63 protein-coding genes, 1 rRNA gene and 1 other annotated feature (1 of these 65 only partly in view) are annotated in these 56,817 nt (G+C 48.5%); of the genes, 59 read left to right on the forward strand and 5 right to left on the reverse strand.

The annotated features are described in order from the left end of the window. Positions 1-131 precede the first annotated feature (131 nt). From rrf to pssA, 12 genes are all read left to right on the forward strand, one after another. Positions 132-248: ribosomal RNA gene (rrf, locus tag BN3279_RS01125) — 5S ribosomal RNA — on the forward strand. Positions 249-524: 276 nt separating this feature from the next. Then, positions 525-983 carry a CtsR family transcriptional regulator gene (locus BN3279_RS01130; RefSeq protein WP_059048848.1) on the forward strand — a complete coding sequence of 153 codons (459 nt, stop codon included), beginning with the start codon at positions 525-527 and terminating at the stop codon, positions 981-983. Positions 984-1,082: 99 nt separating this feature from the next. Beyond that, complete coding sequence (locus BN3279_RS01135; RefSeq protein ID WP_059048849.1) at positions 1,083-1,607, forward strand: protein-arginine kinase activator protein McsA; 525 nt, start codon at positions 1,083-1,085, stop codon at positions 1,605-1,607. A 12-nt stretch (positions 1,608-1,619) separates the two neighbouring features. Continuing rightward, entirely contained in the window at positions 1,620-2,678 is a 1,059-nt protein-coding gene (locus BN3279_RS01140; protein WP_059048850.1) for a protein-arginine kinase McsB, read from the forward strand. Between the two features lie 31 nt (positions 2,679-2,709). Further along, positions 2,710-5,154, forward strand: a complete 2,445-nt coding sequence (gene clpC / locus BN3279_RS01145) for an ATP-dependent protease ATP-binding subunit ClpC (protein ID WP_059048851.1) — start codon at positions 2,710-2,712, stop codon at positions 5,152-5,154. 99 nt (positions 5,155-5,253) lie between these two features. Next, positions 5,254-5,949: a response regulator transcription factor gene (locus tag BN3279_RS01150; protein ID WP_059048852.1), complete on the forward strand. Its 696-nt coding sequence runs from the start codon at positions 5,254-5,256 to the stop codon at positions 5,947-5,949. Between the two features lie 17 nt (positions 5,950-5,966). Continuing rightward, positions 5,967-7,214 carry a sensor histidine kinase gene (locus tag BN3279_RS01155; RefSeq protein WP_059048853.1) on the forward strand — a complete coding sequence of 416 codons (1,248 nt, stop codon included), beginning with the start codon at positions 5,967-5,969 and terminating at the stop codon, positions 7,212-7,214. A gap of 350 nt (positions 7,215-7,564) precedes the next feature. Next, complete coding sequence (locus BN3279_RS01160; protein WP_232436725.1) at positions 7,565-8,839, forward strand: MBOAT family O-acyltransferase; 1,275 nt, start codon at positions 7,565-7,567, stop codon at positions 8,837-8,839. Positions 8,840-8,869: 30 nt separating this feature from the next. Further along, on the forward strand, positions 8,870-10,120 hold the full coding sequence (locus BN3279_RS01165) for a DHHW family protein (protein ID WP_059048855.1): 1,251 nt from the start codon (positions 8,870-8,872) through the stop codon (positions 10,118-10,120). 233 nt (positions 10,121-10,353) lie between these two features. Further along, the gene (gene radA / locus BN3279_RS01170) at positions 10,354-11,721 is read left to right on the forward strand and encodes a DNA repair protein RadA (RefSeq protein WP_059048856.1); all 1,368 of its coding nucleotides are present in this window, start codon (positions 10,354-10,356) and stop codon (positions 11,719-11,721) included. 13 nt (positions 11,722-11,734) lie between these two features. Next, complete coding sequence (gene disA, locus BN3279_RS01175; protein WP_059048857.1) at positions 11,735-12,811, forward strand: DNA integrity scanning diadenylate cyclase DisA; 1,077 nt, start codon at positions 11,735-11,737, stop codon at positions 12,809-12,811. A 50-nt stretch (positions 12,812-12,861) separates the two neighbouring features. Next, positions 12,862-13,596: a CDP-diacylglycerol--serine O-phosphatidyltransferase gene (gene pssA, locus BN3279_RS01180; protein WP_059048858.1), complete on the forward strand. Its 735-nt coding sequence runs from the start codon at positions 12,862-12,864 to the stop codon at positions 13,594-13,596. A gap of 184 nt (positions 13,597-13,780) precedes the next feature. Here the strand turns inward: pssA and BN3279_RS01185 are convergent, their stop codons facing one another. Next, entirely contained in the window at positions 13,781-14,176 is a 396-nt protein-coding gene (locus tag BN3279_RS01185; RefSeq protein WP_059048859.1) for a nucleoside triphosphate pyrophosphohydrolase family protein, read from the reverse strand. Positions 14,177-14,379: 203 nt separating this feature from the next. On the opposite strand from BN3279_RS01185, the gene BN3279_RS01190 reads away from it, so the two are divergent. The 4 genes from BN3279_RS01190 (at position 14,380) to gltX (ending at position 18,494) form a co-directional block, all read left to right on the forward strand. Continuing rightward, positions 14,380-15,468, forward strand: a complete 1,089-nt coding sequence (locus BN3279_RS01190; RefSeq protein ID WP_059048860.1) for a PIN/TRAM domain-containing protein — start codon at positions 14,380-14,382, stop codon at positions 15,466-15,468. 63 nt (positions 15,469-15,531) lie between these two features. Further along, a complete protein-coding gene (ispD, locus tag BN3279_RS01195; protein WP_082672875.1) occupies positions 15,532-16,233 on the forward strand; it encodes a 2-C-methyl-D-erythritol 4-phosphate cytidylyltransferase in 702 nt (233 codons plus the stop codon). A gap of 83 nt (positions 16,234-16,316) precedes the next feature. Next, a complete protein-coding gene (gene ispF, locus BN3279_RS01200; RefSeq protein WP_059048861.1) occupies positions 16,317-16,805 on the forward strand; it encodes a 2-C-methyl-D-erythritol 2,4-cyclodiphosphate synthase in 489 nt (162 codons plus the stop codon). A gap of 228 nt (positions 16,806-17,033) precedes the next feature. After that, positions 17,034-18,494 (forward strand): glutamate--tRNA ligase, encoded by a 1,461-nt coding sequence (gene gltX, locus BN3279_RS01205; protein ID WP_059048862.1) that lies wholly within the window; start codon positions 17,034-17,036, stop codon positions 18,492-18,494. A 76-nt stretch (positions 18,495-18,570) separates the two neighbouring features. Here the strand turns inward: gltX and BN3279_RS23640 are convergent, their stop codons facing one another. Then, positions 18,571-18,855: a hypothetical protein gene (locus tag BN3279_RS23640; protein ID WP_148466788.1), complete on the reverse strand. Its 285-nt coding sequence runs from the start codon at positions 18,853-18,855 to the stop codon at positions 18,571-18,573. Between the two features lie 96 nt (positions 18,856-18,951). Between BN3279_RS23640 and cysE the strand changes: the two genes are divergently transcribed. From cysE to tuf, 23 genes are all read left to right on the forward strand, one after another. Beyond that, entirely contained in the window at positions 18,952-19,611 is a 660-nt protein-coding gene (cysE, locus tag BN3279_RS01215) for a serine O-acetyltransferase (protein ID WP_059048916.1), read from the forward strand. A 54-nt stretch (positions 19,612-19,665) separates the two neighbouring features. After that, positions 19,666-21,072 carry a cysteine--tRNA ligase gene (cysS, locus tag BN3279_RS01220; protein WP_059048864.1) on the forward strand — a complete coding sequence of 469 codons (1,407 nt, stop codon included), beginning with the start codon at positions 19,666-19,668 and terminating at the stop codon, positions 21,070-21,072. Next, positions 21,069-21,272, forward strand: a complete 204-nt coding sequence (locus BN3279_RS23645; RefSeq protein ID WP_148466789.1) for a hypothetical protein — start codon at positions 21,069-21,071, stop codon at positions 21,270-21,272. The genes cysS and BN3279_RS23645 overlap by 4 nt, the downstream gene beginning before the upstream one ends. Continuing rightward, on the forward strand, positions 21,206-21,580 hold the full coding sequence (locus BN3279_RS01225) for a Mini-ribonuclease 3 (RefSeq protein ID WP_059048865.1): 375 nt from the start codon (positions 21,206-21,208) through the stop codon (positions 21,578-21,580). The genes BN3279_RS23645 and BN3279_RS01225 overlap by 67 nt, the downstream gene beginning before the upstream one ends. A 52-nt stretch (positions 21,581-21,632) precedes the next feature. Then, positions 21,633-22,385, forward strand: coding sequence for a 23S rRNA (guanosine(2251)-2'-O)-methyltransferase RlmB (gene rlmB, locus BN3279_RS01230; RefSeq protein WP_059048866.1), 753 nt, complete (start codon positions 21,633-21,635; stop codon positions 22,383-22,385). A gap of 5 nt (positions 22,386-22,390) precedes the next feature. Then, a complete protein-coding gene (locus BN3279_RS01235) occupies positions 22,391-22,912 on the forward strand; it encodes an NYN domain-containing protein (protein ID WP_059048867.1) in 522 nt (173 codons plus the stop codon). Positions 22,913-23,117: 205 nt separating this feature from the next. Further along, positions 23,118-23,777, forward strand: coding sequence for an RNA polymerase sporulation sigma factor SigH (gene sigH, locus BN3279_RS01240; RefSeq protein ID WP_018754010.1), 660 nt, complete (start codon positions 23,118-23,120; stop codon positions 23,775-23,777). Between the two features lie 558 nt (positions 23,778-24,335). Then, entirely contained in the window at positions 24,336-24,485 is a 150-nt protein-coding gene (gene rpmG, locus BN3279_RS23275) for a 50S ribosomal protein L33 (RefSeq protein WP_071784256.1), read from the forward strand. Positions 24,486-24,506: 21 nt separating this feature from the next. After that, positions 24,507-24,698, forward strand: coding sequence for a preprotein translocase subunit SecE (secE, locus tag BN3279_RS01245; RefSeq protein ID WP_009226623.1), 192 nt, complete (start codon positions 24,507-24,509; stop codon positions 24,696-24,698). A gap of 23 nt (positions 24,699-24,721) precedes the next feature. Then, complete coding sequence (gene nusG / locus BN3279_RS01250) at positions 24,722-25,255, forward strand: transcription termination/antitermination protein NusG (RefSeq protein WP_059048868.1); 534 nt, start codon at positions 24,722-24,724, stop codon at positions 25,253-25,255. Between the two features lie 113 nt (positions 25,256-25,368). Beyond that, on the forward strand, positions 25,369-25,794 hold the full coding sequence (gene rplK / locus BN3279_RS01255; RefSeq protein WP_026263624.1) for a 50S ribosomal protein L11: 426 nt from the start codon (positions 25,369-25,371) through the stop codon (positions 25,792-25,794). A 125-nt stretch (positions 25,795-25,919) separates the two neighbouring features. Beyond that, positions 25,920-26,612: a 50S ribosomal protein L1 gene (rplA, locus tag BN3279_RS01260; protein WP_059048869.1), complete on the forward strand. Its 693-nt coding sequence runs from the start codon at positions 25,920-25,922 to the stop codon at positions 26,610-26,612. Between the two features lie 86 nt (positions 26,613-26,698). After that, positions 26,699-26,845 (forward strand) — a sequence feature (ribosomal protein L10 leader region). Between the two features lie 35 nt (positions 26,846-26,880). Continuing rightward, the gene (rplJ, locus tag BN3279_RS01265; protein ID WP_059048870.1) at positions 26,881-27,390 is read left to right on the forward strand and encodes a 50S ribosomal protein L10; all 510 of its coding nucleotides are present in this window, start codon (positions 26,881-26,883) and stop codon (positions 27,388-27,390) included. A gap of 71 nt (positions 27,391-27,461) precedes the next feature. Then, complete coding sequence (gene rplL / locus BN3279_RS01270) at positions 27,462-27,827, forward strand: 50S ribosomal protein L7/L12 (RefSeq protein WP_059048871.1); 366 nt, start codon at positions 27,462-27,464, stop codon at positions 27,825-27,827. Between the two features lie 102 nt (positions 27,828-27,929). Beyond that, positions 27,930-28,529, forward strand: a complete 600-nt coding sequence (locus BN3279_RS01275) for a class I SAM-dependent methyltransferase (RefSeq protein ID WP_059048872.1) — start codon at positions 27,930-27,932, stop codon at positions 28,527-28,529. A 337-nt stretch (positions 28,530-28,866) separates the two neighbouring features. Then, positions 28,867-32,412: a DNA-directed RNA polymerase subunit beta gene (gene rpoB, locus BN3279_RS01280; protein ID WP_059048873.1), complete on the forward strand. Its 3,546-nt coding sequence runs from the start codon at positions 28,867-28,869 to the stop codon at positions 32,410-32,412. Between the two features lie 43 nt (positions 32,413-32,455). Next, entirely contained in the window at positions 32,456-36,070 is a 3,615-nt protein-coding gene (rpoC, locus tag BN3279_RS01285) for a DNA-directed RNA polymerase subunit beta' (RefSeq protein WP_059048874.1), read from the forward strand. Between the two features lie 259 nt (positions 36,071-36,329). After that, on the forward strand, positions 36,330-36,764 hold the full coding sequence (locus BN3279_RS01290) for a VOC family protein (protein WP_059048917.1): 435 nt from the start codon (positions 36,330-36,332) through the stop codon (positions 36,762-36,764). Positions 36,765-36,884: 120 nt separating this feature from the next. Continuing rightward, a complete protein-coding gene (locus BN3279_RS01295; protein WP_059048875.1) occupies positions 36,885-37,136 on the forward strand; it encodes a ribosomal L7Ae/L30e/S12e/Gadd45 family protein in 252 nt (83 codons plus the stop codon). A 143-nt stretch (positions 37,137-37,279) separates the two neighbouring features. Further along, positions 37,280-37,702, forward strand: coding sequence for a 30S ribosomal protein S12 (gene rpsL / locus BN3279_RS01300; RefSeq protein WP_018753998.1), 423 nt, complete (start codon positions 37,280-37,282; stop codon positions 37,700-37,702). A gap of 55 nt (positions 37,703-37,757) precedes the next feature. After that, a complete protein-coding gene (gene rpsG, locus BN3279_RS01305; protein ID WP_018753997.1) occupies positions 37,758-38,228 on the forward strand; it encodes a 30S ribosomal protein S7 in 471 nt (156 codons plus the stop codon). Positions 38,229-38,275: 47 nt separating this feature from the next. Further along, complete coding sequence (fusA, locus tag BN3279_RS01310) at positions 38,276-40,354, forward strand: elongation factor G (RefSeq protein WP_059048876.1); 2,079 nt, start codon at positions 38,276-38,278, stop codon at positions 40,352-40,354. A gap of 86 nt (positions 40,355-40,440) precedes the next feature. Continuing rightward, positions 40,441-41,631 carry an elongation factor Tu gene (gene tuf, locus BN3279_RS01315; RefSeq protein ID WP_059048877.1) on the forward strand — a complete coding sequence of 397 codons (1,191 nt, stop codon included), beginning with the start codon at positions 40,441-40,443 and terminating at the stop codon, positions 41,629-41,631. Positions 41,632-41,714: 83 nt separating this feature from the next. Here tuf and BN3279_RS01320 read toward each other — a convergent pair whose 3' ends face one another. The 3 genes from BN3279_RS01320 to BN3279_RS01330 are packed head-to-tail and all read right to left on the reverse strand — an operon-like array spanning position 41,715 to position 45,215. After that, positions 41,715-43,391 (reverse strand): extracellular solute-binding protein, encoded by a 1,677-nt coding sequence (locus tag BN3279_RS01320; protein ID WP_059048878.1) that lies wholly within the window; start codon positions 43,389-43,391, stop codon positions 41,715-41,717. Between the two features lie 29 nt (positions 43,392-43,420). Then, positions 43,421-44,293, reverse strand: a complete 873-nt coding sequence (locus BN3279_RS01325; RefSeq protein WP_059048879.1) for a carbohydrate ABC transporter permease — start codon at positions 44,291-44,293, stop codon at positions 43,421-43,423. 13 nt (positions 44,294-44,306) lie between these two features. Then, positions 44,307-45,215, reverse strand: coding sequence for an ABC transporter permease (locus tag BN3279_RS01330; RefSeq protein WP_059048880.1), 909 nt, complete (start codon positions 45,213-45,215; stop codon positions 44,307-44,309). A gap of 137 nt (positions 45,216-45,352) precedes the next feature. On the opposite strand from BN3279_RS01330, the gene BN3279_RS01335 reads away from it, so the two are divergent. From BN3279_RS01335 to rplR, 20 genes are all read left to right on the forward strand, one after another. Then, positions 45,353-47,110 carry a cache domain-containing sensor histidine kinase gene (locus BN3279_RS01335; RefSeq protein ID WP_148466790.1) on the forward strand — a complete coding sequence of 586 codons (1,758 nt, stop codon included), beginning with the start codon at positions 45,353-45,355 and terminating at the stop codon, positions 47,108-47,110. Then, positions 47,107-48,627 (forward strand): response regulator transcription factor, encoded by a 1,521-nt coding sequence (locus tag BN3279_RS01340; RefSeq protein ID WP_059048882.1) that lies wholly within the window; start codon positions 47,107-47,109, stop codon positions 48,625-48,627. Before BN3279_RS01335 ends, BN3279_RS01340 begins: the two co-directional genes overlap by 4 nt. A gap of 264 nt (positions 48,628-48,891) precedes the next feature. Then, a complete protein-coding gene (rpsJ, locus tag BN3279_RS01345) occupies positions 48,892-49,200 on the forward strand; it encodes a 30S ribosomal protein S10 (protein WP_006037947.1) in 309 nt (102 codons plus the stop codon). A gap of 45 nt (positions 49,201-49,245) precedes the next feature. Then, positions 49,246-49,869, forward strand: coding sequence for a 50S ribosomal protein L3 (rplC, locus tag BN3279_RS01350; RefSeq protein ID WP_059048883.1), 624 nt, complete (start codon positions 49,246-49,248; stop codon positions 49,867-49,869). Positions 49,870-49,897: 28 nt separating this feature from the next. After that, the gene (rplD, locus tag BN3279_RS01355; RefSeq protein ID WP_059048884.1) at positions 49,898-50,521 is read left to right on the forward strand and encodes a 50S ribosomal protein L4; all 624 of its coding nucleotides are present in this window, start codon (positions 49,898-49,900) and stop codon (positions 50,519-50,521) included. After that, positions 50,521-50,811 (forward strand): 50S ribosomal protein L23, encoded by a 291-nt coding sequence (rplW, locus tag BN3279_RS01360; RefSeq protein ID WP_018753992.1) that lies wholly within the window; start codon positions 50,521-50,523, stop codon positions 50,809-50,811. Before rplD ends, rplW begins: the two co-directional genes overlap by 1 nt. A gap of 28 nt (positions 50,812-50,839) precedes the next feature. Beyond that, positions 50,840-51,670: a 50S ribosomal protein L2 gene (gene rplB, locus BN3279_RS01365; RefSeq protein WP_059048885.1), complete on the forward strand. Its 831-nt coding sequence runs from the start codon at positions 50,840-50,842 to the stop codon at positions 51,668-51,670. 77 nt (positions 51,671-51,747) lie between these two features. Further along, positions 51,748-52,026, forward strand: a complete 279-nt coding sequence (gene rpsS, locus BN3279_RS01370; RefSeq protein WP_059048886.1) for a 30S ribosomal protein S19 — start codon at positions 51,748-51,750, stop codon at positions 52,024-52,026. 38 nt (positions 52,027-52,064) lie between these two features. Then, on the forward strand, positions 52,065-52,397 hold the full coding sequence (gene rplV / locus BN3279_RS01375; RefSeq protein WP_018753989.1) for a 50S ribosomal protein L22: 333 nt from the start codon (positions 52,065-52,067) through the stop codon (positions 52,395-52,397). A gap of 13 nt (positions 52,398-52,410) precedes the next feature. Next, positions 52,411-53,079 carry a 30S ribosomal protein S3 gene (rpsC, locus tag BN3279_RS01380; protein WP_059048887.1) on the forward strand — a complete coding sequence of 223 codons (669 nt, stop codon included), beginning with the start codon at positions 52,411-52,413 and terminating at the stop codon, positions 53,077-53,079. A 2-nt stretch (positions 53,080-53,081) separates the two neighbouring features. Then, positions 53,082-53,516, forward strand: coding sequence for a 50S ribosomal protein L16 (gene rplP / locus BN3279_RS01385; RefSeq protein ID WP_059048888.1), 435 nt, complete (start codon positions 53,082-53,084; stop codon positions 53,514-53,516). Then, on the forward strand, positions 53,506-53,706 hold the full coding sequence (gene rpmC / locus BN3279_RS01390; protein WP_059048889.1) for a 50S ribosomal protein L29: 201 nt from the start codon (positions 53,506-53,508) through the stop codon (positions 53,704-53,706). Before rplP ends, rpmC begins: the two co-directional genes overlap by 11 nt. A 51-nt stretch (positions 53,707-53,757) precedes the next feature. Further along, on the forward strand, positions 53,758-54,021 hold the full coding sequence (gene rpsQ, locus BN3279_RS01395) for a 30S ribosomal protein S17 (protein ID WP_018753985.1): 264 nt from the start codon (positions 53,758-53,760) through the stop codon (positions 54,019-54,021). A 36-nt stretch (positions 54,022-54,057) separates the two neighbouring features. Continuing rightward, complete coding sequence (rplN, locus tag BN3279_RS01400) at positions 54,058-54,426, forward strand: 50S ribosomal protein L14 (protein ID WP_059048890.1); 369 nt, start codon at positions 54,058-54,060, stop codon at positions 54,424-54,426. A gap of 39 nt (positions 54,427-54,465) precedes the next feature. Further along, positions 54,466-54,819, forward strand: coding sequence for a 50S ribosomal protein L24 (gene rplX / locus BN3279_RS01405; RefSeq protein ID WP_018753983.1), 354 nt, complete (start codon positions 54,466-54,468; stop codon positions 54,817-54,819). Between the two features lie 33 nt (positions 54,820-54,852). Continuing rightward, positions 54,853-55,395: a 50S ribosomal protein L5 gene (gene rplE / locus BN3279_RS01410; protein WP_059048891.1), complete on the forward strand. Its 543-nt coding sequence runs from the start codon at positions 54,853-54,855 to the stop codon at positions 55,393-55,395. Between the two features lie 41 nt (positions 55,396-55,436). Then, positions 55,437-55,622: a type Z 30S ribosomal protein S14 gene (locus BN3279_RS23280; protein WP_013312154.1), complete on the forward strand. Its 186-nt coding sequence runs from the start codon at positions 55,437-55,439 to the stop codon at positions 55,620-55,622. 31 nt (positions 55,623-55,653) lie between these two features. Then, positions 55,654-56,052 (forward strand): 30S ribosomal protein S8, encoded by a 399-nt coding sequence (gene rpsH, locus BN3279_RS01415; protein ID WP_018753981.1) that lies wholly within the window; start codon positions 55,654-55,656, stop codon positions 56,050-56,052. 30 nt (positions 56,053-56,082) lie between these two features. Next, complete coding sequence (gene rplF / locus BN3279_RS01420; protein WP_059048892.1) at positions 56,083-56,625, forward strand: 50S ribosomal protein L6; 543 nt, start codon at positions 56,083-56,085, stop codon at positions 56,623-56,625. 83 nt (positions 56,626-56,708) lie between these two features. Further along, a protein-coding gene (rplR, locus tag BN3279_RS01425; RefSeq protein ID WP_059048893.1) for a 50S ribosomal protein L18 crosses the window boundary here: on the forward strand, positions 56,709-56,817 show its 5' end (the start). It continues 260 nt past the right edge of the window; the window shows 109 of its 369 coding nt (coding positions 1-109); it begins with the start codon at positions 56,709-56,711; its stop codon lies off the right edge, out of view.

A 56,817-nucleotide genomic window follows, 5' to 3' on the forward strand; every position in this document is an offset into this window, starting at 1 on the left:
CGGTCGAGGGCTTATCCAAAACAACTCCGAAGCGTGGCGTCAGGCTGAATAAGCCGTGAAGAGCACTTCAGGAGAACTAATTCGCAAATTCGTTTCGTATCCAGTTTTCAAGCGATCAAACGCTTGAACCGTTTGGTGGCGATGGCGGAGGGGTTCCACACGTACCCATCCCGAACACGACCGTTAAGCCCTCCAGCGCCGATGGTACTTGGACCGAAGGGTCCTGGGAGAGTAGGACGCCGCCAAGCAACGATAACAAGCACTACCGATTACAAGTCGGTAGTGCTTTTTTCTGTATTTATTCGCTTAGCCAATTCTCCACGAACGAGAGTTATTTCGTTCTCCGGGGATCATTTTTTTAAATGGAGAATATTTTAATCCCAGCACGCTCACACTGAATTAACGAAAGAGCTTCACCCTCTTGGCAAATCAACAATCTGTGGTATAATGTTTATAAAGTCAAAGAAAGTCAAAGTCAACACAACAAGAATATCACGTTAGGATTGATGGAGGATGGATGAGTGATGCGTAATATCTCCGATATCATCGAAAAATATCTAAAGAGTGTTCTGCATGAAAGTCCTGAAGGCATGATTGAAATTCAGCGTAATGATCTTGCCGACCAATTCTCCTGCGTGCCATCGCAAATTAATTATGTGATCAGCACTCGCTTTACGGTAGAGAAGGGATACCTGGTTGAGAGCAAGCGCGGCGGCGGTGGTTATGTGCGTATTCGGCGGATAGAACTGCCGGGCCCCATATCGCTGCATACGCATTTGCACGAGACCATCGGGATGGAGATTGGACAGTCTGCAGCCGAAGGGTTGATTTATCAGTTGGAGGAAGCCCGTTTCTTAAGCCGGAGAGAGGCTGCGCTGATGCGTTCCGTCGTTTCTCGCGATGTGCTAATGGTCAAATTGCCGTATCGCGATCAAATCCGGGCGCGGATGATGAAGGCGATGCTGATTTCTTTGTTGAGCTAGGTTCCGAAGGTGTGGTGAGCAGGGCTACAAGCCTTTAGAGTTCACCAGACACATAAGGTTACCCAGTCTAGTCTATCCAGTATTAGAGGAGGGTCATCCATGCAATGCCAAGAATGCGGTAAACGCCCCGCGACCTTGCATTTCACGAAGATCGTCAATGGGGAGAAGACAGAATTCCATATTTGCGAGAACTGCGCCAGGGAGAAGGGAGAATTGATTCCGGGAACGTCCGGTGGCTTCTCCATTCACAACCTGTTATCCGGATTTCTTGACTTAAGTCCGGGCAATAAGGGGCAGATTTCAGGGAATAAACCTCCTGAGCATTTGCGTTGCGAAGAATGTGGCATGACCTATTCGCAATTCAGCAAGATTGGCCGTTTTGGCTGTAGTTCATGCTATAAATATTTCAACGACCGATTGGACCCGTTGTTCAAGAAGGTGCATGGCAATACCGTTCACGTCGGTAAGATTCCGAAGCGCACAGGGGGGCACATTCAAGTCAAGCGTAAGCTTGATGATCTCCGTCAGGAGCTTCAGCAACGGATTTTACAAGAAGAGTTCGAAGATGCAGCGGCGTTGCGGGACCAAATTCGCGAACTCGAAAAAAATATGTCTGCCGAGTAGGAGGGATGCATGATGACAAATCTCCGATTTACAGAACAGCCACTTAGCGAATGGATGAGCCGGGAGGGCAGGGAATCCGACATCGTCATCAGCAGCCGGGTGAGAATTGCCCGCAATATGCTGCAACATCCTTTTCCCATGCTGTCGACCAACCGGCAGTCCGAGGAAGTGCTGGAGCAATTGCGGCAAGCACTGACGGATGAACAGTTTGAGGCCTATGGCCCCTTGCATCCGTTGTTACTTACTGACTTAGATGAATTAGACAAGAGAGTTCTGGTTGAGAAGCACTTAATCAGCCCGAACTTGGCTACAGATTCCCGCAACGGCGCAGCCTTTATTAGTGAAGATGAAAGTCTCAGTATTATGATTAACGAAGAGGATCATCTGCGCATTCAATGTTTATACCCGGGGCTGCAAATTCAGGAAGCATGGGAGAAAGCCACGGAAATTGACGATATCTTCGAAGCGCATGTCGATTATGCCTTCGACGATCATCGCGGTTATTTGACCAGTTGTCCGACGAATGTCGGAACGGGGCTACGTGCTTCGGTTATGATGCATTTGCCCGCATTGGTGCTTACTCAGCAAATCGGTCGCATTTTATCGGCGGTGTCCCAGGTTGGCTTGACGGTGCGGGGCATCTATGGAGAGGGCAGCGAGACACAGGGCAACTTGTTTCAAATCTCAAATCAGATTACACTAGGACAAAGCGAAGCCGAGATTATTGAGAATTTGTATGGCGTCGTTTTGCAGATTATACAGCACGAGAAGACGGCCAGAGAGAAGCTGATTACCGAGTCACGGCCGCGAATGCTGGACCGGGTGATGCGGTCTTACGGGACACTGTCACATGCCTTCATCATTGATTCGAAGGAAGCGGCCCAGCGGTTATCCGATGTTCGCCTCGGGGTGGACCTTGGTCTCATCGACAATGTATCGGCGCAAACACTCAATGAGCTTAATGTGCTGACGCAACCTGGTTTTCTGCAGAAGAAATTTAATAACGGCATGTCACCGGCAGAACGGGACATGTACCGTGCCAAGCTCATTCGGGAGAGAATGGGGAATTAACGGTTAGGACCAACTATGGAGGTGTTGAGAGATGATGTTTGGAAGATTTACGGAACGCGCCCAGAAGGTGCTGGCATTGGCCCAGGAAGAAGCGGTAAGACTGGGGCATAACAATATCGGAACAGAACATGTATTACTCGGACTGATTCGCGAGGGCGAAGGCATCGCGGCGAAGGCACTGATTGGACTTGGTCTGGGCCTTGAGAAAATACAAGATGAAGTAGAAACGCTGATTGGTCGTGGTCAAGAGCAACCAACGAATATTGCTTACACACCTCGCGCCAAGAAGGTCATTGAGTTGTCTATGGATGAAGCACGCAAGCTTGGTCATACTTATGTCGGCACGGAGCACATTCTGCTCGGTTTGATTCGTGAAGGGGAAGGCGTAGCTGCCCGTGTATTAAATAATTTGGGCATCAGCCTGAACAAGGCGCGGCAGCAAGTGCTGCAATTACTGGGCAGCAGCGAAGCCGTATCCAGTCATCACGGGGCACCTGCTAACGTCAATACGCCTACGCTGGATAGTCTGGCTCGCGATTTGACGGCTTCTGCCAAAGAGGGTAACCTCGATCCGGTCATTGGCCGCAGCAAGGAGATTGAACGCGTTATTCAAGTGCTTAGCCGTCGGACGAAGAACAATCCGGTGCTGATTGGTGAACCTGGTGTTGGTAAAACGGCGATTGCCGAGGGCCTGGCCCAGAAGATTATTAATAATGAAATTCCGGAAACACTGCGCGACAAACGGGTCATGACCCTGGATATGGGCTCTGTTGTAGCTGGTACCAAGTACCGTGGTGAATTTGAAGATAGATTGAAGAAGATCATGGATGAAATTCGTCAGGCTGGCAATATCATTCTGTTTATTGACGAATTGCATACCTTGATTGGAGCAGGCGGAGCGGAAGGTGCGATCGACGCTTCGAATATTTTGAAGCCGGCATTGGCCCGTGGTGAACTGCAATGCATCGGCGCTACAACGCTGGATGAATATCGCAAATACATCGAGAAGGATGCCGCACTGGAACGCCGCTTCCAGCCGATTACGGTGGATCAGCCTTCCGTAGAGGAAGCCATCCAAATCCTGCACGGACTGCGCGACCGCTACGAAGCGCATCACCGGGTGAAGATTACGGATGAAGCGATTGACCAAGCAGTGAAGCTCTCAGACCGTTACATCCCGGATCGGTTCTTGCCAGATAAGGCGATTGACCTGATCGATGAAGCGGGCTCCAAGGTAAGGTTGAATTCATATACGGTACCGCCAAACCTCAAGCAATTAGAGAGTCGTCTGGAGGATATTCGCAAGGAGAAGGATGCTGCGGTACAAAGCCAGGAGTTCGAGAAGGCAGCAGCGCTGCGCGATACCGAACAGAAGATTCGGGAGGAACTGGATGTAACCAAGAATCAGTGGAAGGAAAAACAAGGTCGTACGGATTCCGAAGTTACACCCGAGGATATCGCTCAAGTGGTCGCTAGCTGGACGGGAATTCCGGTCAGCAAGCTGAAGGAAGAAGAAACCGAGCGTTTGCTGAACATGGAACAAATTTTGCATGAGCGCGTTATCGGTCAAGATGAAGCCGTCAAGGCGGTTAGCCGGGCCATTCGTCGTGCTCGCGCCGGACTTAAAGATCCGAAGCGCCCGATGGGCTCCTTCATTTTCCTTGGTCCAACCGGGGTTGGTAAGACCGAACTGGCAAGAGCACTGGCAGAAGCGATGTTCGGTGATGAGAATGCCGTAATTCGGATCGATATGTCCGAATATATGGAGAAACATTCCACCGCTCGTTTGGTAGGTGCGCCTCCGGGATATGTTGGTTATGAAGAAGGCGGCCAATTGACAGAGAAGGTACGCCGTAAGCCATACTCAGTTGTATTGCTGGACGAAATCGAGAAGGCACATCCGGAAGTATTCAACATTTTGTTGCAAGTGCTCGAAGATGGTCGTCTGACCGATTCCAAGGGCCGCGTGGTCGACTTCCGCAACACGCTCATTATCTTGACCTCGAACGTTGGGGCTGAAGCCATCAAGCGCAACACCCGTCTTGGCTTCACGGCGGTGCAGGATGCTGGCGCGGACTACGAGAACATGAAGGGCAAAGTCATGGAAGAACTGAAGAAGAACTTCCGTCCGGAGTTCTTGAACCGGATCGACGAGAGCATCGTGTTCCATTCCCTGGAGGAATCTCACATCGGGCAGATCGTTTCGCTTATGTCCGAGGAGCTGCGCAAGCGGCTGCATGAATTTGATGTGGACTTCACATTGACCGACAAAGCCAAGGCTTTCCTGGCCAAAGAAGGATTTGATCCTGCTTATGGTGCACGTCCACTACGTCGGGCCATTCAGAAGTACATTGAGGACCGCTTGTCCGAAGAACTGCTGACCGGCAACGTGAAGAAGGGCGACTCGTTGACGATCGATGAGGACAACGGTACGCTGGCTGTAGAGCGCACCGGAGTTTTTTCCAAAAACGCATAAGCTAAGATGTCCATAATTTACAAGGGACCTGCAGATATTTGCAGGTCCCTTGTGTAATTTGGGATAATTGGAGGAGAGCATAAGGGAGTTGAAAGCCAAATGAAAGAAACGATCCTCATTGTCGACGATGAGCGCGAAATCGTGAAGCTGATCGAAATATATTTGCAAAATGAGGGGTATACGCTGTTCTCTGCCTCGGATGGAGAGGAAGCACTGAGTATTTTGGAAGCACACCAAATTGATCTGATTATTCTGGATATTATGATGCCCCGATTGAACGGAATCGAGGCCTGCATGCGTATCCGAGAGACGCGGGATATCCCCATCATTATGCTATCCGCCAAGAGTGAGGATATGGATAAGATTGAAGGACTGAGTATCGGCGCTGACGATTATGTCGCCAAGCCCTTTAATCCCTTGGAACTCGTCGCTCGGGCTAAGTCACAACTGCGGCGATACCAGCGCTTTGGCAAATACATACCGGCTAACCAGGATGAGATCACCATTGATGGACTCACGATTAACACGGCGAAGCATCGGGTGACGATGAATGACCGGGAAGTGAAGCTGACTCCTCGCGAATTTGAATTACTCAAGTTACTGGCGTTACACCGGGGAGTTGTGTTAGGGATGGAGACGATCTATGAGGAAGTGTGGAAAGAGCCTTACATGCAATCGAAAAATACAGTCATGGTACATATTCGCAGGCTTCGGGAGAAGCTTGAACAAGATCCGCAGCATCCCCGTTATATCAAGACGGTCTGGGGAATCGGCTACAAGCTGGAGGCCAATTAAGATGGATAGAGGTCGTGATGCAATTGGAAATTAAACGCAGGTTATCACTTCGGCTGACGTTCTTGCTTTTTGCTGTTGGAAGCTTGCTGTCTACCGTGACCATCTTGTATGTATGCCGGAAAATAGCCCAGTTTTTACTGAAGCCAAGCTCGTCGGTCATAACGCTTCCCTTCCGCGCAATCGTGGAATGGATGGTGAACCAGATCGGTTCGGTCCCCATCCAACTGCTCGTCGGAGTTTTGTTATATACGGGCATTTACCTGTGGTTGACGCAGGGGACGCAGCGCTATTGGGAACAGATCAGAACAGCCGTTACGGCCGTGGGCTCTGGAGAACTTGATGTTGCCCTTCCTGTTCGTGGCAGGGGGGAGCTGGCAGGCATGGCTGAACAACTCAATAAGATGACAGCAGAGCTAAATACGTCAATGGGACAGATCAACTCCTGGCTTGAGGGAATTGCTGAAGGTAGGCTAGATAGCCAAATCGTAGCGCAGAATGGTGAGTTGGCCAAAGTGGCGGAGAGTATAAACCAAATGTCGCTCCGGCTGAAGCAATCGATTGAAGAAGAGAGACTGGCGGAGAGATCAAAGAACGATCTGATTACCGGGGTATCTCACGATTTAAGAACACCATTAACCTCTATACTGGGGTTTCTCAAAGCTATTGAAGAGGATCAATATAAGGACGAAGTGGAACTACGATATTATGTCAACATCGCCTATGAGAAGGCCAGGGATTTACAGAAAATGATCGACGATCTGTTCGAATACACACGGGTTAATCACGGGCTTCCGCTTCACGCATCCAACCTGGATTTGAACGCCTTCCTGCATCAACTGGTAGAGGAATTCGTGCCGCAATTGCAACAGCGGGGACTGCAATGTCAGGTTACGGCTGCTGAACCTCCGGTGCTTATTGAAGCGGATGGGGATTTACTGGCTCGTGCCTTTGAAAATTTGCTGGTGAATGCCATACAATACGGAGCCTCGGGCAAAAGGATAGATATATCCGTAGGGCAGAAAGGAGACATAGCTGTTGTTCAATTCATCAACTATGGTGAAGAAATTCCGCCAGGTAGCCTGCCTCATTTGTTCGAGCGTTTCTACCGGGTTGATGCTTCTCGCTCCAAACAAACGGGAGGAACCGGGCTTGGGCTCGCTATTGCCAAAAGCATCATCGAGGCGCATGGCGGGCATATCACGGTCAGTAGCACTCGTCAGCGCACGGTATTTGAAACCTGCTTCAAGCTAGGGACTTCCAGCTAGTAAGAACAAGTAACAGACAATAGCAGAGCGTGAGGAACAGGACCTTTCGGAATGGAATCGAAGGGTCCTGTTTTTATTTCACTCATGGCGATTTCGATCGTTTGAAAACGATAAGTAAATGCTAAGAACTTGTTAAGATTTGCGGCAGCAAATCGTTATTTTTGTCCTCTATACTTCTCTTCAAGTCCTGATGACAGAGAGGAGTTAAAACGTTGGTTTTCTCAAGCCTGATTTTCTTATACTTGTTTTTGCCTGCTTTATTGCTCGCTTATTTCACATTTTCCAATGCTAGCTATCGAATTTGGATATTGATTGTCTTCTCTTATATATTTTATGCCTGGGGGGAGCCGGTGTGGGTAGTTCTGCTGCTGCTTGCTTCCTTGTTAGGGTATGTATTTGCACTCGCTATCGATCGGTATAAGGGAAGAACAACGGCGAAGCTCCTATACACGCTGGCTATCGTTATCAATTTAGGTCTGCTGGGGTTCTTTAAATACGCAGGGTTTCTGGTGGAGAACATGAATAGAGTGCTGTCCTTTTCTATTCCGGTGCCGGATATCGACCTTCCCATAGGTATTTCTTTCTTCACCTTTGAGTTGATTTGTTATTTGACCGACGTTTACCGGGGGAAAATATCTGCCCCTAAGTCGCCGAAGAAGGTATTGTTTTACGTATCGTTTTTCCCGCATTTAGTAGCAGGTCCTATCATACGCTATTCGGATATCGAGCAGCAAATTGATCGTCCTCATGTGACATGGTCTGGCTTCAGTGAAGGGCTGACTCGCTTTATGGTGGGACTGGCAAAGAAGGTAGTCTTGGCCAACTTGCTGGGGGAAGCGGTCACGCAACTGCTGAATCCCGACCTGGAATCTGCCTCGGTGCTTGGTATGTGGCTAGGACTCAGTCTGTTTGCCCTGCAAATTTATTTTGATTTTTCCGGATATTCGGATATGGCTATTGGACTTGGAAAAATGCTTGGCTTCAAGTTAAGGGAGAATTTTGATTATCCCTACTTGTCCAAGACCATGGGGGAGTTCTGGCGGCGCTGGAATATGTCACTGGGCGGTTTCTTCCGGGACTACGTATATATTCCGCTGGGAGGCAGTCGTCGTTATTATGTTCGCAATTTACTGGTCGTGTGGTTCTTAACGGGAATTTGGCATGGAGCAAGCTGGAACTTCGTGATCTGGGGACTGTATTGTGGGGCTCTGATCTATGTGGAACGAACCCCTATTGGAAGATGGTTGACCCGGCTTCCTGCGGCTTTACAGCACGTGTATGCGCTGATCGTTATTTTGCTGGGCTGGAATTGGTTTTACTTTACTGATTTGTCTCAGGCTCTGAGAGCACTATCCATTTTGGTTGGAATACGGCATCAGACTTGGGTTAACCCCGAATTCATTTTAATCTTGCAGGATCATCTGCTGCTGTATGTCTCCGCAATCATTCTGTCGACCCCATTGCTGAAATATCTGGTTCAGTATGTGGTCCGCAGGCTGTCCGATGCTGGGAAAAGCGCCCTTGTGATGCTGGGGGCCCAGCTTACAAATGGTCTTCTGCTTGCTCTTTCAACCATATTGCTGGTGGGGAGCTCGTATAATCCGTTTCTATATTACCGTTTTTAAGAGGGGTTATTATAAGGAGGTTTAAAATCAATGCAATTGAAGAAATGGCAGCATAAGCTCATAGTGATATCCTTACTGGTTTTAATCTTTGGTTTTACCTTGGTGAACCTGTTCAGCTATTCATCCCAGGCATCCTCTTCTCTAGAGCAACGGCAGCTTACGCAGAAGCCAGAACTTACCGTACCCAGTGTTCTATCCGGGCAGTTCATGCTGGAACTGGAGGATTACTTTGCGGACCACTTTGCCTTTAGAAGTCTGCTGGTGCAGGCGGGAGCTTATTTAAAGGAGTGGAAGGGGATACCTGGCAGCGAGCAAGCGGTTCTACTTCAGCAGGGGAGTGATAACACGGTGCAGAAGGTGGGGGAGGCGAGTGTCTCCAATCAAAATAACACCCAGTACCTTATATATAAGGACCGGGCCTATACCTTGTATCAATATTCCCCTGCCGCTGCCGAAGCCTATGCGGAAGCTATAAATAACTTTCAACAATCGGCCGACCCGGAATTGCGTGTTTATTCGCTGCTTGCTCCAACCTCGGCTGAGTTCATTGAATCTGAGGAGTATCAAGAGCTAACGGATTCGCAGGCTGCGGCATTTAATCATGTTAATGAACAACTAGCCTCTGAGGTTGGAAGGGTTGATGTAATTGATGCACTCCAGCAGCATACTCAGGAGAATATCTATTTTCGCACGGACCATCATTGGACCGCTTTGGGGGCATACTATGCTTATACTGAATTGATGAAATCAATGGGAGAAGAAGCGATTCCATTAACCAGTTATACGGCGGGGGAAATGACTAACTTTCTGGGGTCTGCTTATAAGGCCACGTTGAATGTGCAGCTCAAAAAAGCTCCCGATACGATTACGTACTACGAGCCGCTAGACGATTATACGTATACCCGGCATTTGACGACGGGCAAGACGGTAACCGGACAACTGGTAGATCCCGCGTATGCCACACCTGCTAATGGCTTGTATGCCGTGTTTCTAGGGGGAGATTTCCCGTGGGGTGAAATTAATACAGGTCATACAAATGGCAAAAAAATCGTCGTCGTCAAGGATTCTTATGGAAATGCGTTGATTCCTTTTCTGCTCCCGCATTTTGAGACGGTGTATTATGTAGACCCCCGTTACTTTACGGGTAGTCTCACCGAATTTGTGGAGGAGCACGGGGCAACAGATGTCCTGTTCCTGAGCAGTGCCACAGCCACGCGAACAACAGGAATGGCACAACTTATCAATCAAATTGCAATTGGTACAGAAAATGGAAACAAATAAGCTAAAAGAACTACAATAAAGTAACCTTTTAACCGATGAAATAGATAAAAGGCAGCTTGCAAAGCGATGCTTTGGGGCTGCTTTTTTATAACCTGCTCCTAAATACCCGGCTCTGGGCCAAAGACTTGCTGAATGACTTTCGAGAAAGCCGAAAGGGTGGTAAAATTTGAGTCATGGAGTCAGATTGAAATCCACAGCCCGGAAAATTTTGCATACGTGAGAAGGAGCGGGAAATGGTTAAAGTAAAAACAAAGTTTCTCTGTAATGAATGCGGCTATGAGTCGCCGAAATGGTACGGCAAGTGTCCGGGCTGCGGAGCGTGGAATTCCATGACGGAAGAAATTGAAAAGACCGTCAAGACACAAGGGATGAATTCTGGAATATTTCATGCGAAAGAAACACCGCAATCAATCATAAATATAGAAAGCGGCAAAGAGCCGCGTATTCAAACGGGCATCGGCGAATTAAACCGGGTGCTTGGGGGTGGCGTGGTTCCTGGATCGTTAGTGCTTGTTGGTGGCGATCCGGGTATTGGTAAGTCAACTTTGCTGCTGCAAACCTCCCACGAAATGGCCCGCACCGGTCTTAAAGTGCTATATATATCGGGGGAAGAATCGGTTCGTCAAACCAAGCTGCGAGCGGAGCGGCTAGGAGCTTTGTCTGCGGAACTATTCGTGTTGTGTGAGAGCAGCATGGATGCGATTGAAGCGGCGATTGAGATGGTGAAACCGGACTTCCTGGTCATTGACTCGATTCAAACCGTCTATTTGCCGGAAGTTACTAGCGCACCCGGCAGTGTATCCCAGGTTCGCGAATGTACAGCCCGATTTATGCGAATTGCCAAGGGGCAAGGAATTGCGACCGTGCTTGTAGGCCATGTTACCAAGGAAGGAGCTATTGCCGGTCCAAGGCTCCTGGAGCATATGGTGGATTGTGTGCTTTACTTCGAGGGAGAACGTCATCATTCCTACCGGCTATTGCGGGCCGTCAAGAACCGCTTTGGCTCGACCAATGAGATCGGCATCTTTGAAATGAACGAGGCTGGCCTGACGGAGGTGGCCAATCCTTCGGAATTGTTCCTGTCGGAACGTCCGCTGGGCGTGGCTGGCTCTACTGTAGTCGCCAGCATGGAAGGCACCAGACCGATTCTGGTGGAACTGCAGGCCTTGATTGCGGCCACGCACTTTCCTTCTCCGCGCAGAATGGCGACAGGGGTCGATCACCAGCGGATGAATCTGATCATCGCTGTTCTGGAGAAGCGCATGGGCATGTTCCTGCAAAATCAGGACGCCTATGTCAATCTGGCCGGCGGGGTCAAGCTGGATGAACCGGCTGTCGATCTGGCTATTGCGGTCAGTGTAGCATCCAGCTTCCGTGATATCCCGACTAAGCCCCACGACGTCATCTTCGGCGAGGTAGGCTTGACCGGTGAGGTGAGAGGGGTCTCCCGAGCGGAACAACGGGTGAAGGAAGCAGCCAAGCTTGGCTTCAAACGGATCATCCTGCCGGAGAAGAGCATGAAGGGGTGGAAGGCACCACAAGGGATTAAATTAGTAGGAGTAAATACCGTTGCAGATGCGCTAGCTGTCGCGTTAGATTAGGGGGCATTAATTGATGAAAGAAACTACTCATGCAGAGAAAATGAACGACTTGCTGAGGCTTGTGGCCCCGGGAACGCACTTTCGTGACGGGCTTGAGAACGTTCTGCGCGCGAAGACCGGCGGACTGATCGTTGTTGGCTACAGCCCGGAGGTGATGGAGGTGGTTGAAGGAGGCTTCTCCATTAACTGTGATTTCTCGCCTAACTATCTTTACGAATTGGCGAAGATGGATGGAGCCATCATTCTCAGCGAAGATTTAAAGCGAATTTTATATGCTAACACCCAACTGATTCCCGATTCCTCCATTGCTTCTGCGGAGACCGGGATTCGGCACCGCACAGCGGAACGGGTCGCCAAGCAGACTGGGAAGCTGGTGGTCTCTATCTCCCAGCGGCGGAATATCATTACCTTGTACCAAGGGGGATTACGTTACGCCCTGAAGGAAATCGGTGTTATCCTGACGAAGGCTAACCAGGCCATTCAGACCTTGGAGAAGTATCGCTCCGTGTTGAATCAGGCCCTTACCAATCTGACGGCTTCCGAATTTGAGGAATTGGTCTCCTTGCCCGAGGTCATCAATGTCATTCAGCGGGTAGAGATGGTTATTCGTATCAAAATGGAGATTAAGCGGTTTATCAATGAATTGGGTACAGAAGGCCGACTGATCAGCATGCAAATGGAGGAACTGGTCAGCAATATGGAAGAGGAAGCTTGGCTGCTGTACAAGGATTATGCCAAGGAAGGCCACGATGAAGCCATTCGGGAAATTATTCTCGGACTCAAGCGCTCTACCGATGATGAATTGCTGGACGACGTTCATATCACGAAGCTGCTTGGTTATCCATCCTCGGCTGCGACCTCGGAGGAATTGATCTCACCACGTGGCTACCGGGTGCTGAACAAGATACCACGGCTCCCGAATGTCATCATCCATAATCTGGTGGAACGGTTCGAGGAATTACCTCATGTAATGATGGCCAGCATTGAGGAATTGGACGAAGTAGACGGAATTGGAGAGGTTCGCGCTCGCGCGATCAAGGAAGGACTCAAGCGTCTTCAAGAGCAAGTGTTCATTGACAGACAAATTTAAATCACCTATCATCAATGGATGGTTAAGGAATATCTATTCGAGGTGAAGAGATGATTACGAAATCAATTCCAAGTCTGTTCACGTTAGGAAACATGGTTCTCGGCATGCTGGCTATCATTCTGGCGACGGAAGAACGCTTTAGCTTGGCCGCCATTATGGTGATTGTTGCCATGCTGCTTGATGGTTTGGACGGACGGGTGGCTAGGGCGCTGAATGCTCAAAGCGAATTTGGGAAAGAACTGGACTCCTTGTCGGACATCATTTCGTTTGGGATTGCACCAGCATTGATTATGTATCTGATCTCCTTTCATAGCATTCCCACGGGCATGGCTTGGGCCGTCACGGCGATTTTCCCCCTTTGCGGAGCGCTGAGATTGGCTCGCTTCAACGTCCAGAAGGGAATCCCCGGATATTTTATCGGCTTGCCGATTCCGGCAGCCGGTGGTGTGCTTGCCACCTTATCGCTGTTTTACCGGGAATTTACGGCTCCGTATTTTGTGGTATCGATGTTATTGCTCTCTTATCTGATGATTAGCACTGTTAAATATCCTAACTTCAAGAAGGTAGGATTACCTAAGAAGGCGGTGGCCTATACCCCGCTGGTGGTCATTTTTGCCGTAGTTATTGCGGTTATTTTCCCTGACCAGATGGCCAAACTCATTTTTATCCCGTTAGTGGTCTATGCGTTGTATGGGTTTAACCAGAATATCAAACGCCTGGTTCGCCGCAGACGACGGCAAGACGACAAAGCAGATGGAGAAGAAGGTTATCGCTCCAAGCGCTGACGGGTTTTGTGGATATTAGGGTGAAAGTTAACATACGTGAAGCTCAAGGGCCATCCTGTGCGGGGTGGCTTTTAAATTTGAGTTCATAAGCTCATATAGTAAACCTAAAAAAGGCATGGATCTTCCCACGGGGAAACAGATCCATGCCTTTTTGGTATGTTCTTTGATGGGCGGGAGGTTGTGCTTACGACAAGTTAAACAGACCCAGCGTGGCGCATTTCTGTGACTCCTGCTCCATAATTTCTTGCATATCAATATCCAGGAGATTGCAAAGGGCAGACATATAGAAAAGGTTGCGTCCAAGCTCACCCGCAATAGCATCCCGGCAATTCTCACAAAGTTCGCCTTGCACATGCTTGGCGATGGTCTCCTTAGCTTGCTGCAAATCCAAGCCAGGCTCGAAATCCTGCCTGGTTGCGTGCAGTTCAATGCATCCGCATTCTGTCACGGATTTGGTTACTGAACGAACGGCGGCAGCGTTGGTTTGTCCCATTTTGGACAGGACATCTAGCAGACTGCGGTGACGGAGCAACAATTCAGACACTTGTTCTTGAAAAGATTGAAGGCTTGGTGCGCTCATTTTCCATCCACCTCAATATTATGAATTGAATTCATTATATTCCACCTATTCCTCCGATATCAACCTGAAATCCCATACCATAAGGGGCTGCTGCGGCTTGCGGCCATTTTTTCGCCAAAAAAGTTAGGCCTTCTCGGATTATGTATCCAATATTTGGTTCATACTGGCTAAAGAAAATACTTATTCAGGAGGTGAAGAAAGGCGTGCTGAAAAAATATTTGCTGATGTTGTCCGGTTTGTGCGGAGCATGGCTCGGTTATACGACCGGTGGCTTGATGGGGATTATGCCAGAGACTATACAGGGCTGGTTCCGTGAACTGCCTCCTATTGTGGCGAATTTATTGTGGGCAGCGGCTGGTGCTATCCTGTTCTTGTTTCTGTTCTCTTTGGCTGCAGACGTCGTATCTTCTAAAGTAAAATCGTGGGTAGCGACCTTAACGCAAATTCCAATGAATGAGATGACGGCCGGTGCGGTCGGTCTGACTGCGGGACTTCTTCTTTCTTTAACGGTCTATCCCCTGTTATCTTGGCTTGGGGATCTGGAAAGTTTGGCCCGGTTTGCAGGTTCTGCCCTGCTGGGCTATATCGGCTTATGTGTTGGATTGGCGAAGAAGGAAGAATTATCTCTACTCTGGAAGTCAGGAGCTTGGGGAGGGGCGGGAGCCGATGAAGAGCGCTGGTCTGAGGAACATAAGATTCTGGATACAAGCGTGATTATCGACGGTCGCATTGCAGACATTTGCAAGACGGGTTTTATTGAGGGGACGATCGTTATTCCCGAGTTCGTGCTTGAGGAACTGCAGCATATTGCCGACTCTTCAGACTTGTTGAAGCGGAATCGTGGACGCCGCGGGCTGGATATTCTGAACAAGATTCAGAAGGAACTGGACGTGAAGGTCATGATTTATGAAGGAGACTTCGAAGATATTTCCGAGGTGGACAGCAAGCTGGTCAAGTTGGCGAAGGTCCTGCCGGGGAAAGTCGTGACGAATGATTTCAACCTGAACAAGGTATGTGAGCTTCAGGGGGTATCTGTGCTGAACATCAATGATTTGGCCAATGCCGTGAAGCCGGTTGTACTGCCGGGCGAGGAAATTATGGTTCAGGTGATCAAGGACGGCAAGGAGCATGGGCAAGGTGTGGCCTATCTGGACGATGGAACGATGATCGTTGTGGAAGGCGGACGTGACTATATTGGCAGCATTACAGAGGTACTGGTGACCAGTGTATTGCAAACCTCGGCGGGGCGAATGATTTTTGCCAAGCCAAAACTGTTGGAAAAAGCCCAGTAATTCGGTATGATGGGAGTAAATGCGTTTAGTCGTATTTACTTTCGGGCAAGGGTGAGGCAGAACGTGGAGTTACAAGCGAACGGCGATATTGGTGTCATCGTGGTGGCAGCGGGCCGCGGTACGCGTATGGGAACGGTGGAGAGCAAGCAGTATCTTATGCTGGAGGACAAGCCGATCATCATTCATACGCTGGAGGCGTTTGACCGCCATCCGCTGATTTCACAAATCGTACTGGTAACAGGTGAACAGGATGTGGACCGTTGCCAGGCATGGATTGCTGAATATGGAATGCGAGGCCACATACAAGTTATTGCGGGCGGCGCCGAGCGTCAGCATTCGGTATACCAGGGATTGCTACAGCTTAGCACGCCCTGGGTACTGGTGCATGACGGCGTCCGCCCTTTTGTTGCAGCCGAGCATATTACGGCTTGCTGTGAGGCGGTGAAGGCACACGGTGCAGCCGTGCTGGCCGTACCTGTGAAGGATACAATCAAGCAGGCAGAGGAACAGGACTGGGTAGCCTCTACCCTGGACCGTCGCTTGCTGTGGTCCATTCAGACCCCGCAGGCTTTTCGCTTGAAGGATTTGCTGGCTGCTCATGAGCAGGCGGAGGCGCAGGACTTTGTAGGTACGGATGACTCTATGCTGGTGGAGCGCCTGGGTATTCGGGTCAAGCTGGTGGAGGGGGATTACCGCAACATCAAGCTGACAACGCCTGAGGATTTGGATTATGCGGCATTTCTCCGTCAGCAGGCGCGGTCGTAAGCCTCATATCGGCAGCAGGCACCTATGAGTTCACCCGTATTTTATAGCAAGGGCCATTATATGTCAGGGAGAGGATTTATCATATGTTAAAGGTAGGGCAAGGTTTCGACGTGCACCAGTTGGTAGAGGGCAGGCCATGCATCATTGGTGGCGTAGAGATTCCGTATGAGAAAGGGCTGTTGGGCCATTCCGATGCTGATGTCTTGCTCCATGCGATAAGTGATGCGATTCTGGGAGCGTTGGGGCTTGGAGATATCGGACGTCATTTTCCGGATACGGACCCTGCGTTCAAGGATGCGGACAGTGTTGTACTTCTGGAGCGGGTCTGGGAGATGGCCGGAGACCGGGGATACAGCTTGGGAAATCTTGATGCAACTCTGATCGCGCAGAAACCCAAGATGGCGCCTTATATTCCGCAAATGGTAGAGGTAATTGCTCGTACCCTGGGTACCGAGGCAGAGCGAATTAATGTGAAGGCGACCACGACTGAGCAGCTTGGATTTACCGGGCGCGGCGAGGGGATTGCGGCACAGTGCATTGTCTGTTTAGTTTCAAATATGCTATCATCATAAACTTGTAAGGTAGTTCAAAAAGTCGTCTTCCCAGGACGAAGCTGTTCGAGAAGTGGATTCGACATCGAATCTTGAATTCAACCGGGACTTCCGTTGCTCACGTACCCAATACGTACGCTCCGCTACTCAGTCCCTAGCTTCATCCAATCTTCTCGGTCCTGAAAACCCGACTTTTTGAACATAAACTTATAGAGGTTCAAAAGAGGTTGATTAACGGGAGGGATTAGCATGGCAGAAGTTCGCGTGCGTTATGCGCCGAGTCCGACGGGTCATTTACATATCGGAAATGCCAGAACGGCGTTATTTAATTATTTGTTTGCCAGACATCATGGCGGGAAATTTGTGATTCGCATTGAGGATACGGACATGAAGCGTAACGTAGCTGGTGGGGAAGAGAACCAGCTTACTTACCTGAAATGGCTTGGAATCGATTGGGATGAAAGTGTGGACGTAGGCGGAGACTATGGTCCATATCGCCAAACGGAGCGTCTGGAATTATACCGCCCGTTGGTTCAGGATTTGCTGGACCGTGGGCTGGCTTACCGCTGTTATTGCACCGAAGAAGAACTGGAGAAGGAGCGCGAGGAGCAATCGGCTCGTGGGGAAACTCCGCGCTATTCTGGCAAACACCGGAACCTGACTTCCGAGCAAATTGCTGCCTTTGAAGCAGAAGGTCGCCCGTATAGCATTCGCTTCCGCGTACCGGAAGGTCGGACATTTACGTTTGATGATCTGGTCAAAGGACCGATCTCCTTCGAGTCCGAGGTTAGCGGTGATTTTGTTATCGTTAAAAAGGATGGCATCCCTACCTATAACTTTGCGGTAGTGCTTGATGATCATCTGATGAATATCACCCACGTTCTGCGTGGGGAAGACCATGTCTCCAACACGCCGCGGCAGCTTATGATTTACGATGCCTTCGGCTGGGAACCGCCGGTATTTGGACATATGACGCTGATCGTGGGAGATAATCACAAGAAGCTAAGCAAACGCGACGAATCCGTCATCCAGTTCCTTGAGCAGTATGATCAACTTGGATATCTCCCTGAAGCATTGTTTAATTTCATCGCTTTACTCGGCTGGTCGCCGGAAGGCGAAGAGGAGTTCTTCACCAAGGAAGAATTGATCTCCATTTTTGATGCGAACCGCTTGTCCCGCAGTCCGGCAGTATTTGATAAGAACAAGCTGGCTCACTTGAATAACCATTACATCAAGAATGCGGATCCAGAACGTATTGCAGCACTGGCGATTCCTCATCTGCAGAAGGCGGGACGTCTTCCGGCCGAACTTAATTCGGAGCTTACGGTCTGGGCGAAGGAACTGGTTGCCTTGTATCAGGAACAAATGACCGCCGCTGCGGATATTGTAGAGTTATCCGAACTATTCTTCCGTAGTGAATTGGAGATTGATGCGGAAGGCACTGCCATTCTGAACGAACCTCAGGTTGGAGGCGTGCTTAGTGCCTTTCTGGCCAAAGCAGAAGCGCTGGCTGACTTCAGTGCAGAGCACATCGCCGCAGCAATCAAAGAGGTGCAGAAGGAGACTGGCGTGAAGGGCAAAGGACTGTTCATGCCGATTCGCGTTGCACTGACAGGACAAATGCATGGGCGCGATTTGAACAAGACCCTTCATTTATTGGGCCGTGATAAAGTCATTGCCCGGCTCCAGGCTCGTATTGCTGCATTATAAGCAAAGGCTGGACGTCTTTGGTAAATCAAGCTTGTCAGTTGCATGGCCTTTAGGTAATATAAAGGCAGTACATTCATTACTGATATTTAGAGGTGGCCTTGTAGCTACCTTCCCATAGGCAAAGATCGGGAGAGTACGTCAGTTTAACCGTATCAACCAGAGAGGATAACCGGGACCCTTCGGTGCGGACCGCCACAAGGACATCCAGGCTGAGAGTTATCCGGATACGGAGCTGGGGGAAATGCACCCGGGAGCCGCGGATGCGAGCACGCTGCTTGAAGAGCGAGGTAGTATCCGACGTGTCGTCCGCGTTAAGGACGTTAGAGAGAGGAACTTGGCCGTAGGCCTTAGTTTCATCCAAAGCAAAGTGGAACCGCGTCATCAGGATGCCTTTGCAGCGATAGCTGCAGGGGCGTCCTTTTTTTGAATGAAGGCGGGCAAGAAGGTGGGGGAGACGATGTTTAGAACGATCAAATCGGATATTCGGGCTGTCTTTGACAATGACCCGGCGGCCAGAGGCTGGTTTGAGGTGATATTTACCTATTCCGGTCTGCATGCCATTTGGAACCACCGGATTGCGCATTTCTTCTATCGTCGGCGCTGGTTCACGATTGCGCGCATCATCTCGCAAGCCAGCCGTTTTATCACTGGTATTGAGATCCATCCGGGGGCTCAAATTGGAAATCGCTTGTTCATAGACCACGGCATGGGGGTCGTGATTGGAGAAACTTGCGAAATAGGCGATGATGTGGTTATCTATCAGGGAGTCACGCTTGGCGGTAGCGGGAAAGAGAAAGGGAAACGTCACCCGACCGTCGGCGATAATGTAGTTATTGGTTCCGGGGCCAAGGTGCTTGGTTCATTCAAAATTGGCGATCAGGCCAATATCGGGGCTAATTCAGTTGTACTGAAGGAGGTGCCGGCGGGGAGTACCGTGGTCGGCATTCCGGGTAGAGTCGTGCGCCAAGGTGGCAAGCGTCTGGACCGCCTTGATCATCAACTGCCCGATCCCGTGGTCGATACGATGCGCGACATGCATCGTGAAATTGAGCAATTGCGTAACGAAATCCTGGAATTGAGCCAGCAGCTTCGTAAGGAAGCTCCCAGCGAGCAATAACGGGGTCTAGCTGGCGAAGACTCCTGAAATTTACACTGAAAGGAACATTACTTTATGGCATTACAGATCTATAACACCCTTACCCGCAAGAAGGAAGAGTTTGTCAGCTTGAACCCGGGAGAAGTGAATATTTACGTCTGCGGGCCGACGGTGTACGGGTATATCCATATAGGGAATGCAAGACCCATGATCTTCTTTGATGTGGTCCGCAGCTATTTGGAGAACCAACAATACAAAGTAAATTACGTCGTTAACTTTACGGATGTCGATGATAAATTGATCCGCAAAGCAGAAGAAATGAATACAACGGTGCCCGAGGTGGCCGAGAAGTTCATTCAGGCCTACTATGAGGATTTGGATGGGCTGGGGATTCCCCGGGCGACTGCTAATCCGCGGGTTACTGACAACATGAACGTGATTATCGATTTTATCCGCGATCTGGAGCAGAAGGGCTATGCTTACGAGAACGGGGGAGATGTATTTTACCGGACGAACAAATTCTCCGACTACGGCAAGCTATCCGGTCAAAATATTGGAGAATTGCAATTTGGTATCCGAATTGATGTTGATGATCGTAAGGAACATCCGGAAGATTTTGTGCTCTGGAAAGCGGCCAAACCCGGAGAAATTCACTGGAGCAGCCCTTGGGGTGAAGGCCGACCAGGCTGGCATATCGAATGCTCGGCCATGTCCCGGCAATTGCTGGGTGACACGCTGGATATCCACGGCGGGGGCCAGGATTTGCAGTTCCCGCACCATGAGTGCGAGGTGGCTCAATCCGAAGCGGTTACTGGCAAGCCGCTCGCCAATTATTGGATGCACAACGGGTATATTAATATTGGCGGGGAGAAGATGTCCAAGTCTCTGGGCAACGGTATTCTGGTCAAGGATTTGCGTACCCAGTATAAGCTAGAGGCTATCCGTTACTTCATGTTATCGACCCACTATCGCAATCCGCTGAACTTCACCGAGGAAATCATGCAGCAGGCTGAACGGAGCGTGGAGCGGATTAGCAATGCGGTGAACAATCTGCGCCACCGCCTGGGCGCCGCCTTCCAGAGCGGCAGCGAGCAGGCGTCGCCCGAGTGGCAGGCCAAGATGGAGACGGTACGTGAGTTGTTCCATGCGAAAATGCAGGATGACTTCAATACACCGGATGCGATTACGGCGGTCTTCGAGTGGGTGAGTGAAGTGAACACGCTGCTGCAACAGCCAGTGGTTAGTCGCGGTGAGCTTGAAGCGGCACTTGCGCTGTTTGAAGAAATGAACAGTGTGCTCCGGATTGCCTTGCCACCGGAAACAGAACTGCCTAATGAAGAGATCGAAGCGCTGATTGCCGAACGGAACGAAGCGCGTAAGACCAAGAACTGGGCTCGCGCCGATGAGATTCGCGATCTGCTTGATGAGCGCGGCATCGTGCTTGAGGATACGCCGCAGGGCATGAGATGGCGGCGCAAATGAGCGGGCCTAACCGAGAGGGCAGCGGGGGGCCTGTAGGCCGCCAGCAGGCAGAAGGCGGCCTACAGGCGCTGGAAGCCGCTGCGACCTCTCGCCGCTCTGGTTCCCTGACGCGCCCTCCAAGCCGGCACGGCTTCTGCCCCCGCTGGCGCTTGCCTACATCGGCGACGCCGTGTATGAGGTGGCCGTGCGCCAGCATGTGATGGCCCGCCCGAACCTGCGGCCACATCATCTGCACGGCGAGTCGACGAAGTACGTCTCCGCCAAGGCGCAAGCGCAGTTGCTGGCGCTGGTGGAGCCGCTGCTTACGGAAGCCGAGAAGGACGTCGTGCGCCAGGGGCGCAACGCCAAGTCGGGTACCGTGCCCAAGAATGCCAGTGTGCAGGATTACCGTCAGGCGACGGCCTTTGAAAGCCTGGTCGGCTTTCTCTATTACACCGGTGAGCATGCCAGGCTTCGCTTGTTAATTGCTGAAGGCTTTGCTCATTTGGAAGATAATCGCAAATCGTAGCTATAATATATTGGGAGCATGAAATAGAAGGAAGCTCCCCAGGAGGACTTACATGGAGGAACAAGAATGGATTGGCGGTAAGCATTCGCTGCTTGAAGCGCTGAATGCCGGACGAACCATCAATAAAATATGGGTGGCTGAGGGTGCTCAGAAGCATCTGACTCAGCCTATTGTGGCCGAAGCGAAGAAGCATGGCATTGTGGTGCAATTTGTGGATAAAAGGAAGCTGGATCAGTTGGCTCCAGGCCTGCAGCATCAAGGCGTCGTAGCCCAGGTTGCCCCGTATGCCTATGTCGAGGTGGATGATCTGCTGGCTAAGGCGAAGGAACGGGAGGAAGCGCCGTTTCTGCTTATTTTGGACGAGATTGAGGACCCGCACAATCTCGGCTCGATATTACGTACGGCAGAGTGCACGGGGGTACACGGTGTTATTATCCCGAAGCGCCGTTCTGCTGCGATTACTGCTACGGTGTCCAAGACCTCAGCGGGGGCGGTTGAGTATGTGCCAGTGGCACGGGTAACCAATCTGGTGCAGACGATGGAACGTTTGAAGGAAGCCGGGATATGGATTGTGGGTACGGATGTAGCGGCCCGTGAGGAAATGTACCAAGGCGGGAATGTGTTGACCGGACCGGTGGCCATCGTCATTGGTAACGAGAATAAAGGTATGGGGCGCTTGGTACGGGAGACCTGCGATCTTCTGTTAAAGCTACCGATGAATGGGCAGTTGAATTCTCTGAACGCTTCGGTCGCGGCAGGAGTCATTATGTATGAAGCACTGCGCAGACGCCGTGCTGAAGGATAACGGCCATGCGCGATGTGCGCGATGTGCTTCTGGTAGATGGATATAACATGATCGGCGGTTGGCCCGAGTTGTTCGAGCTGTCTCAGCGGGATTTGCAGGAGGCGCGGGATCGACTGCTCGAGCGCCTGGCCGATTACCAGGCCTTTTCTGGCAGGAAAGTTATTGTTGTTTTTGATGCTTACCGGGTGCCAGGTCTGGGCAAGTCCTATTCTCAAAATAAGGTAGCCATGGTCTTCACCAAAGAGAAGGAGACGGCGGATGAGTGCATTGAGCGCCTGGTCGGCGAACTTAGCCACCGCAGACGCCAGGTTTATGTTGCTACCAGCGATATGGTAGAGCAGCATGTGATTTTCGGTCAGGGAGCCCTGCGTGTTTCCGCCCGCGAATTGTTAATCCAGGTGGAGCAAAGCGAGAAGGAAATACAGGCCCAAATCGCCAAGCGAAGTGAGAGCTCCAGCCGCAATACCCTGGACTCTAAGCTGAGCCCGGAGCAGCGGCAGTTCCTCGAACGCTGGCGAAGACAGTAACGCTGAAAACCTAACTTTTTGAACACAAATTTTGAAACTCACAATAATAGGTTAATCTCTTAGACTCCTCCTAAATACCCTTGACAAAGCTTATCTTTACATCTTTTGGTACTTTTGCGGTTGACGCTAATATGCAGCTTCATATATACTGTTCGTATTACTTGATTGAGTGACGGAGTACGGTGCGTTGCAGCCGGAGGGATTTGTGGTGAGTGTCAAACTCGAATTATGGGTAAGGTTTGACTATGAGATCCAAAATGACGAAGATATTGTCGAAGCGGTTCGCCAGGGTGATAGTGAAGCACTGGAATACCTGATCAACAAATATCGCAGTTTTGTGCGCGCCAAAGCCAGATCCTACTTCCTGATCGGTGCGGATCGAGAGGATATTATTCAGGAGGGCATGATCGGACTTTATAAATCGATCCGGGACTTTCGGGGGGACAAGCAATCTTCCTTCAAGGCCTTTGCCGAGCTCTGCATAACCAGACAGATCATTACGGCGATCAAGACGGCGACGAGGCAGAAGCATATTCCGCTTAATTCCTATGTATCTTTGGATAAGCCGATTTACGATGAGGATTCCGACCGGACATTGCTTGATGTCATCTGTGGCACTCAAGTGAGTGATCCGGAAGAATTGATCATTAACCAGGAAGAATTTACGGGTCTTGAGGACAAGATGTCGGAAATTCTCAGCGATTTAGAGCGGAAGGTCCTGATGCTTTATCTTGATGGACGTTCCTATCAGGAAATTGCGGTGGATTTAAGCCGCCACGTGAAGTCGATCGATAACGCCTTGCAGCGGGTGAAGCGCAAGCTGGAACGTTACTTGGAAGTACGAGATGGCAGCAGTAGTATTTAAAATTTCAGAATGAATGACCGGGTGGCCTGCTAGCGGGCGGCCCTTTTTTTGCCACTTTGTACAGGTGGCATCAAGCTGGAATGGAGGAGCCGTCATGCCCTGGTTCAACTGCTGGCCGGGGGTGAAGCGCGAAGGCTTCCTTTGCGATAATAGTAGCTATTGTTAGACTGACGGGTTTATCTTCCAAAATAGTGAGTTATACTATAAAGGCAAAGTGCTAGTTCGAAAAGTCGGGTTTACAGGACCAAGAAGGTTGGATGAAGATAGGGACGTCAGTAGCGGAGCGTAGACAGATCTACGTGAGCAACGGAAGGCCTGGCTGAATTCAAGATTCGATGCCGAATTTACTTCTTGAACAACTCCGTCATGGGAAGACGACTTTTTGAACAACCTCTATCATTAATTGAAGAGTAGATATGATGTCTCGTTGACATGGTTGACCCCATATGATAAAGTGTTTTAGGTAGGCCTAATTTTGTGTTCCCTTTTTTAGGTGAACATAGAGGCTTAGGTCAATATAGAGACGCTCATTTAGAATGTCTTCGGGAGGTGCACATCATGCGGGTAATCATTACGTTGGCTTGTACGAACTGCAAACAAAGAAACTACACGACAACGAAAAACAAGCGTAACCACCCCGACCGCATGGAGATGAAGAAATTTTGCAAGTTTTGTAACGAGCAAGTTCCTCATCGCGAAACCAGATAGTCTTTGGAGGTGTAATGGCGCGTGAAACGTAGTTTCAAGTCGTTGTTTTCTTTTTTCTCTGAGAGCTGGGCTGAGCTTAAAAAGGTTCGCTGGCCTAATCGTAAAGAGCTGACTAATTACACGCTGATTGTGCTAGGTACAATTACCGTTGTCGCGATTTATTTTTGGGTTCTGGACATTGGCATCTCTGCTGTGATCGAAGCGATAATTTAAGAAGGGTCCATAGGTGGCTTGATATGGAAAAAAGATGGTATGTCGTTCATACCTATTCCGGGTATGAGAACAAAGTCAAAGCCAATTTGGAGAAGCGCGTCGAGTCCATGGGCATGGAAGACAAGATATTCCGCGTTCTTGTTCCTATGGAAGAAGAAGTGGTGAACAAAGACGGTAAGAAGAAGACCGTCATGCGTAAAGTTTACCCCGGTTATGTCTTGGTGGAAATGGTCCAAACCGACGACTCTTGGTATGTTGTTCGCAATACACCAGGGGTTACCGGGTTTGTTGGCTCCACGGGTTCCGGTTCCAAACCTACGCCTTTGCTTCCTGAAGAAGTGGAGCAGATTTTGGCGCATATGGGTATGGAAGAGCCGAAGCCGGTGATCGAATTCGAGCTCAAGGAATCTGTACGCATCAAGGTTGGTCCGTTTGCCAATTTCGTCGGCTCGATCGAGGAAATTTTGACAGACAAGAGCAAGGTCAAGGTTCACGTCAACATGTTTGGACGAGAAACCCCGCTTGAACTGGATTATACTCAAGTGGAGAAAATATAAGAAATTGCTCAAAGAATTGTTTTTTGAGTTATCTCTGTAAGGTTTCTTAGGGTTTTAAGTGGGAGGGGCCGTCTCGGTTCCGTCTACCACAATTTGGCAAGGAGGTGTTTTACATGGCGAAAAAAGTTATCAAAGTGGTAAAACTGCAAATTCCTGCGGGTAAAGCGAACCCTGCACCTCCGGTAGGTCCGGCGCTGGGTCAAGCGGGTGTCAACATCATGGCATTCTGTAAGGAATTCAACGCACGTACTGCCGATCAAGCAGGCTTGATCATCCCGGTTGAAATTTCGGTGTTTGAAGATCGTTCCTTTACGTTCATCACCAAAACTCCACCGGCAGCCGTTCTGCTTCGCGTAGCAGCGAAGATCGAGAAAGGTTCCGGCGAACCGAACAAGAAGAAAGTAGCTACCGTGAATCGCGACACTGTTCGTCAAATCGCGGAGCAAAAAATGCCTGACCTTAACGCAGCTTCCGTTGAAGCAGCTATGCGTATGGTTGAAGGTACTGCTCGCAGTATGGGCATCACGATCCAAGACTAATCTTGGAGCAAGGGTGGAGCAATCTGCCCTCGGATGAATCGCTATGAGACGCACATTGCGTCAACATGGAGTTCATCTTTAAGTGGGAGGAATTTCCGCTAATACCACGAAGGAGGACGAATTTAATGGCTAAACACGGTAAGAAATACCTTGAAGCTGCTAAGCTGATCGATAGCGAAGCAACATATGAGCCTGCTGAAGCCGTTGGGCTGGTAAAGAAGGCAGCGACTGCAAAATTCGACGAAACCGTTGAAGCAGCAGTTCGTTTGGGTGTAGACCCTCGTAAACAAGACCAAGCTGTTCGTGGTGTAGTTGTATTGCCACACGGTACTGGTAAAACACAACGTGTTCTGGTATTTGCCAAAGGTGATAAAGTGAAGGAAGCAGAAGCTGCCGGAGCTGACTATGTAGGCGATCAGGACATGATCAACAAAATCCAACAAGGCTGGTTCGAGTTCGATGTGTGCGTAGCTACACCGGACATGATGAGTGAAGTTGGTAAACTCGGCCGTTTGCTCGGTGGTAAAGGCCTTATGCCTAACCCTAAAGCAGGCACAGTTACGTTTGACGTAGCTAAAGCCGTTCAAGAAATCAAAGCAGGTAAAATTGAGTATCGTCTGGATAAAGCAGGTCAAATTCATGCGCCAATCGGTAAAGTATCCTTTACTGAAGAGCAATTGAATGAGAACCTCAAAGCTCTGCTTGACGCTTTGAACCGGGCTAAACCGGCTGCTGCCAAAGGCGTATACTTGAAGAATATTGCGATTTCTTCGACCATGGGCCCTAGCGCTCGCGTAAATACAGCATCTTACAGATAAGATCCTTTTCTATCTTTCGAGAGTGAAGGGATTGACATCCAGGGTTTGTCCTTGGTATACTGTAAAAGTTGTTTTCATGTGAGACTTAAATAAGAATATGCTTACCGTAGACAGTAGGTGCGCAAGCTTAATTTCCTACCGAGGTGTTGTGATAGAACGTCAATATGGCAGTTTTACTGCGTGTGATGTATATCGAGCCTTCGTGATTCTACGGAGGCTTTTTTTAGTGATTAAGAAGGCTCATGTAATCTAATAGGAGGTGTAAAGTTTGGCAAACGCAAAAGTCATTCAAGCAAAACAAGAAGCCGTTGAAGTAGTAACGTCGAAATTGCGCGAAAGTGCAACGACCGTTGTTGCCGACTATCGCGGTTTGAATGTTGCTCAAGTTACTGAACTTCGCAAACAGCTTCGTGAAGCTGGCGTGGAATTCCAAGTGCTTAAGAACACGCTTGTTCGTCGTGCGACGGCTGCAGCGGAACTGAGCGAACTGGATGAAGTATTGACGGGTCCTACAGCGATTGCGTTCAGTACGGAAGATGCTATTGCTCCAGCTAAAATTCTGAGCGAATTCGCGAAGAAGAATGAAGCTTTGAAGGTAAAAGGTGGCGTGGTTGAAGGCCGTGTGGTTGGCGTAGATCAAATCAATGCTCTCGCAAGCCTGCCGTCCCGCGAAGGTCTCCTTTCAATGCTCCTCAGCGTGCTTCAAGCTCCAGTACGCAACTTGGCATTGGCAGTCAAGGCTGTTGCCGAGAAAGAAGAAGGCAGCGCAAGCGCGTAAGCTTACTCTGTCTGCTACAAGCTAGTTGATTCAACAAAACCAATAAATTATTATACAATGGAGGTTCAACCATGAGTAAAGAAACGATCTTGGAAGAAATCAAAGGTATGACCGTTCTTGAACTGAACGAACTTGTTAAAGCAATCGAAGAAGAATTCGGCGTAACTGCAGCAGCTCCAGTTGTTGTAGCTGGCGGCGGCGCAGGCGCAGCAGCGGCTGAAGAGCAAAGCGAATTCGACGTAATCCTGACTAGTGCAGGCGGTTCCAAAATCAACGTAATCAAAGTTGTTCGCGAAATCACTGGCTTGGGCTTGAAAGAAGCCAAAGACCTGGTTGATAACGCACCAAAACCACTGAAAGAAAAAGTGGCTAAAGAAGAAGCAGAAGCTGTAAAAGCAAAATTGGAAGAAGCAGGCGCAAGCGTAGAAGTGAAGTAATTCCCTTCTTTCCTACGGCAAACCCCTTGAACTTGATTCAAGGGGTTTGTTTTACTGCTTAAGGGTTTTGAACCGATCCCGATTGTGTAAGGAGGTGCACGAATGTCAGATCACTACTATAGTAGTAAACCAACCGTTGCGCATCGGCGTAAGACCTGGGAGGTTGTATTGCGAGGGCAAAGCTATCGTTTTATCAGCGATGCGGGTGTATTTGCCAAGGAAGGCGTTGATTTTGGCAGTCGTACGTTGATTGAGGCGATGGAGATTGCTTCAGATGCCAAGGTGCTTGATGTGGGCTGTGGTTACGGCCCCATTGGATTAACGGCAGCGAGACTGGCTACACAGGGACATGTCACGATGATTGATGTGAACAGCCGAGCCGTTGAACTGGCAAGGGAGAATGCCGCAGCTAATAGAATTAGCAATGTGACCATTCTTGAGAGTGATCTGTATGCAGCCTTGGAAGAGGGGCGGTATGACATCGTGTTGACCAACCCGCCAATTCGTGCTGGTAAATCGACGGTACATGCTATTTTTGAAGGAGCTCATGAACGGTTGAAGCCGGGCGGAGCGTTATGGATTGTCATTCAGAAGAAGCAAGGAGCACCGTCGGCCAAGGAGAAGTTGGAATCTTTGTTTGCATCCGTGGAGGAAGTTGCGAAGGACAAGGGGTATCGGATTTTCAAAGCGATCAAGCAGTAAATGGAACATGTTGACTTGACAAAACCAATATGTTATTATTATAAAATGTCAGCATTAGGATGCCCTCTATGACTTTAGTTGACTGAAATGTCAATAGCTTTGTAAAAACAATGTATAAAAGCGCGTTGTTTTACATATAATATGCACATTTTGGATAAACTAACAGTTATGAGGATATCAGGGCAGCAACGACACGGATAATGATGCTCTTTTTTCGAAAGCATTCGATAAGGGCTTTTCTTTATTTGTGGATGAATCCGTATGGTCCTATTATAAGGTGACCGACACGGGTTGACAATCAATTTTTAAGTGAGTAGACATGAGGGGTGAGTTTAAGTTGGCAGGACATCTTGTTCAATATGGTCGACGCACTCGGCGTAGTTATGCGCGAATTAACGAGATACTCGAAGTTCCGAACCTGATCGAAATCCAACAGAAATCCTATGAGTGGTTCTTGGAAGAAGGCCTTCGGGAAATGTTCCAGGATATCTCGCCGATTCAGGATTTCACTGGGAATCTGGTGTTGGAATTTATCGATTACAGCCTGGGCGAACCGAAGTATACGGTGGATGACGCGAAGGAACGCGACGTTACCTATGCGGCGCCGCTGCGGGTGAAAGTCCGGCTCATTAATAAGGAAACCGGCGAAGTCAAAGAGCAGGAAGTATTCATGGGAGATTTCCCGCTGATGACCGAAACCGGCACCTTCATCATTAATGGTGCGGAACGGGTTATTGTCAGCCAGTTGGTTCGCTCTCCTAGCGTCTATTTCAGCACTAAAGTGGATAAGAACGGCAAGAAGATGTATACCGCAACCGTTATTCCTAACCGTGGAGCATGGCTTGAATTGGAGACGGACGCAAAGGATATTATTTATGTGCGTATTGACCGCACTCGTAAAATCCCGGTAACTGTACTGCTTCGTTCGCTTGGTTTCGGGACGGATGCTGAGATTCTTGATTTGCTGGGTAACGATGAATATATCCGCAATACATTGGATAAGGACAACACCGATTCGACAGAGAAAGCGCTGATCGAAATCTATGAACGTCTGCGTCCAGGCGAGCCGCCAACACTAGACAATGCAAAGAGTCTGCTGGTAGCACGCTTCTTCGATCCAAAACGTTATGATCTGGCCAACGTAGGCCGTTACAAAATCAATAAAAAGCTGCACATCAAAAACCGTTTGTTTAATCAACGTCTTGCTGAGACTCTGATTGACACGACCACGGGAGAAATTATTGCCGAGGCCGGACAAATGGTGGATCGCCGTTTGTTGGACGAGATTCTGCCTCTTCTTGAGAGCAATGTCGGGTTCAAGGACTACCATGTAGCCGGCGGCGTTCTGGACGCAGATGATGTTCCACTGCAAACCATTGATGTGTTTTCTCCGATTGAAGATGGCAAGGTAGTTAAGGTAATCGCCAACCGTGACATTGATAAAGCGGTGAAGCATATTACCCCTGCTGATATTATCTCTTCAATCAGTTATTTTATTAATCTGTTGCATGGTATCGGTAGCACGGATGATATTGACCATTTGGGCAACCGTCGTTTGCGCTCAGTTGGCGAACTCCTGCAGAACCAGTTCCGTATCGGTTTGTCCCGGATGGAACGGGTTGTTCGCGAGAGAATGTCGATTCAGGACGCTAACGTAATTACGCCTCAGGCGTTAATTAACATACGACCGGTTATTGCTTCTATTAAAGAGTTCTTCGGCAGTTCGCAATTGTCGCAGTTTATGGACCAAACGAACCCGCTGGCGGAACTGACTCATAAACGTCGTCTGTCTGCACTCGGTCCCGGCGGTTTGACTCGGGAACGTGCCGGCATGGAAGTGCGTGACGTTCACCCGTCCCACTATGGCCGGATGTGTCCAATCGAGACGCCGGAAGGTCCGAACATCGGTTTGATTAACTCCCTTTCCACCTTTGCACGAATCAATGAATACGGCTTTATTGAAGCGCCGTATCGTTGGGTTGATCCGAAGACGGGAACGGTCACCGATCAAGTCGCGTATCTGACGGCCGACGAGGAAGATAACTATATCATCGCGCAAGCAAACGCAAAGCTTACTGATGATAATCAATTTGAAGATGAGTCTGTCATCGTTCGTTACAACAAGCAATCGGACAACATCCTGACCTTGCCGAGCAATCGCGTGGATTACATGGATATTTCTCCGAAGCAGGTTGTATCCGTAGCGACTGCGCTCATTCCGTTCCTGGAGAATGATGACTCCAACCGTGCGTTGATGGGTTCCAACATGCAGCGTCAGGCAGTGCCATTGCTTATTCCTAAGGCTCCGCTTGTCGGAACCGGGATGGAACATAAATCGGCCAAGGACTCCGGCGTTTGTATCGTATCCAAACATGATGGTATCGTTGAGCGCTCAGCCGCCAATGAAATTTGGGTACGCCGTGTAGAAGTGGTCGACGGCAAGGAAGTTAAGGGCGACCTTATCAAGCACAAGCTGCACAAGTTTATGCGTTCTAACCAAGGTACCTGCATTAACCAACGTCCGATCGTGAAGCGTGGAGAGGTCGTCAAGAAGGGTGACATTCTGGCTGACGGTCCTTCGACGGAAATGGGCGAATTGGCTTTGGGTCGCAACGTTGTCGTAGCGTTTATGACTTGGGAAGGCTACAACTATGAAGATGCGATTCTGCTCAGTGAGAAGTTGGTTAAGGAGGACGTATACACCTCAATTCATATTGAGGAATATGAATCCGAAGCCCGCGATACGAAGCTGGGACCTGAGGAAATTACCCGCGATATTCCAAACGTTGGGGAAGAAGCGCTTCGCAATCTGGACGAACGCGGTATTATTCGTGTAGGGGCTGAGATTGGCGCTGGCGACATTCTCGTAGGTAAAGTGACGCCGAAGGGCGTAACTGAACTTACAGCGGAAGAACGTTTGCTACATGCTATCTTCGGTGAGAAGGCGCGTGAAGTTCGTGATACCTCTCTGAGAGTACCTCACGGAACCGACGGGATCGTTGTCGACGTGAAGGTGTTCACTCGGGATAATGGTGACGAATTGCCACCAGGTGTAAATCAACTGGTTCGCGTGTACATCGCCCAAAAACGGAAAATCTCTGAAGGCGACAAGATGGCAGGACGCCATGGTAACAAAGGGGTCGTTGCTCGCATCTTGCCGGAAGAAGATATGCCGTTCATGCCAGACGGGACGCCGGTTCAAGTTGTCTTGAACCCACTGGGCGTGCCTTCTCGGATGAACATCGGGCAGGTTCTGGAGATCCATTTGGGTATGGCTTCTCTGAAAATGGGTATCCATGTGGCAACGCCGGTATTTGACGGCGCGAATGAAGAAGATGTCTTCGATACGATGGAAGAAGCCGGAATGCAACGTAACGGTAAAACCATTCTGTATGATGGCCGGACCGGGGAACCGTTTGAACGCGAAGTTACCGTTGGCGTCATGCACATGATCAAGCTGGCACACATGGTTGACGATAAAATCCATGCCCGTTCTACAGGGCCATACTCGCTCGTTACGCAACAGCCGCTCGGTGGTAAAGCACAGTTCGGTGGACAACGTTTCGGGGAGATGGAAGTGTGGGCGCTGGAAGCCTATGGCGCCGCCTATACGCTGCAAGAGATTCTTACCGTCAAATCGGATGACGTGGTCGGTCGGGTGAAAACCTACGAATCCATCGTCAAGGGCGAGAACGTGCCTGAACCGGGCGTGCCTGAATCGTTTAAGGTCTTGATCAAAGAGCTGCAAAGCTTGGGTATGGATGTGAAAATCTTGACTGAAAACGAAGAAGAGATTGAGATGAGGGAAATCGACGACGAGGAAGATGCGTCGGGCGATAAGCTCAGCCTTAATCTGGAAGGTGCGGAAGTCGGAGTAGAATAGAGCGTTACAGTCAAATCAGGACTTGGTTAAGGAGGGATGCTCCTTGTTGGACGTCAACAACTTCGAGTATATGAAAATTGGGCTTGCTTCCCCAGATAAAATTCGTTCTTGGTCCCGCGGAGAAGTTAAGAAACCAGAAACAATTAACTATCGTACATTGAAGCCGGAAAAGGAAGGGCTGTTTTGCGAGAAGATTTTTGGCCCAACCAAAGACTGGGAATGTCATTGCGGTAAATATAAACGCGTTCGTTATAAGGGCGTAGTCTGCGATCGCTGCGGCGTTGAGGTAACTCGCGCCAAGGTGCGTCGTGAACGGATGGGACATATAGAACTGGCTGCGCCAGTGTCCCACATCTGGTACTTCAAAGGGATTCCGAGCCGTATGGGCCTTGCGCTTGATATGTCTCCGCGTTCCCTGGAAGAGATCATCTATTTTGCTTCTTATGTTGTAACTGATCCAGGTGAAACACCACTGGAGAAGAAGCAACTGTTATCTGAGAAGGAATACCGCAGCTATCGTGAGAAATATGGCTATGGATTCCAAGCCGGTATGGGAGCAGAAGCGGTTAAGAAGTTGCTGCAAGATATCGATATTGATAAAGAACTGGAATTTCTGAAGGAAGAGCTGCGTACGGCTCAAGGCCAACGCCGTAACCGTGCTATCAAGCGTCTGGAAGTCATTGAAGCGTTCAAAAGCTCCGGCAATGAGCCGGAATGGATGATCCTTGATGTTCTTCCGGTTATTCCACCGGAATTGCGCCCGATGGTGCAACTCGATGGCGGACGGTTCGCTACGTCTGACTTGAACGATTTGTATCGTCGGGTAATTAACCGGAATAACCGTTTGAAACGGCTTCTGGATCTTGGCGCTCCCGATATTATCGTGCAAAACGAGAAGCGTATGTTGCAAGAAGCGGTAGATGCTTTGATCGATAACGGTCGTCGTGGTCGTCCTGTAACAGGCCCAGGTAACCGTCCGCTCAAGTCTTTGAGCCATATGCTCAAAGGTAAGCAAGGGCGTTTCCGGCAGAACTTGCTCGGTAAACGGGTTGACTACTCTGGTCGTTCCGTTATCGTCGTAGGTCCTTACCTGAAGATGTATCAATGCGGCTTGCCGAAGGAAATGGCACTGGAGTTGTTCAAGCCTTTCGTAATGAAAGAACTGGTCAACAAAGGTTTGGCTCATAATATCAAGAGTGCAAAGCGTAAAGTTGAACGTGTCAGCCCAGAGGTTTGGGACGTGCTTGAAGAAGTAATCAAGGAGCATCCGGTTCTCTTGAACCGCGCACCTACGCTTCACCGTCTCGGTATTCAAGCGTTCGAACCTATCCTGGTTGAAGGCCGGGCAATTCGCCTCCATCCGCTCGTATGTACAGCTTATAACGCTGACTTCGACGGTGACCAAATGGCGGTTCACGTACCGTTGTCTGCAGAAGCTCAGGCCGAAGCACGTATTCTGATGTTGGCATCCGGCAACATCTTGAACCCGAAAGACGGTAAACCAGTCGTTACGCCTTCGCAGGATATGGTCTTGGGCTCTTACTACCTGACCATGGATAATCATGAAGCTAAAGGCGCTGGCTTGATTCTGTCTTCGATTAACGAGGCAGTATCGGCTTATCAGCGTGGAACAGCTTCATTGCATGCGCGTGTTGCTATTCCGGTCAAGGCACTCGGGAAAACCAGCTTTACTGAAGAGCAACAAAAAGCGATGTTGATTACAACGGTGGGTAAAATTATCTTTAACGAAATTTTCCCTGCTAGCTTCCCGTATATCAACGAAGCTACTCGCGTCAATCTGTTCCAAGGCACGCCTGAACATTACTTTATCTATGATAAAGGTGCTAACGTCCAGGAGCGCATTATGAATGCTCCTCAAGCCAGCGGCGTAGGGAAAGAGTATCTTGGAGAAATTATCGGGCGTTGCTTCGAAATCTATCACACCACGGAAACTTCCGTGATTCTGGATAGAATCAAGCAAACCGGGTTTACTTATTCCACTCGCGCCGGCGTTAGTATTGCGGTATCGGACGTTATTGTACCGCAAGAGAAACAGGCAATATTGCATGAATCAGATGAGAAGGTACGCGTAGTCACAAACCAATATCGTCGTGGTTTGATCACGAATGAAGAACGTTATGACCGCGTTATTGCTATCTGGTCCAAATGTAAGGATCAAATTACTGAAGTGCTGATGAAATCCATGGACCGTTACAACTCCATTATGCTGATGGTTGATTCCAAGGCACGGGGTAACAAATCCCAGATTACTCAGCTCGGCGGTATGCGGGGTCTGATGGCGAACCCGGCGGGCCGGATTATCGAGCTCCCGATCAAGTCGAACTTCCGCGAAGGACTAACCGTCCTCGAATACTTCCTCTCCACGCACGGTGCGCGGAAAGGTCTGGCCGATACCGCGCTACGGACGGCTGACTCCGGTTACCTGACACGTCGCCTCGTTGACGTAGCTCAAGACGTTATCGTTCGCGAGGAAGATTGTGGTACCGATAAAGGCTTTACCGTTAGTGTCATTCAGGATGGTAAAGAAGTTATTGAGGACTTGTACGACCGTATTGAAGGACGTTATTCCTTTGAAACGGTGAAACATCCGCAAACGGGTGAGGTTATCGTTCATCGTAACGAGTTGATCGATTCCGATAAAGCACATGAAATCGTTGGTGCGGGTGTAGCCAAGCTGCAAATCCGTTCCGTGCTTAGCTGCCGCGCTCGTCATGGCGTCTGCAAGAAGTGTTATGGTCGTAACCTGGCTACTGGTAAGCACGTGGAAATCGGTGAAGCAGTTGGTATTATTGCAGCCCAGTCCATTGGTGAACCGGGAACTCAGCTCACCATGCGTACGTTCCATACCGGGGGCGTTGCGGGTGATGATATTACCCAAGGTTTGCCGCGGATTCAAGAGCTCTTTGAAGCCCGGAATCCGAAAGGGCAAGCTACCATCAGTGAACTGGATGGTGTGGTTAAGGAAATTCGTGAAGCTAAGGATCGTCGGGAAATCGAGGTTCAAGGCGAAGCGGAAACTAAAGTCTACTCCGTTACGTATGGTTCACGTCTGCGTGTAAGCGAAGGCGATGAAATCGAAGCGGGCGACGAGTTGACCGACGGTTCCATCGACCCGAAAGAAATATTGCGGATCAAGGGGATTCGCGGTGTACAAAACTACATTTTGCAGGAAGTACAACGCGTATACCGGAACCAAGGGGTAGAAATCAACGACAAGCACGTCGAGGTTATGATTCGTCAAATGCTGCGTAAAATCCGCATCGTGGATGCCGGTGATACGTCGCTTCTGCCAGGATCATTTGTTGACATGCATGAATATGAAGTGGCTAACAAACAGGCTATTCTATCCAGTAAAGAGCCGGCTGTGGCCAAACCTGTATTGCTCGGGATTACGAAGGCCTCTCTGGAGACCGATTCCTTCCTGTCTGCCGCTTCCTTCCAGGAAACGACGCGTGTGCTTACCGATGCTGCTATTAAGGGCAAGGTCGATAAGTTACTCGGCTTGAAGGAGAATGTTATCATCGGTAAGCTGATTCCAGCCGGTACAGGCATGAATCGCTACCGTAGCATTCAATTCGAAGAGCCAGAAAAAGACGAGAATGCAGAAGAAAGTCTGGAGCCTGTGTCTGTAGAATAGCGCAACCTTAAAACCCGTAGAAGCCTTTGACATCAGTCGAAGCTTCTACGGGTTTTTTGTGTCACGGGGCTAATTGGAGATTTTAGTGCCGCTTTCGCGAATCCCACTTATACAAACCGGGGAATTGGTGGAAACTTATATCAGGCGACGGAAAGGTTCCGGGAATGTGGCTGTGATGGTGCAAGGTCCATATTATCGGGTAGAAGATGAGAGGGGCATTAATGGTAAGGAAATATGCAAAGCTGAAAGGGGTACGGCCATGGACCGCATTAATTTAATTTGTCTTGGAGTTCGGGATATGAAGAAATCACTTGCCTTCTATCGAGACGGCTTGGGCTTTGCTACTTCTTGTCGGGAGGACAATCCGGGCATCGTGTTTTTTCAAAATAAGGGTACCCGACTGGAGCTCTACCCCTTGGAGGAACTGGTACAAGATATCAACAGAATAGCTCCTCCTTCGGTCGGCAGCGGCTTTTCTGGCATTACCTTGGCGTACAACGCCAAGTCCAAAGAAGAGGTGGATACCGTCTTCCGTAAAATTGAGAGTATTGGAGGGACTATTGCCAAGCTGCCGGAAACAGTGTCTTGGGGTGGCTATAGCGGATACTTCCAGGATCCCGACGGCTACTATTGGGAAGTGGCCTATGCAGACTCATGGAAATTTGACGAGAATGATATGCTGATTATCGAATAAAATGGGTCTTGTTTTTCTGAAAAATATCTCTGAATAATATGCTTGACATGGCCTATGAAGAAGTGCTAATATATCGTAGTGCGCGAGTGTGGATACACCCTGTGCTTTGGAGGACGGAATATGTCTAATGATAAAGGACTGCGAGACGCACCCGTTAAGATCGGCACCAAGCAAACTATGCGAATGGTTGAACTTGGACGGGCCGAAGAAGTATATGTAGCTGAGAATGCAGATCCGCGTCTTACATCGAAGATCGTCGCCTTATGCAACCAGCACGCTGTCAAGGTTACGTATGTAGACACGATGGCCAATCTCGGAGAAGCTTGCGGGATTGAGGTGGGAGCGGCGATGGTTGCGATTGTTAAGCCATAGCTGATTGAAACGTTTTTGCTGATTGAGGGGGAACTCTCCGGCAAGAACTTTTCCTTTGTTCTTTTATGAACCGCCTGGGTCTGTGGGCTTAATCAAGGGTTTTGTAAAGGATCATGAAATTTGAGGAAGGGGGTGGCAACAACATGCCAACTATTAACCAATTAGTACGCAAGGGACGCCAAGATAAGGTGTACAAATCCAAATCGCCAGCGTTGCAAAGAGGGTTTAACGCTCTGAAACGTGAGGCTACAGATTTGAGTTCTCCGCAAAAACGCGGTGTCTGCACTCGTGTAGGTACTATGACTCCTAAGAAACCGAACTCCGCACTTCGTAAATATGCTCGTGTTCGCTTGACGAACCGTGTAGAGGTGACGGCTTACATTCCAGGTATCGGTCATAACCTGCAAGAGCACAGCGTTGTGCTGATTCGCGGCGGCCGGGTCAAAGACCTTCCGGGGGTACGTTATCATATCGTACGCGGAGCTTTGGATACCGCTGGTGTTAACAACCGGATGCAAGCCCGTTCCAAATACGGCGCAAAACGTCCAAAAGCGAAGAAATCCTAAGGTCGCTTAGAACTACTATTATTAGGTTTGAATTTGTACTGAAAGGGGGATAACTATGCCACGCAAAGGTCCAGTTACCAAGAGAGACGTATTGCCGGATCCGGTGTATAACAGCAAGCTTGTTACTCGCCTGATCAACCGCATCATGCTTGATGGTAAACGCGGCGTTGCTCAAAGCATCCTTTACAATGCGTTCAAGTTGATTCAAGAACGTACGGGGAATGACCCAATGGAAGTATTTGAAGCAGCGATCAAGAATATCATGCCTGTACTGGAAGTTAAAGCTCGTCGTGTCGGCGGTGCCAACTACCAAGTTCCAATCGAGGTTAAGCCAGAAAGACGTACTGCTTTGGGATTACGTTGGCTTGTCAACTACTCCCGCAACCGCGGTGAGAAGACGATGGAAGAGCGTTTGGCTGCAGAGATTATCGATGCATCCAACAACACAGGTGCTTCCGTTAAGAAACGTGAAGACACGCACAAAATGGCGGAAGCGAACAAAGCGTTTGCTCACTACCGCTGGTAGGATCATATCCACAATCCAAAACTTCTATTTTGAAGGGAGACAGATTCATGGCAAGAGAGTTCTCCTTGAAAAATACACGTAATATCGGGATCATGGCGCATATTGACGCCGGTAAGACGACCACGACGGAACGTATCTTGTTCTACACAGGCCGTACGCACAAAATCGGTGAAGTTCACGAAGGTGCTGCGACAATGGACTGGATGGAACAAGAGCAAGAGCGCGGGATCACTATTACTTCCGCTGCGACAACCGCTTCATGGAAAGGTCACCGCGTAAATATCATTGATACCCCGGGACACGTCGACTTCACCGTTGAAGTCGAACGTTCCCTTCGTGTATTGGACGGGGCTGTAGGCGTATTCAGTGCGAAAGAAGGCGTGGAGCCTCAGTCTGAAACCGTTTGGAGACAAGCGGACCGCTATGGCGTTCCTCGGATCGCTTATGTCAACAAAATGGATATCATCGGTGCCGACTACCTGAACGTTGTTAGTGATATGCGCGAACGTCTGCAAGCGAACGCAGTTGCAATCCAACTGCCGATCGGTGCGGAAAATGACTTTGTCGGTATTATCGACATCGTTACTCAAAAGGCGTATATTTACAAAGACGATTTGGGTCAAGATATCGAAGAAACTGATATCCCTGCTGATTTGGCTGCAAAGGTTGAAGAGTTGCGCGCTGAATTGATTGAGAAGGTTGCTGAGCTGGACGAAGATTTGACGATGAAATACCTCGAAGGCGAGGAAATCACCGTTGATGAACTGAAAGCTGCACTTCGCAAAGGTGTTTGTGAAGTTAAAATCTTCCCAGTCGTTTGTGGCTCCTCTTATCGTAACAAAGGGATTCAGCTTGTGCTGGATGCCGTTATCGATTATTTGCCAGCTCCAATCGATGTAGCAAGCATTCAAGGTCACTTGGAAGACGGTACTGAAGTAGAACGTCATTCCTCGGACGAAGAACCGTTTGCTGCACTTGCCTTTAAAATCATGACCGACCCTTATGTTGGTAAATTGACGTTCTTCCGCGTATACTCCGGTATTTTGCAATCCGGTTCGTATGTGCTGAATGCAACGAAAGGCAAGCGCGAACGTATCGGCCGTATCCTGCAAATGCATGCCAACAGCCGCCAAGAAATCAGCGAAGTATATGCTGGTGACATTGCCGCTGCTGTAGGTTTGAAAGATACAGGTACAGGTGATACACTGTGTGATGAGAAGGCGCCGGTTATTCTTGAATCGATGAACTTCCCTGATCCGGTTATCGAAATTGCAGTTGAGCCTAAGACGAAAGCCGACCAAGATAAGATGGGCGTGGCTCTCGGTAAATTGACAGAAGAAGATCCTACGCTTCGTGCTCATACAGATGAAGAAACGGGACAAACGATCCTTGCTGGTATGGGTGAGCTTCACCTGGATATCATCATCGACCGGATGCGCCGCGAATTCAAAGTAGATACGAATGTAGGTAAACCTCAAGTTGCTTACCGTGAAACGTTCAAAACTGCAGGTCGCGTTGAAGGTAAATTTGTTCGTCAGTCCGGTGGTCGTGGTCAATACGGTCACGTCTGGGTTGAATTCGAACCTCTGGAGCCAGGTACAGGCAATCAGTTCGAGAGCAAGGTTGTCGGCGGTTCCGTACCAAGAGAGTATATTGCTCCTGCACAACAAGGTATTGAAGAAGCTATGAAGAGCGGTGTTATCGCCGGATTCCCTCTGGTAGATGTCAAAGCTACTATCGTAGACGGTTCATACCATGATGTTGACTCCAGTGAAATGGCGTTTAAGATTGCTGGTTCCATGGCGCTTAAGGCAGCCAAGGAGAAATGTCAGCCAGCCCTTCTTGAGCCAATCATGAAGGTTGAAGTAACGGTTCCGGAAGAATACATGGGTGATGTAATGGGTATGCTGAACTCCCGTCGCGGTAGAATCGAAGGTATGGATTCCCGTGGGGGCGCGCAAATCATTCGTGCCAAGGTACCTCTTTCCGAAATGTTCGGTTACTCGACTACGCTTCGTTCCGGTACGCAAGGACGCGGTGTGTTCTCGATGGAACTTTCTCACTATGAAGAAGTTCCTAAGACAATCGCCGAAGAAATCGTATCCAAGAACAAAGGCGCAGAATAATTATTCGTTGTACTTGCTGATCGGAAGATCAACTCTTCCGGTTAGTCAAACATAACAATCCATATTTTAAGGAGGAACTGTTTAAAATGGCAAAGGCTAAATACGAACGTACAAAACCGCATGTTAACATCGGTACAATTGGTCACGTCGACCATGGTAAAACAACTCTGACTGCAGCCATCACGACTGTATTGTCCACAACATATGGCGGTGCTGCTGTAGCATTCGACCAAATTGACAAAGCTCCAGAAGAACGCGAACGCGGGATCACAATCTCGACTTCCCACGTGGAATATGAAACTCCTAATCGTCACTATGCACACGTTGACTGCCCAGGGCACGCCGACTATGTTAAAAACATGATCACTGGCGCAGCTCAAATGGACGGCGCAATCCTGGTTGTATCCGCAGCTGACGGCCCAATGCCGCAAACTCGCGAGCACATCCTGTTGTCCCGTAACGTAGGCGTACCTTACATCGTGGTATTCCTGAACAAATGCGACATGGTTGAAGACGAAGAGTTGTTGGAACTGGTTGAAATGGAAGTTCGCGACTTGCTGAACGAATATGAGTTCCCTGGCGATGACACTCCTGTTATCCGTGGTTCTGCTCGTGAAGCGTTGCAAAACCCTACTGGCGACTGGGCTAAGAAAATCGTTGAAATGTTCGAAGTTATCGACGAGTACATTCCTCTTCCAGAACGTCCAGTTGACAAACCATTCTTGATGCCTGTCGAGGACGTATTCTCGATCACAGGTCGTGGTACGGTTGCTACTGGCCGTGTTGAACGCGGTACAGTTAAAGTCGGCGACGAAATCGAAATCGTGGGTATCCAAGAAGAAACTAAGAAATCCGTTGTTACCGGCGTTGAAATGTTCCGTAAATTGCTCGATTCCGCTGAAGCGGGCGACAACATCGGCGCATTGCTCCGTGGTGTTGACCGTAACCAAATCGAACGCGGTCAAGTATTGGCTAAACCAGCTTCCGTTAATCCGCACACTGAGTTTACAGCTCAAGTATACGTATTGACAAAAGAAGAAGGTGGACGTCATAAACCTTTCTTCACAGGTTACCGCCCACAGTTTTACTTCCGTACAACGGACGTAACGGGTATCATCAACCTGCCAGAAGGTACTGAAATGGTTATGCCTGGCGATAACATCGAAGTTACCGTACAACTGATCTCCCCAATCGCGATCGAAGAAGGAACTCGCTTCTCCATTCGTGAAGGTGGCCGTACAGTTGGATCGGGCGCCGTTGTTACAATCAGCAAATAATAAGGCCTTAACCGCCTGAATTAGAACACCCTCCCTTGATTTCAAGGGAGGGTGTTCTTTTTGTACTGTACTCACTACGGAATTTATTTCAATATATCTTCCTGCAGCTTTTTCTGGTCATTGACAATACTGAAGATATCCACAGGCATTAGAATCGTATCCTTGTTCTCGGAATACCAAGTCTGATAGAACTCATCGATCTTCTTACCATTGTATTTGTCCCAAGTGGCTTGTGCGTCAGCCATGGCTTGCTCAACGGTATAGCTGGAGCCGCTCACCATTGCGCTTTTGAAGATGTTCGGAATTTCTGTGCCGGCATTTTGCAAATCTACTAGTAGTTCCTGAGGAACGCTTGGCAGATGCTCACTGTGAGTCAGGCCAGGCCAACTAGCTTGTTGATCAATCAAGTCATAGAAAATATCGAGGTTTGCTTTGAACATGTCTTTGGCTAGTTTCTCTTCTGGCTTCTCTACATTAAAGGTACCGGCAATGAAGAAGCATTTGCCACCTTCCGGAACGGAGAAGACCATATTGTAATCTTGCCCCAGATATCCGGTTTCCGTCTTGTTCTTCTCCGGATCAATGGCATTAGGGCAACCGCCAGCGCCATTATTCCAGTGTACACCTTCCAAACCGCTGGTTAAAGTTCTACCTGTGTCGGGTGTTGATAGAAAATCAATGTATTCCATAATGGCTTTAGGGTCCTTGGCTGATCGGTTGACCACAGCCGTCATTTGCACCGGATTGTTAATCCAGTTAATATATTGTCCAAGCGGAGATTTAGGGTAAGCCAGGATAGCCAGCTCGGCACCGGGTACATTAGCCTTGAGCGTTGCGTAATCAGCAACCCATAGCCGGCTCCACAGACTGGTATTGGCCTGAGTGAAGTAGATACCGGTCTTGCCATTTAAGAAATCTTGCCTTGCTTTGGCCCCGTTATTGTCAGTAATAAAGTCCTTATCGATAATGCCCTCATCGAACAATTGCTTAACAAACTCCGTATGATATCTGTGATTATCCCATTGCCGAACAAGTTCACCATTCACATCTACATAAGAGTTGTTCAGGCTGCCACCGCCGAAGACGTCTGACAGGCCCGCTCCGATATTAAGGCCGTAAGTATCCTTCTTACCATTGCCATCGGGATCATTCTCGGCGAAGGCTTTGGCCACCTGATACAGTTCTTCTGTGGTTTGGGGAGCCGTCAAATTCAGCTTCTCCAGCCAATCCTGACGGATTACTGCAATGTTTTGCGGAATTGCTTCGTTAAGCTTTCCAAACTCGTACATTTTACCATCGGATTTAATGGACGCTTGCTTAAGAGCTGGATTCTCTTCAATCAGCTTTTTATAGACAGTGCTGTAATTATTAATCATGTCATCGATAGGCATCAGCTGCTTTTGATCGTACAGCGGGTTCTTAATGCTTGGTTCGAACTCAAAAATCAAATCAGGAGCGCTGCCTGAGGCAAATAAAGTGTTCAGCTTTTGCTTGGATTCTGTTCGCGGTACCGCCACGAAAGTAACATTTGCCGGACCACTCTCATTAATCCACTTGGTCCAGCGATTTTTCTCCATAGTGCCTTCAGAAGCCGGAATCAGTCCGCGATCGTAAACCGTGGCGCTGAGAGAACCTTTCTTGGCTGAAGAGCTATTGGTGGTCTGATCTTCCTTACCGACGCAGGCTGTAGTAATGGCAAGGATAGCCAGCATGGCGCAGGTCAGTGCTATGGTGCGGTTATACACTTTTGATTGAAACATCGTTATTCCCCCTCTATTTTGGAATGCAACTACCCTTTCACAGAGCCTAACATAACGCCTTGCACAAAATATTTCTGCAGGAATGGATATACAATAACCATGGGGAGGATCAATATGATGATCCCTGCCGATTTGATACCGTCCGGCACAAGCTGAATCGCCTGCACATCGTTGGCCAGCGCTTCGGTTAAGAGAGACTGGCTTTGAATCATTTGCTGGATGAGGACCGTAATCGTATATTTGTCGGTGGAGTTAATGTAGATCAACACACTCATAAATGAGTTCCAGTAGCCTACACCATAGAATAACAGCAAGGTGGCGATCACGGGCATGGATAATGGAAGAATGATCTTGCTCATCAGTTGCCACTCGTTACAGCCATCAATACGCGCAGCATCTTCCACCTCAGAAGAGATTCCCTCAAAGTAAGAGCGCATGATCAGCATATTGAAGGTGCTGATTACGCCTGGCAACCAGATAGCCCAGTATGTATCAATCAATCCGAGCGATTTGACAACCAGGTAGGTAGGGATTAGGCCTCCACTAAATACCATTGTAAAGAGAATTAACAGGGTGAATACCCGTCTGCCGAAAAAATAACTTTTGGATAAGGGGTAAGCAGCGCAAATGGTAAAAGCCATGGACAGGAGCACTCCGCCAATCGTCATTTGGAGACCGTTGCTTAAAGCGCTAAGAATCCGAGTCCCTTTAAATAAAGTCTCATAGCTTTGAAGGGTTATATCCAGGGGCCACAGAAGCACCTGACCGGATTCGACGGCTTGCTTGCCACTTAGGGAAATAGACAGGATGTTGAGGACAGGAGCCAAGCAAGATAGCGCAATCAGGAACAGAATAAAGGAAATGATGATTCTTGAAATCTTGTCTCCGTAAGATTCGCTCATTGTTGAATTCACCTCAGAACAGATGGTTATCAAATTTTTTGGCAATCAGGTTAGCGCCCAGTATGAATATGAAGGCCACGACGGACTCGAAGAAGCCTAGTGCCGCCGTCAAGCTGAACTGTCCTCCCTGAATACCCATGGAGAAAATATAAGTGCTGATGACTTCGGAGATCTGGGATACCATGGCATTGCGCAAATTGTAAATCTGGTCGAACCCGACTTCCAGGATTCTGCCCATGGATAGAATCAGTACCAAAATAATGGTTCCTCGAATTCCGGGCAGGGTCACATGCCAGGTTTGCCGCCACTTCGTTGCCCCATCGATGGAGGCAGCCTCATAAAGAGCGGGAGAGATTGCCGTCAGCGCAGCCAGATAGATAATGGTGCTGAACCCCATCTCCTTCCAGATTCCAGCCCCAACGAAGATGGATACCCAAGAGAAATGTTTGTACAAGAACGGATACGGTTCTCCATAGTGCTGGGTAATCCATTGGTTGATGAACCCTGATTCCAGGGAGAAGATGGTCACGACCATGCCGCCTACAATAACCCAGGAGAAGAAATGGGGCAGGTATACGAGCGTCTGGACCATCCGTTTGTACCACATCTTTTTGACGCTGTTGAGCAGCAATGCCAGAATAATCGGAACGGGGAACCCGACGATCAAATTCAAGAAGCTAAGCCACAGCGTATTCCAGATAATCAAGATCGTCTTATCGGTACTGAACAGCATCTGAAAGTTTTTCCATCCGACCCAGGGACTATGGAGGATGCCATCGAAGAAGTTATAGTTCTGGAAGGCAATGACCAACCCACCTATTGGCAAATATCGAAAAATCAGATAATATGCAATTACTGGAGCGAACATGACGTAAAGCGGGATGTTCTTTCGGAATAAGGCCCCTTTAAAAACTCTTCTCATGTTAGAATTTCACCTCCTTCGTTTGTTGTTGCTTCTATGGTACCCTCTTTATTTGTCCATCTCTTTAAATATAATTGGCAGTATTTTTGCTTAAATTAGATAGTTTGCAGATGAAGTAGTCCAGGAGGTTCATATTGTTGAAAACGTTTTCTCCAACTCGAAGCGTGATCGTCAAACTCATTATCAGCTTTTCTCTCATTGTGATTGTCACTTCTACGATCACCGGTTTGATCATTTATCGGTCCAATCAGACCTTGTTCCAGGAAGAGATCAAAGGTCAATTCTACAAAACAAATGAACAAACGCTACAGAGAATCAACCAGAGCATTCACGAAGTGGAGCGGATAACCCAATCCATTGTTTTTCAGCCCACGGTCGTTGAAGTGTTAATGGGCACTACGGGGCCAAAGGATAAGATTCAAGGCTTGCAATCGCTGTATGAGGTTGTCTCCCAAGCCAAACTGGACGCCCCGGATATCCGGGCTATGTTTATTTATAATCTGCTGGGTGATAGCTACTACAATGCCAATTACGGAGCAGTGTCTATGCTGGACCCTGAGGCTCGTCAGTTTATTGATCAAGAGCTAGAAGGTACTGGTGGGGCGTTGACTTGGTTCAGAATGAGGCTGGCCAGTACGGCGGATCCTGATGGATATCGTACCATGATCATCGCCGCACGATTGATGAAGAGCACCTGGCAAGAGACTTACGGGACGCTAGTGTTGGTGCTGGACGAAGGTTTCTACTCGGAAGTGACAGCAGAGCTGGAAGGGGAGAATGGCAAGGTTTATTTGCTGGATCATAAAGACCGTCTATTGTTTACTGGACAGGGGCGATCCGATAAGGATACCGCTGAAATTCCATTGCAGTATAGTGATAAGGAGTCAATAATTCAGGCAACCGAAATGGGCAACTATTTATTCGTAAAAAAGCAGTCGACCTCAGGAAATTTCAAGTTGGTGAGCGGGTTGTCTCTGCGGGAGATGGATAAGCGGAATAGCGATATTTTTAAAACGATTGCTCTATCCGGGCTCGTTAGCATCTTGCTCACCAGCTTGCTTCTGGCTATAGCCAGTTCCAGGTTGCTTCGCCCACTGAAGGAACTGGTATTCAGTATGAGAAGAATTCGTTACGGGCAGATGCATACGCGAATTGAGGTCCGTACGAAGGACGAACTTGCATTTCTGGGCGAGACATTTAACGATATGATCGATCATATTCATACCTTGATTAATGAAGTGCTGTTAAAGCAACTGCGTGAGAAAGAGGCGGAATTGAGGACCTTGCAAGCTCAGCTTAACCCGCATTTTTTGTATAATATCTTTAATGAGATCTACTGGAAGTTGTATTTACAAAATGTGAAGGATACCGCTAACATCATCAAGTCACTCTCCACGATTCTGCAGTATTCCTTAAAGCCTATTGAGATGCCCAGTACACTGCATGAGGAAATGGAGCAGATCAAAAATTATATTGCTATTCAAATGGAATTGTTTCATCCGGAACTGGAGTTGAGCATTCAGGTGGATGAAGCGGTGGCTGCTTGTCCGATCCAACGATTGATTTTGCAGCCTACGATTGAGAATGTATTTGTTCATGCCTTCGACCGTAAAACAACGCTGGATCAAAAAAAACTGAGTGTTCATGCTTATCTAGAGCAAGATGCACTAAGAATCGATATTGCCGATAATGGGAAAGGCATTGACCCGGCGACCCTGCAAAGGCTGCAAGCCACCGGGCATGACAATTTGAACGAGCACTTGGGTGTGCAAAATGTAAAGCGGAGAATACAGCTTGTTCATGGCGATCCCTATGGTCTTCAATTCGCCAGCCGCAGTGACAGTGGAACGATGATCAGTTATATCTTGCCTACAGGAGAGAAGGAGCAGATATGAGAAGAACGATATTGATCGTAGAGGACCAACCCAACTTTCGTGAAGGGCTAAAATTTTTCGTCAGACAGAAGTCAGTAGGCTGGCAGGTAATCGGCGAAGCCGAAACCGGGGAGGAGGGCTGGCGCAAAATCGTTCAATTGCAGCCGGACCTGGTTCTGATGGATATACATATGCCTATTATGAACGGCATTGAGCTGGCGCAGCGGATTCACGAGCATCGTGTGGATACCATGTTCGTGATGATTACCGGTTATCAGGATTTCCAATACGCTCAATCTGCTCTGCGCTTCGGGGCCATGGATTTCCTGCTCAAGCCATGTTCTGACGAAGATATCACTCGTATTCTCCGCATCGCAGCAGATAAGCTTGAGAGTAGATACACGGCGCAAAGAGCGGCGAGGGAACTGTTGCTGCGCTCTATTTTACTCAAAGTTCAAATGAACGAGGATATTTCGGGCCGGTACGAACGATTATTCGCAGGTAGGCAACTTTGGTTAATCGCTGTCCATGACTATTTCCCCGCAGGGAAACATTATCGGCAAGAAGATCTGTACCTTCTTCAATACGGTATTCTTAATATCATTCAAGAGCTTGCCTGCAAAGACGGGGCTCGAACAGAACTTATGGTGTTGACCGCAGATCGGTTTGTACTGTCTGCTGACGCAGATGAAGTCTTTGAAGTTTGGAGGAAACAGGCGGTTGAGGCGGCCCGTGATTATCTGGGCATTGAAATTGAATGTGCTTTTTTGGGAGCCTGCACAAACGTCTCTTCCTTGCTGGAAGCGTACGGGGCATACGGTGAGGAAGAAGTTAAGCATGTGGTCCCGGTGCCTTCCGCAGGAGAACTTACCAGTCATCAGGCAGCACAGGATATCAAAAATGAAATTATGGATTTAATTGTTGCGGGAGAACACGGTTGTCTGGACAGTTATTTTGCCGAAGTCCTTGGGCAACTGCCTCAGCATAATTTGGCGGAAAGTAAGATTGTAGCCGTTAATCAGGCTATGGCGCTGGATCAGGTTGCAGCTATTCTGACCTTGTCTCCACAGTCGGTCCAACCGGTGGTGGAGTTGCTTGATCATATTCGTGACCTGTCTGATTCTCGCCAGATAGCTGAGTGGCTGCGCGGGGAATATGATGAATTCACTCTGCGACTCAAGCAGTGGAAGCAGCCGCTCAATCGTAATGCTAATCCGATGGAGTTAGCCTGCGAATATATCGGGCAGCACTATTTGGGCGAACTGTCGGTCAAGCAGGTAGCGGAGCACATCCACTTGAACCCCAGCTACTTCAGCACCTTGTTCAAGAAGGAAATGGGCGAGACCTTTACCGGGTATGTCAACAGACTGAAGCTGCAACGGGCACAGGTGTTGCTCAGAAACACGGACATGAAGATGACCGAGATCTGCCAAACGGTGGGCTTTGAGGACTCGACCTACTTTTCCAGCGTATTCAAAAAGCACTTCCATATGTCTCCCAGTGAATTTCGCCAAAACAAACAGCCTAACGAGCCATGAGAACGCGGTTTAGTAAGGTTATAATGACCCCGAGAAGATGATTTCCTTCTATAATATATATCGCTATAAATAGTGATGAATACTTTTATAATTTCTGCTTGCATTGCTCCTGTGTTTTCTATATAATAATGAATGTTGTTCTGTGACGTTGCGATGATGCGAGAGGTTACTGACACACCCGGCCCCTTTGCCATGGGAGAGTGGTCAGAAAATTTTCGCGGAGTATGTCCGATACCAAATTGGGCGATAGAAGGAGGGACTAAAATGGCAAAGCAAAAAATTCGTATTCGTTTGAAAGCTTACGACCACAGAATTCTTGATCAATCCGCAGAGAAAATCGTTGAAACGGCAAAACGTTCGGGTGCTGGCGTATCCGGGCCGATTCCGTTGCCAACTGAGAAACAAATTATTACTGTTCTCCGTGCGGTACACAAGTACAAGGATTCCCGGGAGCAATTCGAAATGCGGACGCACAAACGTCTGATCGATATTGTAAACCCAACTCCACAAACTGTGGATGCCTTGATGCGCTTGGATCTGCCGTCCGGTGTAGATATCGAAATCAAATTGTAATACCTACTATTGTAAGGTAATCAGGAAAGGAAAAGAGGTGTCAACATGAAAGGTATCTTAGGAAAAAAACTTGGAATGACTCAAGTATTTACTCCGGAAGGGAATGTCATTCCCGTAACGGTCATTGAGGCAAGCTCTAACGTGGTTCTGCAAAAGAAAGACCTGGAGAACGACGGTTATGAAGCCATCCAAATCGGTTATGCCGATAAAAAAGAATCTAGATCAAACAAACCGGAAGTTGGGCATGCGAAGAAAGCAGGCGCAACGCCTAAGCGCTACGTTCGTGAAATTCGCGGTATTGATTTGGCAGGATATGAAGTTGGCCAAGAGGTCAAAGTTGATATTTTTGCTGAGGGCGAATTTGTTGACGTAACGGGTGTTTCTAAAGGTAAAGGATTCCAAGGTGTTATCAAACGTTGGGGACAAAGCCGCGGACCAATGGCTCACGGATCGCGTTACCATCGTAGACCTGGTTCCATGGGTTCTATCCAAGCGAACCGTGTTCCGAAAGGCAAACGCCTTCCAGGACATATGGGTAGCGACACGGTTACAATCCAAGGCCTTGAGATTGTACGCGTAGATGCTGAACGTAATGTATTGCTGGTGAAGGGTTCGATTCCAGGACCTAAGAACAGCTTTGTTAAAGTAAAAGAAACTATTAAGAAATAAATAACCCCTAAGAAAGGAGGAACAAGAAATGCCAAAAGTAGCACTTTTCAATATTAGCGGTAGCCAAGTGGGCGAAGTTGAACTGAATGATGCTGTATTCGGAATTGAACCGAACACACATGTTCTTCATGAAGCTGTAGTTATGCAGCGCGCTTCCCTGCGTTTTGGTACGCACAAAGTTAAAGGACGCTCGGAAGTTCGTGGCGGCGGACGTAAACCTTGGAAACAAAAAGGTACAGGTCGCGCTCGTCAAGGCTCCATTCGCTCACCACAATGGGTAGGCGGCGGAACGGTTTTCGGACCAACTCCACGCAGCTATTCTTACAAATTGCCTAAGAAAGTACGTCGTTTGGCGATTAAATCGGCCTTGTCGTCGAAAGTAATCGATCAAGACATCATTGTGTTGGACGCGCTCACCCTGAACGGTCCAAAAACGAAAGAATTCGCAGCGATTTTGAACAACCTGAAAGTAGAACGTAAAGCATTGATCGTAGCTCCTAGCTATGATGACAATGTGGCATTGTCTGCTCGTAATATTCCAGGTGTTAAATTTGTAGCGGCTGACGGCATTAATGTTCTTGACGTGTTAACACACGACAAACTGATCATTACGAAGGAAGCAGTTCAGAAGGTAGAGGAGGTGCTCGCGTAATGAAAGATCCTCGTGATATTATCAAACGCCCGGTGATTACGGAACGTACGGCTGAATACATGAACGACTTGAAATATGTTTTCGAAGTTGATATTCGTGCCAATAAGACCGAAATCAAGAAAGCTGTAGAAGCGATCTTTGGTGTTAAAGTGAGCAAAGTGAATACCCTGCGCGTTCCTGGGAAGCTGAAACGTTACGGACGCTACTCTGGTTATACTCCTGAGTGGAAAAAAGCATTCGTTACTTTGACAGCTGACAGCAAACCGCTTGAGTTCTTTGAATCGGTATAAAATCTTTTAAAGTAAGGAGGGAAAACTCGTGCCAATTAAAAAGTACAAACCGACATCCCCGGCAAGACGCGCAATGAGCGTATCGACTTTCGAAGAAATCACAACGAATGAGCCGGAAAAATCCTTGCTTGCACCGCTGAGCAAAACAGCAGGCCGCAATAACCAAGGTAAAATCACTGTTCGTCACCATGGCGGCGGACATAAGCGTAAATATCGTATCATCGACTTCAAACGGAACAAAGATGGAATTCCAGGCCGCGTTGCTACGATCGAATACGATCCAAACCGGACCTCTAACATCGCTTTGATCCATTATGCCGATGGGGAGAAACGTTACATCATCGCTCCTAAGGGCTTGAAAGTGGGCGACACGATCGAGTCTGGCGTGGGTTCCGACATCAAAATCGGTAACGCTCTGCCACTGGAGAACATTCCTGTGGGTACTGTGATTCACAACATTGAATTGAAGCCTGGCAAAGGCGGACAATTGGTTCGCGCAGCCGGTACTGAAGCTCAATTGCTTGGTAAAGAAGAAAAATACGTAACGATTCGCCTTTCTTCCGGTGAAGTTCGTAAGGTCCTGAAAGTTTGCCGCGCAACCATCGGTTCCGTAGGTAACGGTGACCACGAACTCGTGAAGATCGGTAAAGCAGGACGTAATCGTTGGCTCGGACAACGTCCGGAAGTCCGCGGTGTCGTCATGAACCCTAACGATCACCCTCACGGTGGTGGTGAAGGCCGCGCTCCAATCGGTCGTAAATCTCCGTTGTCTCCTTGGGGCAAACCGACCCTGGGTTACAAAACGCGTAAAAAAGGTAAAGCTTCTGATAAATATATCGTTCGCCGTCGCACGAAGTAATCCGCATCCTGCGGATCACTTCGCGGCATGAACGAATCTGTTTAACAAGCAGCGCAATGTGAAGGGAGGATAAATGAATGAGTCGTAGTTTGAAAAAGGGCCCTTTTATCGACGGATACCTGTTGAAGAAAGTTGAAGAAGCGAGCGCTTCGAGCAAGAAAGTCGTGATCAAAACTTGGTCCCGTCGTTCCACGATCTACCCGCAATTCATCGGTCAAACGTTTGGCGTATATGACGGTCGCAAGCATGTTCCTGTATATGTAACCGAGGATATGGTCGGACATAAACTGGGCGAATTTGCTCCAACCCGTACGTACAAAGGTCATACGGACGATGATAAGAAAACGAGACGTTAATTTCGATAAAGTTCTTCGTTTGAGAGGAGGTAATACACATGGAAGCTAAAGCACATGCAAAATCTATTCGTATTGCTCCCCGCAAAGCTCAGCTCGTTATCGATCTGATCCGCGGCAAGCAAGTTGGCGATGCGATCGCGATTCTCCGCCATACTCCAAAGGCGGCTTCCCCAGTTGTGGAGAAGCTTTTGAACTCGGCGATTGCCAATGCAGAACATAACTATTCTATGGATGTCAATAAATTGGTGATTACGCAAGCTTACGTAAACCAAGGTCCGACGATGAAGCGTTTCCGTCCACGGGCTATGGGACGTGCTAGCCGGATCAACAAACGCACCAGCCACATTACATTGGTGGTATCCGAAAAATAAGGAGGGAAAACGTGTGGGCCAAAAGGTAAATCCGGTCGGATTACGAGTAGGGATTATCCGTGATTGGGAATCCAAATGGTACGCAGGAAAAGATTTTGGTGATCTTTTGCTGGAAGACGTTAAAATTCGTGAACATCTGAAGACTAAATTGAAAGATTCCGCAGTATCTCGGATCGAAATCGAGAGAGCGGCAAATCGTGTGAACGTAACAATCCACACAGCCAAGCCGGGTATGGTTATCGGTAAAGGCGGTTCGGAAGTGGAAAACCTGCGGGGTGAAATCACCAAGATTGCAGGCGGCAAGAAAGTTCACATCAATATTTCGGAAATTAAACATCCTGATCTTGACGCAATTTTGGTTGCTGAAAGCATCGCACAACAATTGGAACGTCGTGTTTCTTTCCGTCGTGCGCTGAAACAAGCGATTCAAAGAACTATGCGTTCGGGAGCAAAAGGGATTAAGACAGCAGTCAGCGGTCGTCTTGGCGGTGCTGAAATCGCTCGTTCAGAAGGCTACAGTGAAGGAACTGTTCCACTTCATACGCTCCGCGCCGACATCGATTACGGTACGGCAGAAGCGCATACGACTTATGGCCGTATCGGCGTGAAAGTATGGATCTATCGTGGAGAGGTTCTTCCTACGGCTAAGAAACAACAAGCTGCTAAGGAAGGAGGCAACTAATCATGTTGGTACCAAAACGCGTAAAACACCGCAAGCAACAACGCGGTAGCATGAGAGGCCAAGCAAAAGGCGGCACCGAACTCAACTTCGGTGAATACGGTCTGCAAGCTCTGGAACCTACTTGGATTACGAACCGTCAAATTGAAGCAGCGCGTATTGCAATGACGCGTTACATGAAACGTGGCGGTAAAGTATGGATTAAAATTTTCCCTGATAAGCCGATTACTCAAAAGCCTCTTGAAGTTCGGATGGGTAGCGGTAAGGGTAACGTAGAGAAATGGGTTGCCGTTGTTAAGCCAGGCAAAATCATGTTTGAGCTTGCAGGTGTATCCGAAGAAATCGCACGTGAAGCAATGCGTCTTGCTGCTCACAAACTGCCGATCAAAACGAAGTTTGTGAAACGTGAAGAATTGGGTGGTGAAGCAAATGAAAGCTAATGAACTTCGCAACTTAACCACTGTAGAAATCGAACAAAAAATCGCAGGCTTTAAAGAGGAACTCTTTAACCTCCGTTTCCAGTTGGCTACCGGCCAACTTGACAACCCGACTCGGATTCGCGATGTGCGTAAGGAAATAGCTCGTGCTAAAACCGTGATTCGTGAAAGAGAACTTGGAATTATCAGCTAAGAAGCGTTACTCGGATAAGAGAAACGCTTAAGTCCAGGAAGGAGGCTAACCATGAGCGAACGTAACAGCCGTAAAGTGCAAATTGGTAAAGTCGTCAGCGACAAGATGGACAAAACGATCGTTGTTGCTGTAGAAACCTATAAGAAACATAATTTGTACCACAAGCGCATTAAATACACGAAAAAATTTAAAGCGCATGATGAGAACAACACTGCGAAAATCGGAGATATCGTTAAAATCGCCGAAACGCGTCCGTTGTCCAAAGACAAACGCTGGAGACTCGTTGAAGTCGTTGAAGAAGCGGTTATCATTTAATAGCACGGTAGCTTAGACCGAAAGGAGGAAATATCCATGATTCAACCATTTACACGTTTGCATGTGGCTGACAACTCCGGCGCGAAGGAATTGATGTGTATCCGCGTTCTGGGCGGTACGGGTCGTCGCACGGCGCAAATCGGTGATCTGATCGTTTGTTCCGTCAAACAAGCAACACCAGGCGGCGTTGTCAAAAAAGGTGATGTAGTCAGAGCGGTTGTTGTTCGTACAAAACGTTCGGTTCGTCGTAAAGACGGTTCTTACATCGCATTTGATGAGAATGCAGCGGTTGTTGTTAAAGAAGATAAAAGCCCACGCGGAACACGTATCTTCGGACCAGTTGCTCGTGAACTTCGCGATAAAGACTTTATGAAGATCGTTTCCTTGGCTCCGGAAGTTATCTAATAAAGCCCCTACCCCGAAATAACAGGAGGTGTAAAACAAGTGCCTAGACTGAAAAAGATCCTTGAATCTCATAACAATAAGCTGCATGTCAAGAAGGATGATACGGTTATCGTTATCTCTGGTAAAGACAAAGGCAAAAAAGGCCGCGTCATCGCTGCATATCCACGCGAAAACCGCGTGCTTGTGGAAGGCGTGAATATGGTTAAGAAACATCAAAAACCAAATCAGCTAAACCCACAAGGCGGCATTATTGAGAAAGAAGCTCCGATTCATGTTTCGAACGTAATGCACGTTGATCCGAAGAGCGGAAAAGTAACCCGTATCGGTTACAAAGTATTGGACAACGGCAAGAAAGTTCGCGTAGCTAAAAAATCCGGAGAAGTAATCGACTAATCCAGGAACGCAAAGAAAGGAGGTCCATGATTCATGGCATCAAGATTAAAAGAACGCTTTTTGAACGAAGTGACACCTGCTTTGGTTCAAAAATTCAACTATACGACAGTTATGCAAGTGCCTAAGATTGAGAAAGTTGTTATCAATATGGGTGTTGGTGAAGCGGTAGCAAACTCCAAAGTGCTTGATTCTGCAGTGAATGACATGCAACTGATCGCTGGTCAAAAGCCAGTAATCACGCGTGCTAAGAAATCCATTGCCGGTTTCAAACTTCGTGAGAACATGCCGATCGGTGTAAAGGTTACTCTTCGCGGTGACCGTATGTATCATTTCCTCGACAAATTGTTCAATGTTACGCTTCCGCGTGTCCGTGACTTCCACGGTGTATCGACGAAAGCATTCGACGGTCGTGGCAACTATACGCTGGGTCTGAAAGAACAACTGATTTTCCCCGAGATCGAATACGATCAAGTGGATAAAGTACGCGGTATGGATATCGTCCTCGTAACTACAGCGAAGACGGATGAAGAATCCCGTGAGCTCTTGACAGCACTGGGTATGCCATTTGCAAAGTAAAGAGTTAATTCTCCGAAACTATTTAGGAGGTGTCAGGCTAAGTGGCTAAAACTTCGATGAAAGTTAAACAACAACGTACGCCTAAGTTTAAAGTGCGGGCTTACACTCGCTGCGAGCGTTGTGGTCGTCCACATTCGGTATTGCAAAAGTTCAAGATTTGCAGAATTTGCTTCCGTGAATTAGCTTATAAAGGCCAGATTCCTGGCGTGAAAAAAGCAAGCTGGTAATTAATCAACAACGGGAAGGAGGTTTACACGTATGACTATGTCAGATCCAATTGCAGATATGCTTACACGTATTCGTAACGCGAACACAGTTCGTCACGAAACGGTAGAACTGCCTGCGTCCACGATCAAGAAACAAATCGCTGAAATCCTTAAGCGTGAAGGTTTCATCCGTGATGCGGAATATGTTGATGATAACAAACAAGGGTTGATTCGTATTTTCCTGAAATACGGCCCTAACAATGAGCGCGTAATTACTGGACTTAAGAGAATCAGTAAACCAGGCCTTCGCGTGTACACGAAAAGTAACGAAGTTCCTCGTGTCCTCGGCGGCTTAGGTATCGCGATCATCTCCACTTCCAAGGGAGTCATGACCGACAAGGAAGCTCGTCAGTCCAAAGCTGGCGGCGAAGTTGTCTGCTACGTTTGGTAATTAACGTCTTATAACAAGGAGGTGCAATAAATGTCTCGTATTGGTCGCAAACCAATTACAGTACCAAGTGGCGTCACCGTCACACTCGATAATGCCGTGATTACGGTAAAAGGGCCGAAAGGCACTTTAACTCGTGAGCTTCACAAGGACATCAAGGTAGCACTTGAAGAAAACGTGATTACTGTTGAACGTCCTTCTGATAATAAATTGCATCGTTCTCTGCATGGTACGACCCGTTCCGTTGTGAACAACATGGTCAGCGGAGTAACGGAAGGCTTCACCAAAACGCTCGAACTGGTTGGCGTTGGTTACCGCGCAAGCTTGGCCGGCAACAAACTCGTTCTGAACGTTGGCTACTCCCATCCGGTAGAAATCACTCCGGAAGCAGGTATTGAATTCGAAGTGCCTGTGAACACGAAGATCATCGTAAAAGGGATCAACAAAGAACGTGTAGGCGAATATGCCGCTAACATTCGTGCTGTTCGTGCACCAGAGCCTTATAAAGGCAAAGGGATCAAGTATGAAGGCGAACGCATCATTCGCAAGGAAGGTAAGGCTGGTAAGAAGAAATAAACCTCTTCTTAACAGGCTTCACTTTCTGGCGTCTTGATAGGAAATGTGCGTAACGGTAAACCGAAGGGAGTGAAATCGAAGTCATGATTACAAAAGGTGATAAGAACAAAGCTCGTCTGAAAAGACATCTGCGTGTACGGAGAAAAATCCAAGGAACGGCAGCTCGTCCAAGATTGAACGTATACCGTTCTT

This window comes from Paenibacillus senegalimassiliensis (assembly GCF_001486585.1).
Lineage (GTDB): Bacteria > Bacillota > Bacilli > Paenibacillales > Paenibacillaceae > Fontibacillus > Fontibacillus senegalimassiliensis.

Excerpts from the sequence above, each read along its gene's own strand:
- BN3279_RS01130 (WP_059048848.1), top strand. The coding sequence starts at position 525 with ATGCGTAATATCTCCGATATCATCGAAAAATATCTAAAGAGTGTTCTG.
- BN3279_RS01135 (WP_059048849.1), top strand. The coding sequence starts at position 1,083 with ATGCAATGCCAAGAATGCGGTAAACGCCCCGCGACCTTGCATTTCACG.
- BN3279_RS01140 (WP_059048850.1), top strand. The coding sequence starts at position 1,620 with ATGACAAATCTCCGATTTACAGAACAGCCACTTAGCGAATGGATGAGC.
- clpC (WP_059048851.1), top strand. The coding sequence starts at position 2,710 with ATGATGTTTGGAAGATTTACGGAACGCGCCCAGAAGGTGCTGGCATTG.
- BN3279_RS01150 (WP_059048852.1), top strand. The coding sequence starts at position 5,254 with ATGAAAGAAACGATCCTCATTGTCGACGATGAGCGCGAAATCGTGAAG.
- BN3279_RS01155 (WP_059048853.1), top strand. The coding sequence starts at position 5,967 with ATGCAATTGGAAATTAAACGCAGGTTATCACTTCGGCTGACGTTCTTG.
- BN3279_RS01165 (WP_059048855.1), top strand. The coding sequence starts at position 8,870 with ATGCAATTGAAGAAATGGCAGCATAAGCTCATAGTGATATCCTTACTG.
- radA (WP_059048856.1), top strand. The coding sequence starts at position 10,354 with ATGGTTAAAGTAAAAACAAAGTTTCTCTGTAATGAATGCGGCTATGAG.
- disA (WP_059048857.1), top strand. The coding sequence starts at position 11,735 with ATGAAAGAAACTACTCATGCAGAGAAAATGAACGACTTGCTGAGGCTT.
- pssA (WP_059048858.1), top strand. The coding sequence starts at position 12,862 with ATGATTACGAAATCAATTCCAAGTCTGTTCACGTTAGGAAACATGGTT.
- BN3279_RS01185 (WP_059048859.1), bottom strand. The coding sequence starts at position 14,176 with ATGAGCGCACCAAGCCTTCAATCTTTTCAAGAACAAGTGTCTGAATTG.
- ispF (WP_059048861.1), top strand. The coding sequence starts at position 16,317 with ATGTTAAAGGTAGGGCAAGGTTTCGACGTGCACCAGTTGGTAGAGGGC.
- gltX (WP_059048862.1), top strand. The coding sequence starts at position 17,034 with ATGGCAGAAGTTCGCGTGCGTTATGCGCCGAGTCCGACGGGTCATTTA.
- cysE (WP_059048916.1), top strand. The coding sequence starts at position 18,952 with ATGTTTAGAACGATCAAATCGGATATTCGGGCTGTCTTTGACAATGAC.
- cysS (WP_059048864.1), top strand. The coding sequence starts at position 19,666 with ATGGCATTACAGATCTATAACACCCTTACCCGCAAGAAGGAAGAGTTT.
- BN3279_RS23645 (WP_148466789.1), top strand. The coding sequence starts at position 21,069 with ATGAGCGGGCCTAACCGAGAGGGCAGCGGGGGGCCTGTAGGCCGCCAG.
- rlmB (WP_059048866.1), top strand. The coding sequence starts at position 21,633 with ATGGAGGAACAAGAATGGATTGGCGGTAAGCATTCGCTGCTTGAAGCG.
- BN3279_RS01235 (WP_059048867.1), top strand. The coding sequence starts at position 22,391 with ATGCGCGATGTGCGCGATGTGCTTCTGGTAGATGGATATAACATGATC.
- rpmG (WP_071784256.1), top strand. The coding sequence starts at position 24,336 with ATGCGGGTAATCATTACGTTGGCTTGTACGAACTGCAAACAAAGAAAC.
- nusG (WP_059048868.1), top strand. The coding sequence starts at position 24,722 with ATGGAAAAAAGATGGTATGTCGTTCATACCTATTCCGGGTATGAGAAC.
- rplK (WP_026263624.1), top strand. The coding sequence starts at position 25,369 with ATGGCGAAAAAAGTTATCAAAGTGGTAAAACTGCAAATTCCTGCGGGT.
- rplA (WP_059048869.1), top strand. The coding sequence starts at position 25,920 with ATGGCTAAACACGGTAAGAAATACCTTGAAGCTGCTAAGCTGATCGAT.
- rplL (WP_059048871.1), top strand. The coding sequence starts at position 27,462 with ATGAGTAAAGAAACGATCTTGGAAGAAATCAAAGGTATGACCGTTCTT.
- BN3279_RS01275 (WP_059048872.1), top strand. The coding sequence starts at position 27,930 with ATGTCAGATCACTACTATAGTAGTAAACCAACCGTTGCGCATCGGCGT.
- BN3279_RS01290 (WP_059048917.1), top strand. The coding sequence starts at position 36,330 with ATGGACCGCATTAATTTAATTTGTCTTGGAGTTCGGGATATGAAGAAA.
- BN3279_RS01295 (WP_059048875.1), top strand. The coding sequence starts at position 36,885 with ATGTCTAATGATAAAGGACTGCGAGACGCACCCGTTAAGATCGGCACC.
- rpsL (WP_018753998.1), top strand. The coding sequence starts at position 37,280 with ATGCCAACTATTAACCAATTAGTACGCAAGGGACGCCAAGATAAGGTG.
- rpsG (WP_018753997.1), top strand. The coding sequence starts at position 37,758 with ATGCCACGCAAAGGTCCAGTTACCAAGAGAGACGTATTGCCGGATCCG.
- fusA (WP_059048876.1), top strand. The coding sequence starts at position 38,276 with ATGGCAAGAGAGTTCTCCTTGAAAAATACACGTAATATCGGGATCATG.
- tuf (WP_059048877.1), top strand. The coding sequence starts at position 40,441 with ATGGCAAAGGCTAAATACGAACGTACAAAACCGCATGTTAACATCGGT.
- BN3279_RS01320 (WP_059048878.1), bottom strand. The coding sequence starts at position 43,391 with ATGTTTCAATCAAAAGTGTATAACCGCACCATAGCACTGACCTGCGCC.
- BN3279_RS01325 (WP_059048879.1), bottom strand. The coding sequence starts at position 44,293 with ATGAGCGAATCTTACGGAGACAAGATTTCAAGAATCATCATTTCCTTT.
- BN3279_RS01330 (WP_059048880.1), bottom strand. The coding sequence starts at position 45,215 with ATGAGAAGAGTTTTTAAAGGGGCCTTATTCCGAAAGAACATCCCGCTT.
- BN3279_RS01340 (WP_059048882.1), top strand. The coding sequence starts at position 47,107 with ATGAGAAGAACGATATTGATCGTAGAGGACCAACCCAACTTTCGTGAA.
- rpsJ (WP_006037947.1), top strand. The coding sequence starts at position 48,892 with ATGGCAAAGCAAAAAATTCGTATTCGTTTGAAAGCTTACGACCACAGA.
- rplC (WP_059048883.1), top strand. The coding sequence starts at position 49,246 with ATGAAAGGTATCTTAGGAAAAAAACTTGGAATGACTCAAGTATTTACT.
- rplD (WP_059048884.1), top strand. The coding sequence starts at position 49,898 with ATGCCAAAAGTAGCACTTTTCAATATTAGCGGTAGCCAAGTGGGCGAA.
- rplW (WP_018753992.1), top strand. The coding sequence starts at position 50,521 with ATGAAAGATCCTCGTGATATTATCAAACGCCCGGTGATTACGGAACGT.
- rpsS (WP_059048886.1), top strand. The coding sequence starts at position 51,748 with ATGAGTCGTAGTTTGAAAAAGGGCCCTTTTATCGACGGATACCTGTTG.
- rplV (WP_018753989.1), top strand. The coding sequence starts at position 52,065 with ATGGAAGCTAAAGCACATGCAAAATCTATTCGTATTGCTCCCCGCAAA.
- rplP (WP_059048888.1), top strand. The coding sequence starts at position 53,082 with ATGTTGGTACCAAAACGCGTAAAACACCGCAAGCAACAACGCGGTAGC.
- rpmC (WP_059048889.1), top strand. The coding sequence starts at position 53,506 with ATGAAAGCTAATGAACTTCGCAACTTAACCACTGTAGAAATCGAACAA.
- rpsQ (WP_018753985.1), top strand. The coding sequence starts at position 53,758 with ATGAGCGAACGTAACAGCCGTAAAGTGCAAATTGGTAAAGTCGTCAGC.
- rplN (WP_059048890.1), top strand. The coding sequence starts at position 54,058 with ATGATTCAACCATTTACACGTTTGCATGTGGCTGACAACTCCGGCGCG.
- rplE (WP_059048891.1), top strand. The coding sequence starts at position 54,853 with ATGGCATCAAGATTAAAAGAACGCTTTTTGAACGAAGTGACACCTGCT.
- rpsH (WP_018753981.1), top strand. The coding sequence starts at position 55,654 with ATGACTATGTCAGATCCAATTGCAGATATGCTTACACGTATTCGTAAC.
- rplF (WP_059048892.1), top strand. The coding sequence starts at position 56,083 with ATGTCTCGTATTGGTCGCAAACCAATTACAGTACCAAGTGGCGTCACC.